General features: G+C 38.7%; 52 protein-coding genes, 1 pseudogene and 1 riboswitch (1 of these 54 running past the window's edge). Of the genes and pseudogenes, 50 read left to right on the top strand and 3 right to left on the bottom strand.

The features are described 5' to 3' along the window. The 7 genes and pseudogenes from EO119_RS04070 to EO119_RS04040 all read left to right on the top strand — a co-directional run. Nucleotides 1-811, top strand: a pseudogene (locus tag EO119_RS04070) (ATP-binding protein); it begins 1,637 nt to the left of the window's first position. Between the two features lie 2 nt (nucleotides 812-813). After that, nucleotides 814-2,991, top strand: a complete 2,178-nt coding sequence (locus tag EO119_RS04065) for a CD3337/EF1877 family mobilome membrane protein (RefSeq protein WP_000804748.1) — start codon at nucleotides 814-816, stop codon at nucleotides 2,989-2,991. Then, on the top strand, nucleotides 2,988-3,989 hold the full coding sequence (locus EO119_RS04060; RefSeq protein ID WP_126940766.1) for a lysozyme family protein: 1,002 nt from the start codon (nucleotides 2,988-2,990) through the stop codon (nucleotides 3,987-3,989). Before EO119_RS04065 ends, EO119_RS04060 begins: the two co-directional genes overlap by 4 nt. Beyond that, entirely contained in the window at nucleotides 3,986-4,921 is a 936-nt protein-coding gene (locus EO119_RS04055) for a conjugal transfer protein (RefSeq protein ID WP_001224320.1), read from the top strand. Before EO119_RS04060 ends, EO119_RS04055 begins: the two co-directional genes overlap by 4 nt. Before the next feature lie 244 nt (nucleotides 4,922-5,165). Beyond that, entirely contained in the window at nucleotides 5,166-5,282 is a 117-nt protein-coding gene (locus EO119_RS04050) for a tetracycline resistance determinant leader peptide (RefSeq protein ID WP_164725676.1), read from the top strand. Between the two features lie 15 nt (nucleotides 5,283-5,297). Beyond that, the gene (tet(M), locus tag EO119_RS04045) at nucleotides 5,298-7,217 is read left to right on the top strand and encodes a tetracycline resistance ribosomal protection protein Tet(M) (protein ID WP_126940765.1); all 1,920 of its coding nucleotides are present in this window, start codon (nucleotides 5,298-5,300) and stop codon (nucleotides 7,215-7,217) included. 118 nt (nucleotides 7,218-7,335) lie between these two features. Further along, nucleotides 7,336-7,503, top strand: a complete 168-nt coding sequence (locus EO119_RS04040; RefSeq protein WP_000336323.1) for a cysteine-rich KTR domain-containing protein — start codon at nucleotides 7,336-7,338, stop codon at nucleotides 7,501-7,503. Between the two features lie 59 nt (nucleotides 7,504-7,562). On the opposite strand, the gene EO119_RS04035 is transcribed toward EO119_RS04040, so the two are convergent. After that, nucleotides 7,563-7,916, bottom strand: coding sequence for a helix-turn-helix transcriptional regulator (locus EO119_RS04035; RefSeq protein ID WP_001227347.1), 354 nt, complete (start codon nucleotides 7,914-7,916; stop codon nucleotides 7,563-7,565). Nucleotides 7,917-8,420: 504 nt separating this feature from the next. On the opposite strand from EO119_RS04035, the gene EO119_RS04025 reads away from it, so the two are divergent. Both EO119_RS04025 and EO119_RS04020 read left to right on the top strand, forming a co-directional pair. Then, nucleotides 8,421-8,843: a sigma-70 family RNA polymerase sigma factor gene (locus tag EO119_RS04025; protein ID WP_000804885.1), complete on the top strand. Its 423-nt coding sequence runs from the start codon at nucleotides 8,421-8,423 to the stop codon at nucleotides 8,841-8,843. Next, a complete protein-coding gene (locus tag EO119_RS04020) occupies nucleotides 8,840-9,070 on the top strand; it encodes a helix-turn-helix domain-containing protein (RefSeq protein ID WP_000857133.1) in 231 nt (76 codons plus the stop codon). Before EO119_RS04025 ends, EO119_RS04020 begins: the two co-directional genes overlap by 4 nt. A 225-nt stretch (nucleotides 9,071-9,295) precedes the next feature. Here EO119_RS04020 and EO119_RS08220 read toward each other — a convergent pair whose 3' ends face one another. After that, entirely contained in the window at nucleotides 9,296-9,547 is a 252-nt protein-coding gene (locus EO119_RS08220; protein ID WP_001845478.1) for a hypothetical protein, read from the bottom strand. Here EO119_RS08220 and EO119_RS04010 point away from each other — a divergent pair. Both EO119_RS04010 and EO119_RS04005 read left to right on the top strand, forming a co-directional pair. After that, nucleotides 9,531-9,734, top strand: coding sequence for an excisionase (locus tag EO119_RS04010; protein ID WP_000814511.1), 204 nt, complete (start codon nucleotides 9,531-9,533; stop codon nucleotides 9,732-9,734). The genes EO119_RS08220 and EO119_RS04010 overlap by 17 nt on opposite strands. Nucleotides 9,735-9,815: 81 nt before the next feature. Further along, nucleotides 9,816-11,033 (top strand): tyrosine-type recombinase/integrase, encoded by a 1,218-nt coding sequence (locus tag EO119_RS04005; RefSeq protein ID WP_001291561.1) that lies wholly within the window; start codon nucleotides 9,816-9,818, stop codon nucleotides 11,031-11,033. A 243-nt stretch (nucleotides 11,034-11,276) separates the two neighbouring features. Here EO119_RS04005 and EO119_RS04000 read toward each other — a convergent pair whose 3' ends face one another. Next, complete coding sequence (locus tag EO119_RS04000) at nucleotides 11,277-13,103, bottom strand: phosphoethanolamine transferase (RefSeq protein WP_126940764.1); 1,827 nt, start codon at nucleotides 13,101-13,103, stop codon at nucleotides 11,277-11,279. Between the two features lie 175 nt (nucleotides 13,104-13,278). On the opposite strand from EO119_RS04000, the gene EO119_RS03995 reads away from it, so the two are divergent. The 39 genes from EO119_RS03995 to EO119_RS03805 all read left to right on the top strand — a co-directional run bounded on the left by EO119_RS03995 (nucleotide 13,279) and on the right by EO119_RS03805 (nucleotide 57,605). Further along, complete coding sequence (locus EO119_RS03995) at nucleotides 13,279-14,010, top strand: ScpA family protein (RefSeq protein WP_126940763.1); 732 nt, start codon at nucleotides 13,279-13,281, stop codon at nucleotides 14,008-14,010. Continuing rightward, on the top strand, nucleotides 14,007-14,543 hold the full coding sequence (gene scpB, locus EO119_RS03990; RefSeq protein ID WP_009353824.1) for an SMC-Scp complex subunit ScpB: 537 nt from the start codon (nucleotides 14,007-14,009) through the stop codon (nucleotides 14,541-14,543). Before EO119_RS03995 ends, scpB begins: the two co-directional genes overlap by 4 nt. A gap of 1 nt (nucleotide 14,544) precedes the next feature. After that, nucleotides 14,545-15,267, top strand: a complete 723-nt coding sequence (locus EO119_RS03985; RefSeq protein WP_062402389.1) for a pseudouridine synthase — start codon at nucleotides 14,545-14,547, stop codon at nucleotides 15,265-15,267. Between the two features lie 8 nt (nucleotides 15,268-15,275). Then, entirely contained in the window at nucleotides 15,276-16,520 is a 1,245-nt protein-coding gene (locus tag EO119_RS03980) for an NAD(P)/FAD-dependent oxidoreductase (protein ID WP_126940762.1), read from the top strand. A gap of 1 nt (nucleotide 16,521) precedes the next feature. Next, nucleotides 16,522-17,208 (top strand): (d)CMP kinase, encoded by a 687-nt coding sequence (cmk, locus tag EO119_RS03975; RefSeq protein WP_009353847.1) that lies wholly within the window; start codon nucleotides 16,522-16,524, stop codon nucleotides 17,206-17,208. Continuing rightward, nucleotides 17,201-17,806: a 1-acyl-sn-glycerol-3-phosphate acyltransferase gene (locus EO119_RS03970; RefSeq protein WP_126940761.1), complete on the top strand. Its 606-nt coding sequence runs from the start codon at nucleotides 17,201-17,203 to the stop codon at nucleotides 17,804-17,806. The genes cmk and EO119_RS03970 overlap by 8 nt, the downstream gene beginning before the upstream one ends. A 9-nt stretch (nucleotides 17,807-17,815) precedes the next feature. Then, on the top strand, nucleotides 17,816-19,723 hold the full coding sequence (locus tag EO119_RS03965; protein WP_126940760.1) for a bifunctional 4-hydroxy-3-methylbut-2-enyl diphosphate reductase/30S ribosomal protein S1: 1,908 nt from the start codon (nucleotides 17,816-17,818) through the stop codon (nucleotides 19,721-19,723). A 137-nt stretch (nucleotides 19,724-19,860) separates the two neighbouring features. Continuing rightward, nucleotides 19,861-21,195: a ribosome biogenesis GTPase Der gene (gene der, locus EO119_RS03960; protein ID WP_009353825.1), complete on the top strand. Its 1,335-nt coding sequence runs from the start codon at nucleotides 19,861-19,863 to the stop codon at nucleotides 21,193-21,195. Next, nucleotides 21,192-21,791 (top strand): glycerol-3-phosphate 1-O-acyltransferase PlsY, encoded by a 600-nt coding sequence (gene plsY / locus EO119_RS03955; RefSeq protein WP_371666327.1) that lies wholly within the window; start codon nucleotides 21,192-21,194, stop codon nucleotides 21,789-21,791. The genes der and plsY overlap by 4 nt, the downstream gene beginning before the upstream one ends. 2 nt (nucleotides 21,792-21,793) lie before the next feature. Then, nucleotides 21,794-22,795 (top strand): NAD(P)H-dependent glycerol-3-phosphate dehydrogenase, encoded by a 1,002-nt coding sequence (locus EO119_RS03950; RefSeq protein WP_062402402.1) that lies wholly within the window; start codon nucleotides 21,794-21,796, stop codon nucleotides 22,793-22,795. 85 nt (nucleotides 22,796-22,880) lie between these two features. Next, nucleotides 22,881-23,426, top strand: coding sequence for a 16S rRNA (guanine(966)-N(2))-methyltransferase RsmD (gene rsmD, locus EO119_RS03945; RefSeq protein WP_126940759.1), 546 nt, complete (start codon nucleotides 22,881-22,883; stop codon nucleotides 23,424-23,426). Between the two features lie 15 nt (nucleotides 23,427-23,441). Beyond that, nucleotides 23,442-23,933, top strand: coding sequence for a pantetheine-phosphate adenylyltransferase (coaD, locus tag EO119_RS03940; RefSeq protein ID WP_062402407.1), 492 nt, complete (start codon nucleotides 23,442-23,444; stop codon nucleotides 23,931-23,933). A 9-nt stretch (nucleotides 23,934-23,942) separates the two neighbouring features. Beyond that, entirely contained in the window at nucleotides 23,943-24,383 is a 441-nt protein-coding gene (locus tag EO119_RS03935) for a hypothetical protein (RefSeq protein WP_009353256.1), read from the top strand. A 167-nt stretch (nucleotides 24,384-24,550) separates the two neighbouring features. Then, nucleotides 24,551-24,997 carry a GNAT family N-acetyltransferase gene (locus EO119_RS03930; RefSeq protein WP_009353257.1) on the top strand — a complete coding sequence of 149 codons (447 nt, stop codon included), beginning with the start codon at nucleotides 24,551-24,553 and terminating at the stop codon, nucleotides 24,995-24,997. Nucleotides 24,998-25,215: 218 nt separating this feature from the next. Next, a complete protein-coding gene (gene coaBC, locus EO119_RS03925; protein ID WP_126940758.1) occupies nucleotides 25,216-26,397 on the top strand; it encodes a bifunctional phosphopantothenoylcysteine decarboxylase/phosphopantothenate--cysteine ligase CoaBC in 1,182 nt (393 codons plus the stop codon). Between the two features lie 57 nt (nucleotides 26,398-26,454). Beyond that, nucleotides 26,455-26,556: riboswitch (SAM riboswitch) on the top strand. 49 nt (nucleotides 26,557-26,605) lie between these two features. Further along, nucleotides 26,606-27,796 carry a methionine adenosyltransferase gene (gene metK, locus EO119_RS03920; protein ID WP_126940757.1) on the top strand — a complete coding sequence of 397 codons (1,191 nt, stop codon included), beginning with the start codon at nucleotides 26,606-26,608 and terminating at the stop codon, nucleotides 27,794-27,796. A 294-nt stretch (nucleotides 27,797-28,090) separates the two neighbouring features. Beyond that, entirely contained in the window at nucleotides 28,091-30,271 is a 2,181-nt protein-coding gene (gene priA / locus EO119_RS03915; RefSeq protein WP_062402415.1) for a primosomal protein N', read from the top strand. A gap of 8 nt (nucleotides 30,272-30,279) precedes the next feature. Further along, nucleotides 30,280-30,756: a peptide deformylase gene (gene def / locus EO119_RS03910; RefSeq protein WP_009353453.1), complete on the top strand. Its 477-nt coding sequence runs from the start codon at nucleotides 30,280-30,282 to the stop codon at nucleotides 30,754-30,756. Beyond that, nucleotides 30,756-31,733 (top strand): methionyl-tRNA formyltransferase, encoded by a 978-nt coding sequence (fmt, locus tag EO119_RS03905; RefSeq protein ID WP_126940756.1) that lies wholly within the window; start codon nucleotides 30,756-30,758, stop codon nucleotides 31,731-31,733. The genes def and fmt overlap by 1 nt, the downstream gene beginning before the upstream one ends. Then, on the top strand, nucleotides 31,726-32,496 hold the full coding sequence (locus tag EO119_RS03900) for a DUF116 domain-containing protein (protein ID WP_009353455.1): 771 nt from the start codon (nucleotides 31,726-31,728) through the stop codon (nucleotides 32,494-32,496). The genes fmt and EO119_RS03900 overlap by 8 nt, the downstream gene beginning before the upstream one ends. Then, nucleotides 32,468-33,826, top strand: a complete 1,359-nt coding sequence (gene rsmB, locus EO119_RS03895; protein WP_126940755.1) for a 16S rRNA (cytosine(967)-C(5))-methyltransferase RsmB — start codon at nucleotides 32,468-32,470, stop codon at nucleotides 33,824-33,826. The genes EO119_RS03900 and rsmB overlap by 29 nt, the downstream gene beginning before the upstream one ends. Next, nucleotides 33,823-34,872, top strand: a complete 1,050-nt coding sequence (rlmN, locus tag EO119_RS03890) for a 23S rRNA (adenine(2503)-C(2))-methyltransferase RlmN (RefSeq protein ID WP_126940754.1) — start codon at nucleotides 33,823-33,825, stop codon at nucleotides 34,870-34,872. The genes rsmB and rlmN overlap by 4 nt, the downstream gene beginning before the upstream one ends. Then, complete coding sequence (locus EO119_RS03885) at nucleotides 34,869-35,567, top strand: Stp1/IreP family PP2C-type Ser/Thr phosphatase (RefSeq protein ID WP_126940753.1); 699 nt, start codon at nucleotides 34,869-34,871, stop codon at nucleotides 35,565-35,567. The genes rlmN and EO119_RS03885 overlap by 4 nt, the downstream gene beginning before the upstream one ends. A gap of 11 nt (nucleotides 35,568-35,578) precedes the next feature. Continuing rightward, complete coding sequence (gene pknB / locus EO119_RS03880) at nucleotides 35,579-37,483, top strand: Stk1 family PASTA domain-containing Ser/Thr kinase (RefSeq protein WP_126940752.1); 1,905 nt, start codon at nucleotides 35,579-35,581, stop codon at nucleotides 37,481-37,483. Between the two features lie 8 nt (nucleotides 37,484-37,491). Further along, nucleotides 37,492-38,352 (top strand): ribosome small subunit-dependent GTPase A, encoded by an 861-nt coding sequence (rsgA, locus tag EO119_RS03875; protein WP_126940751.1) that lies wholly within the window; start codon nucleotides 37,492-37,494, stop codon nucleotides 38,350-38,352. Between the two features lies 1 nt (nucleotide 38,353). Further along, nucleotides 38,354-39,001, top strand: coding sequence for a ribulose-phosphate 3-epimerase (rpe, locus tag EO119_RS03870; protein ID WP_126940750.1), 648 nt, complete (start codon nucleotides 38,354-38,356; stop codon nucleotides 38,999-39,001). Between the two features lie 4 nt (nucleotides 39,002-39,005). Continuing rightward, nucleotides 39,006-39,368 (top strand): holo-ACP synthase, encoded by a 363-nt coding sequence (gene acpS / locus EO119_RS03865; RefSeq protein ID WP_038145166.1) that lies wholly within the window; start codon nucleotides 39,006-39,008, stop codon nucleotides 39,366-39,368. Between the two features lie 11 nt (nucleotides 39,369-39,379). Further along, complete coding sequence (locus EO119_RS03860) at nucleotides 39,380-40,972, top strand: NAD(P)H-hydrate dehydratase (RefSeq protein ID WP_126940749.1); 1,593 nt, start codon at nucleotides 39,380-39,382, stop codon at nucleotides 40,970-40,972. A 30-nt stretch (nucleotides 40,973-41,002) separates the two neighbouring features. After that, complete coding sequence (locus tag EO119_RS03855; RefSeq protein WP_126940748.1) at nucleotides 41,003-41,932, top strand: ComEC/Rec2 family competence protein; 930 nt, start codon at nucleotides 41,003-41,005, stop codon at nucleotides 41,930-41,932. A gap of 43 nt (nucleotides 41,933-41,975) precedes the next feature. Further along, nucleotides 41,976-42,524, top strand: coding sequence for an NAD(P)H-dependent oxidoreductase (locus EO119_RS03850; RefSeq protein WP_126940747.1), 549 nt, complete (start codon nucleotides 41,976-41,978; stop codon nucleotides 42,522-42,524). 91 nt (nucleotides 42,525-42,615) lie between these two features. Next, nucleotides 42,616-43,533, top strand: a complete 918-nt coding sequence (locus tag EO119_RS03845; protein ID WP_126940746.1) for an NAD-dependent epimerase/dehydratase family protein — start codon at nucleotides 42,616-42,618, stop codon at nucleotides 43,531-43,533. A 50-nt stretch (nucleotides 43,534-43,583) separates the two neighbouring features. Then, nucleotides 43,584-44,582, top strand: coding sequence for a nucleoid-associated protein (locus EO119_RS03840; protein ID WP_126940745.1), 999 nt, complete (start codon nucleotides 43,584-43,586; stop codon nucleotides 44,580-44,582). Nucleotides 44,583-44,590: 8 nt separating this feature from the next. Beyond that, entirely contained in the window at nucleotides 44,591-45,079 is a 489-nt protein-coding gene (ybaK, locus tag EO119_RS03835) for a Cys-tRNA(Pro) deacylase (RefSeq protein WP_126940744.1), read from the top strand. 2 nt (nucleotides 45,080-45,081) lie between these two features. Further along, nucleotides 45,082-45,792: a viroplasmin family protein gene (locus EO119_RS03830; RefSeq protein ID WP_126940743.1), complete on the top strand. Its 711-nt coding sequence runs from the start codon at nucleotides 45,082-45,084 to the stop codon at nucleotides 45,790-45,792. Between the two features lie 98 nt (nucleotides 45,793-45,890). Beyond that, on the top strand, nucleotides 45,891-47,342 hold the full coding sequence (locus EO119_RS03825) for a glucose-6-phosphate isomerase (RefSeq protein WP_126940742.1): 1,452 nt from the start codon (nucleotides 45,891-45,893) through the stop codon (nucleotides 47,340-47,342). 11 nt (nucleotides 47,343-47,353) lie between these two features. Next, nucleotides 47,354-48,334, top strand: coding sequence for a UDP-glucose 4-epimerase GalE (gene galE / locus EO119_RS03820; protein ID WP_126940741.1), 981 nt, complete (start codon nucleotides 47,354-47,356; stop codon nucleotides 48,332-48,334). 19 nt (nucleotides 48,335-48,353) lie between these two features. Beyond that, the gene (locus EO119_RS03815) at nucleotides 48,354-49,094 is read left to right on the top strand and encodes a hypothetical protein (protein ID WP_126940740.1); all 741 of its coding nucleotides are present in this window, start codon (nucleotides 48,354-48,356) and stop codon (nucleotides 49,092-49,094) included. A 57-nt stretch (nucleotides 49,095-49,151) separates the two neighbouring features. Next, nucleotides 49,152-50,378, top strand: a complete 1,227-nt coding sequence (locus EO119_RS03810; protein ID WP_126940739.1) for a type II secretion system protein GspD — start codon at nucleotides 49,152-49,154, stop codon at nucleotides 50,376-50,378. A gap of 126 nt (nucleotides 50,379-50,504) precedes the next feature. Then, the gene (locus EO119_RS03805; protein ID WP_126940738.1) at nucleotides 50,505-57,605 is read left to right on the top strand and encodes a filamentous hemagglutinin N-terminal domain-containing protein; all 7,101 of its coding nucleotides are present in this window, start codon (nucleotides 50,505-50,507) and stop codon (nucleotides 57,603-57,605) included. The last annotated feature ends 66 nt before the right edge of the window (nucleotides 57,606-57,671 follow it).

The raw sequence follows: 57,671 nt of genomic DNA, 5'->3' as shown, positions 1-57,671 counted from the left end.
ATCACTGGCTATTGATATTCTGACATTCCTTACGGGGATTTCCTCTCGTGATGGGGAACGCTTCCCAATCCTTAGAAAAGCCATTCGTGCAGTAACCAATAGTGAAGTACGAGGGTTGATGAAAGTGATTGAGGAATTACGGGTTGAGAATACGCCACTAAGTACCAGTATAGCCGACCATATCGAAAGTTTTACAGACTATGACTTTGCACATTTATTATTCAGTAATGGTTATGTGGAGCAGTCTATCAGCTTAGAAAAACAACTGAACATTATACAGGTTGCGGACTTGGTACTTCCCGACAAGGAAACTTCCTTTGAGGAATATACCACTATGGAGCTTTTATCCGTTGCTATGCTGATTGTCATTAGTACCTTTGCTTTAGACTTTATCCATACAGACCGAAGCATTTTCAAGATTGTAGATTTAGACGAAGCATGGAGCTTTTTACAGGTAGCACAAGGAAAAACACTATCTATGAAGCTGGTTCGGGCTGGTCGTGCTATGAACGCTGGGGTATATTTCGTGACCCAAAATACAGACGACCTCTTAGATGAAAAACTGAAAAATAACCTCGGCTTAAAATTTGCATTTCGTTCCACTGACCTTAACGAGATTAAAAAGACCTTAGCCTTTTTTGGTGTAGACCCAGAGGACGAAAACAATCAGAAGCGATTGCGTGATTTGGAAAACGGGCAATGCCTTATCAGTGATTTATATGGTCGTGTCGGTGTGATACAGTTCCACCCTGTATTTGAAGAACTGCTCCATGCCTTTGATACCAGACCACCTGTGCGAAAAGAGGTGTAAATGTGAAACCATCAATAGTAAACAGAATAAAATCAAACTGGACGCTGAAACGTCTAGGTAAAGTGGCAATGACAGTGGCTTTCACACTTGTGATTGCCATTTTTCTTTTAGCCATGCTGGGAACGGTGGTTCAAGCTGCGGGCTTGGTAGATGATACGGTCAATGTGGCAAATGAATACAGCCGATACCCACTTGAAAACTATCAACTGGATTTTTATGTGGATAATAGCTGGGGCTGGCTTCCGTGGAACTGGTCGGACGGGATTGGAAAACAGGTCATGTATGGACTATATGCCATTACCAATTTTATTTGGACAATCAGTTTGTATGTTTCCAATGCGACAGGTTACTTAGTACAGGAAGCCTATTCCTTAGACTTCATTTCCGCTACAGCAGATTCCATTGGTAAGAATATGCAGACCTTAGCTGGTGTGAGTGCAAACGGATTTTCAACAGAGGGTTTCTATGTTGGATTCCTCTTACTCTTGATTTTGGTTCTTGGGGTTTATGTTGCCTATACGGGACTGATAAAGAGAGAAACCACAAAGGCAATTCATGCCATTATGAATTTTGTGCTGGTGTTTATCCTATCGGCTTCCTTTATTGCCTACGCTCCCGACTACATTAAAAAAATCAATGACTTTTCATCAGACATCAGTAATGCCAGTTTATCACTTGGCACGAAGATTGTCATGCCCCATTCCGATAGTCAAGGCAAGGACAGCGTGGACTTAATCAGAGATAGCCTGTTTTCCATACAGGTTCAGCAACCGTGGCTACTGCTTCAATACAACAGTTCAGACATTGAAAGTATCGGTATTGACCGTGTGGAAAGCCTGCTCTCCACCAGCCCAGATTCCAACAATGGCGAAGACAGAGAAAAAATTGTTGCGGAAGAAATTGAAGACAGAAGCAATACCAATCTAACCATTACAAAGACCATTAACCGTTTAGGTACAGTCTTCTTCCTATTTGTCTTCAATATTGGGATTTCCATATTTGTATTCCTATTAACAGGAATCATGATTTTCTCGCAGGTACTTTTTATCATCTATGCTATGTTTCTGCCTGTAAGCTTTATTTTAAGCATGATTCCATCATTTGATGGTATGTCAAAACGAGCCATAACAAAGCTCTTTAATACCATTTTGACACGAGCTGGAATCACATTGATTATTACGACAGCATTTAGTATTTCAACCATGCTCTATACCTTATCGGCTGGTTATCCGTTCTTTTTGATTGCTTTTCTACAGATTGTGACCTTTGCAGGAATCTACTTCAAGCTGGGCGATTTAATGAGTATGTTTTCTCTACAGAGTAACGATTCTCAAAGTGTGGGAAGTCGTGTGATGAGAAAACCTCGTATGCTTATGCACGCTCACATGCACCGTCTACAGCGGAAACTTGGACGTTCCATGACTACTCTAGGGGCTGGGTCTGCCATTGTTACAGGTAAAAAAGGACAGTCGGGTTCGGGGAGTTCTGCAAGGACACAAGCAGATCACTCCCGACCAGACGGAAAGGAAAAATCAACACTTGGAAAACGTATCGGTCAAACCATCGGTACAGTAGCTGATACCAAAGACAGAATGGTAGACACTGCTAGTGGTTTGAAAGAACAGGTTAAAGATTTGCCGACCAATGCAAGATATGCAGTATATCAAGGAAAATCCAAAGTAAAAGAGAATGTCCGTGATTTAACCAGTAGTATTTCTCAAACCAAAGCGGACAGAGCCAGTGGACGCAAGGAACAGCAGGAACAAAGGCGAAAAACCATTGCGAAGCGTCGCTCTGAAATGGAACAGGTCAAACAGAAAAAACAGCCTGCTTCTTCTGTTCATGAAAGACCGACTACAAGACAAGAACAATATCATGATGAACAGACCTCAAAACAGTCTAATATTCAGACTTCATATAAGGAATCTCAACAAGCCAAACAAGAGCGTCCAGCAGTTAAGTCCGATTTTTCAAGTCCAAAAGTGGAACGCCAAGGCAATACCGTTCAAGAAAAAACCGTTCAAAAGCCAGCAACTTCAACCACTACAGCAGATAGAACTTCACAACGTCCAATCACAAAAGAACGTCCGTCTACTGTTCAAAGAGTACCACTACAAAATACAAGAAGTAGACCACCAATCAAAACCGCCACCATTAAGAAAGTCGGTAAGAAACCATGAAGTTGAAAACTTTAGTGATTGGTGGTTCTGGATTATTCTTGATGGTCTTCTCACTGCTTCTGTTTGTTGCCATTTTATTTTCAGATGAACAGGACAGCGGAATTTCCAATATTCATTATGGAGGTGTGAATGTTTCCGCAGAAGTGCTGGCTCATAAGCCTATGGTAGAAAAATATGCCAAAGAATATGGCGTTGAAGAATATGTCAACATACATCTTGCGATTATACAGGTGGAATCGGGCGGTACTGCGGAAGATGTTATGCAGTCCTCGGAATCCCTCGGTCTTCCACCTAATTCATTGAGTACAGAAGAATCCATTAAGCAAGGTGTGAAGTATTTCAGTGAATTATTAGCCAGTAGCGAAAGGCTCAGTGTAGATTTAGAATCGGTTATCCAGTCCTACAATTATGGTGGTGGTTTCTTAGGGTATGTGGCTAATCGTGGAAATAAATATACCTTTGAACTGGCTCAAAGTTTCTCAAAAGAGTATTCAGGTGGCGAAAAAGTGTCTTACCCCAATCCCATAGCCATACCTATCAATGGGGGCTGGCGATACAACTATGGCAATATGTTTTATGTGCAACTGGTAACGCAGTATCTTGTCACAACAGAGTTTGATGATGATACGGTACAAGCCATCATGGACGAAGCACTGAAATATGAGGGCTGGCGATACGTTTACGGTGGAGCTTCCCCGACTACTTCTTTTGATTGTAGCGGACTGACACAATGGACGTATGGAAAAGCTGGAATTAACTTACCACGAACCGCACAACAGCAATATGATGTGACCCAGCATATCCCACTATCGGAAGCACAAGCTGGCGATTTGGTTTTCTTTCATTCTACCTATAACGCTGGCTCTTATATTACTCATGTTGGGATATACCTTGGCAATAACCGTATGTTTCATGCAGGCGACCCAATCGGTTATGCCGACTTAACAAGCCCCTACTGGCAACAGCATTTAGTGGGAGCAGGACGAATCAAACAATGAGAAAGGAAGATTTAATGATGAAATTTAGAAAAAATCAGAATAAAGAAAAACAGATACCAAAGGAAAAGAAACCTCGTGTCTACTATAAGGTCAATCCTCATAAAAAGGTTGTGATTGCCTTGTGGGTACTTTTAGGGCTTAGTTTCAGCTTTGCGATATTCAAGCACTTTACAGCTATAGATACTCATACTATTCACGAAACAACTATCATAGAAAAGGAATACGTTGATACTCATCATGTAGAAAATTTTGTAGAGAACTTTGCGAAAGTCTACTATTCATGGGAGCAATCCGATAAGTCCATTGATAATCGAATGGAAAGTCTAAAAGGCTATCTGACAGATGAACTTCAAGCTCTCAATGTTGATACAGTACGCAAAGATATTCCTGTATCGTCTTCTGTAAGAGGATTTCAGATATGGACGGTAGAGCCAACTGGCGACAATGAGTTTAATGTAACCTACAGTGTAGACCAGCTCATTACAGAGGGAGAAAATACAAAGACCGTCCACTCTGCTTATATAGTGAGTGTCTATGTAGATGGTTCTGGAAATATGGTACTGGTTAAGAATCCGACCATTACCAACATACCTAAGAAATCAAGTTATAAACCAAAAGCCATTGAAAGTGAGGGGACGGTTGATTCCATTACAACCAATGAAATCAATGAGTTTTTAACGACGTTCTTCAAGCTCTATCCTACAGCGACAGCCAGTGAACTTTCCTACTATGTGAATGACGGGATATTAAAACCAATCGGAAAAGAGTACATCTTTCAAGAACTGGTAAATCCTATTCACAATCGTAAGGATAATCAAGTCACGGTATCGCTGACAGTGGAGTATATCGACCAGCAGACCAAAGCAACGCAGGTATCTCAATTTGATTTGGTACTTGAAAAGAACGGGAGTAATTGGAAGATTATAGAATAACAAATATTGGTACATTATTACAGCTATTTTGTAATCACGTACTCTCTTTGATAAAAAATTGGAGATTCCTTTACAAATATGCTCTTACGTGCTATTATTTAAGTATCTATTTAAAAGGAGTTAATAAATATGCGGCAAGGTATTCTTAAATAAACTGTCAATTTGATAGTGGGAACAAATAATTGGATGTCCTTTTTTAGGAGGGCTTAGTTTTTTGTACCCAGTTTAAGAATACCTTTATCATGTGATTCTAAAGTATCCGGAGAATATCTGTACGCTTTGTATGCCTATGGTTATGCATAAAAATCCCAGTGATAAGAGTATTTATCACTGGGATTTTTATGCCCTTTTGGGCTTTTGAATGGAGGAAAATCACATGAAAATTATTAATATTGGAGTTTTAGCTCATGTTGATGCGGGAAAAACTACCTTAACAGAAAGCTTATTATATAACAGTGGAGCGATTACAGAATTAGGAAGCGTGGACAGAGGTACAACGAAAACGGATAATACGCTTTTAGAACGTCAGAGAGGAATTACAATTCAGACGGCGATAACCTCTTTTCAGTGGAAAAATACTAAGATAAACATCATAGACACGCCAGGACATATGGATTTTTTAGCAGAAGTATATCGTTCATTATCAGTATTAGATGGGGCAATTCTACTGATTTCTGCAAAAGATGGCGTACAAGCACAAACTCGTATATTGTTTCATGCACTTAGGAAAATAGGTATTCCCACAATCTTTTTTATCAATAAGATTGACCAAAATGGAATTGATTTATCAACGGTTTATCAGGATATTAAAGAGAAACTTTCTGCGGAAATTGTAATCAAACAGAAGGTAGAACTGCATCCTAATATGCGTGTAATGAACTTTACCGAATCTGAACAATGGGATATGGTAATAGAAGGAAATGATTACCTTTTGGAGAAATATACGTCTGGGAAATTATTGGAAGCATTAGAACTCGAACAAGAGGAAAGCATAAGATTTCATAATTGTTCCCTGTTCCCTGTTTATCACGGAAGTGCAAAAAACAATATAGGGATTGATAACCTTATAGAAGTGATTACGAATAAATTTTATTCATCAACACATCGAGGTCAGTCTGAACTTTGCGGAAAAGTTTTCAAAATTGAGTATTCGGAAAAAAGACAGCGTCTTGCATATATACGTCTTTATAGTGGCGTACTGCATTTGCGAGATTCGGTTAGAATATCGGAAAAGGAAAAAATAAAAATTACAGAAATGTATACTTCAATAAATGGTGAATTATGTAAAATCGATAAGGCTTATTCCGGGGAAATTGTTATTTTGCAGAATGAGTTTTTGAAGTTAAATAGTGTTCTTGGAGATACAAAGCTATTGCCACAGAGAGAGAGAATTGAAAATCCGCACCCTCTACTACAAACGACTGTTGAACCGAGCAAACCTCAACAAAGGGAAATGTTACTTGATGCACTTTTAGAAATCTCCGACAGTGACCCGCTTCTGCGATATTATGTGGATTCTGCGACACATGAAATCATACTTTCTTTCTTAGGGAAAGTACAAATGGAAGTGACTTGTGCTCTGCTGCAAGAAAAGTATCATGTGGAGATAGAAATAAAAGAGCCTACAGTCATTTATATGGAAAGACCGTTAAAAAAAGCAGAGTATACCATTCACATCGAAGTTCCACCGAATCCTTTCTGGGCTTCCATTGGTCTATCTGTAGCACCGCTTCCATTAGGGAGCGGAGTACAGTATGAGAGCTCGGTTTCTCTTGGATACTTAAATCAATCGTTTCAAAATGCAGTTATGGAGGGGATACGCTATGGCTGTGAACAAGGATTGTATGGTTGGAATGTGACGGACTGTAAAATCTGTTTTAAGTATGGCTTATACTATAGCCCTGTTAGTACCCCAGCAGATTTTCGGATGCTTGCTCCTATTGTATTGGAACAAGTCTTAAAAAAAGCTGGAACAGAATTGTTAGAGCCATATCTTAGTTTTAAAATTTATGCGCCACAGGAATATCTTTCACGAGCATACAACGATGCTCCTAAATATTGTGCGAACATCGTAGACACTCAATTGAAAAATAATGAGGTCATTCTTAGTGGAGAAATCCCTGCTCGGTGTATTCAAGAATATCGTAGTGATTTAACTTTCTTTACAAATGGACGTAGTGTTTGTTTAACAGAGTTAAAAGGGTACCATGTTACTACCGGTGAACCTGTTTGCCAGCCCCGTCGTCCAAATAGTCGGATAGATAAAGTACGATATATGTTCAATAAAATAACTTAGTGTATTTTATGTTGTTATATAAATATGGTTTCTTGTTAAATAAGATGAAATATTTTTTAATAAAGATTTGAATTAAAGTGTAAAGGAGGAGATAGTTATTATAAACTACAAGTGGATATTGTGTCCTGTATGTGGAAATAAAACACGATTAAAGATAAGGGAAGATACTGAATTAAAAAAATTCCCCCTCTATTGTCCGAAATGCAGACAAGAAAATTTAATTGAAATAAAGCAGTTCAAAGTAACTGTGATTACAGAGCCAGACGCAAAGACGCAGAGCCGATAAAATGAGATTAATACAATCTCATTTTATCGGCTCTTTCCGTTATGTATGGATTCTTTTAATTAGTCTTCGATGTTTCTTGCTTCGTTGATACCGCTGGCTAAAGATTCCATTAAGGATAGTTCTTTGTCTGTAAAGCTATCCATGTATTTCTCTATCTGTAATCGTCGGGTGCTTTTTACCAAGTTATTAGCAGGTAAGAAAAATTCATCAACGGAAACATGAAGTAACGATACAAGGTCATAAAGAACTTGTATGCTGGGGTGTTGCCCTTTATTTTCAATATTAGTTAAGTACCGTGGGTCAATTTCAATCAATGCTCCCACTTGTTCACGAGTTAAACCTCGTTTCAATCGAGCTTCTTTAATGGCTAAACCAAAGGCTCTAAAATCATATTTATCTTCTTTTTTACGCATAGTAGACCACCTCTATACATTTTATTGTTCCTACTGAATTAAAAACAGGTATAGAAAAACGTGTTATATGGTTTATAGGTTTATATTTAATAAAAAGCACTACTAAACGCCAATAAAAAAAACCGTTATATGGTAGTGCTATTTACGCTGTTAAAATATTGTATATTACTTCCAAATGGCGGTTTGTTGGAGGTCAACGTCGCCATGAAGTACATCATATACAATAAATTTCCTTACATTGGGTTCTTGTCAAAAAAAGTCGTCTATCTGCAATAGATAAGTACGTCCACCAATATGGTTTTATAAATCATATAGATAGAATAACAGAAGCATGTAAACAGAGAAATAAATCTGTTTATATGCTTTTTTGGCTATTCAGAACTTTTTTACAAAGTTTATTTATCAGTAATGCAACAAATCCCCCTTTCACATTGGGACTAAGAGTGAAAGGAGATAAACGAGCAAGGCTCACTTCCTTTCCTAGACAGAAAGGGGGTGAGAAACATGAAACCATCTTCTTTTCAGACCACAATAGAAAATCAGTTTGACTATATCTGTAAACGTGCTATGGAAGACGAGCGAAAGAATTATATGCTTTATCTTTCAAGGATTGCAAAGCGTGAGGTGTCCTTTTCGGATGTTGGCGATTATCTTGTTAGCCAGTTTGCGACAACAGATAACTATTCAACTGACTTTCAGATTTTTACACTCAATGGGTTATCAGTAGGCGTTGAAAATGATTTGTTGAGTGAAGCATTACGTGAGTTGCCAGACAAGAAACGTGAAATTCTACTGCTGTTTTACTTTATGGACATGAGCGATTCAGAAATTGCAGACCTGTTGAAATTGAACCGTTCTACTGTCTATCGGCATAGAACCAGTGGACTAGCCTTAATTAAAAAGTTTATGGAGGAATTTGAAGAATGAAAACACAATATCCTATGATTCCCTTTCCTCTCATTGTAAAGGCAACAGATGGCGATACCGAAGCGATTAACCAGATTCTACATCATTACAGAGGGTACATAACGAAGCGTTCCCTACGACTTATGAAAGATGAATATGGCAATCAAAGTATGGTCGTTGATGAAGTCTTACGTGGAAGAATGGAAACCAGACTGATTACAAAGATTTTGTCATTTGAAATTAAGTAATATCCTCTCTCCTTTCGTGGAAGCGTGCTAAACCATTCCACGCTTCCCGAACAGGGAGGTTTGTTATTCCACCAAAGCATATTGAGCTTTCAATGTGTTTTGATAGGCTAACGAGCCATTGTTCTTTGAAAACTGAATAAAAGTAATCGAATACGTTTCGATAAGAAAAGAGCCAACGGAACTAACCGCCATGACCTATCTTATAAAGATAGCGAGCGATTCATGTTAGTGATCCGAGAAGCAATCTTTAGCAGGATTGCCTGCAACGACATTCTTATCGTGATAATGATACTCCCATACAGTCAATAGTCCGAGCGTGATAAAACCGTCGCAGGCAATGAGTATGGCTACATGAGAACCATGCAGGGGTGGAACTCCCGTGAGCTTTGCTAAAGCTGTTCGATTGCTGGTAAAACAACTTTTATGAAATCCAAATAAGTGATTTGGAAAGGAGGATTTTATGAAGCAGACTGACATTCCTATTTGGGAACGTTATACCCTAACCATTGAAGAAGCGTCAAAATATTTTCGTATTGGCGAAAACAAGCTACGACGCTTGGCAGAGGAAAATAAAAATGCAAATTGGCTGATTATGAATGGCAATCGTATTCAGATTAAACGAAAACAATTTGAAAAAATTATAGATACATTGGACGCAATCTAGCGTCGCCAAAGGGTCTTGTATATGATAAAATAGTATTAAGTCGTATCAAGGCTCTTTCCATAAAGGAAAGGAGCAAATGCCATGTCAGAAAAAAGACGTGACAATAAAGGTCGAATCTTAAAGACTGGAGAGAGCCAACGAAAAGACGGAAGATACTTATACAAATATATAGATTCATTTGGAGAACCGCAATTTGTTTACTCGTGGAAACTTGTGGCTACAGACCGAGTACCAGCAGGAAAGCGTGATTGTATCTCACTTAGAGAGAAAATCGCAGAGTTACAGAAAGACATTCATGATGGTATTGATGTTGTAGGAAAGAAAATGACACTCTGCCAGCTTTACGCAAAACAGAACGCTCAAAGACCAAAGGTTAGAAAAAACACTGAAACTGGACGCAAATATCTTATGGATATTTTGAAGAAAGACAAGTTAGGTGTAAGAAGTATTGACAGTATTAAGCCATCAGACGCTAAAGAATGGGCTATTAGAATGAGTGAAAATGGTTATGCTTATCAAACCATCAATAACTACAAACGTTCTTTAAAGGCTTCATTCTATATTGCTATACAAGATGATTGTGTTCGGAAGAATCCATTTGACTTTCAACTGAAAGCAGTTCTTGATGATGATACTGTCCCTAAGACCGTACTAACAGAAGAACAGGAAGAAAAACTGTTAGCCTTTGCAAAAGCTGATAAAACCTACAGCAAAAATTATGATGAAATTCTGATACTCTTAAAAACAGGTCTTCGTATTTCAGAGTTTGGTGGTTTGACACTTCCAGATTTAGATTTTGAGAATCGTCTTGTCAATATAGACCATCAGCTATTGAGAGATACTGAAATTGGGTACTACATTGAAACACCAAAGACCAAAAGTGGCGAACGTCAAGTTCCTATGGTTGAAGAAGCCTATCAAGCATTTAAGCGAGTGTTAGCGAATCGAAAGAATGATAAGCGTGTTGAGATTGATGGATATAGTGATTTCCTCTTTCTTAATAGAAAGAACTATCCAAAAGTGGCAAGTGATTACAACGGCATGATGAAAGGTCTTGTTAAGAAATACAATAAGTATAACGAGGATAAATTGCCACACATCACTCCACATAGTTTGCGACATACATTCTGTACCAACTATGCAAATGCAGGAATGAATCCAAAGGCATTACAGTACATTATGGGACATGCTAATATAGCCATGACGCTGAACTATTACGCACATGCAACATTCGATTCTGCAATGGCAGAAATGAAACGCTTGAATAAAGAGAAGCAACAGGAGCGTCTTGTTGCTTAGTAGTACAAATGAATTTACTACTTATTTACCACTTCTGACAGCTAAGACATGAGGAAATATGCAAAGAAACGTGAAGTATCTTCCTACAGTAAAAATACTCGAAAGCACATAGAATAAGGCTTTACGAGCATTTAAGAAAATATAAAAAGATAATTAGAAATTTATACTTTGTTTATATACAAAAAATAGATATGAAACAGGCACCAACGCAATAGCTGGTGCCTGTTTTGTGCTTGTAGTAGTTTATTTCGCCTCAGGATCTAAGGACAACGGTTGTGTACCTAACATTGTGGTTAAGTTATTGACATTAAAGCGATAGGCTTTGTTAGAAAAATCTCGTGTGACATCGTAGTTACCAGATGGAGCATGTATGATGCCTACGAGCATATCATACAATAAGTCATTGGTGAAATATTGTTGTTCATGATTGCGTAGGGTAATTGCTGTTTCTGGATATGCTGTACGATATGTAGGAGATAAGTAAATCCACATTGGTATCCGTGTCATTCCAAAATTGAAGATATCTGGATTGTGAGATGTTTTAATATTTTCTCCATGGTCAGAGAAGTATACCATGGCTTGTAAGTTTAAGTTATCCTTAGCATAGGTGTAAATTTCTTGTAACAGCCAATCAGTATATAGTTGGCTATTGGCATAAGCTTCAATTCCTTCAGGGTTTGGACCTTGTTTCCATTTGCTGAACTCGTGAGGATATCTATCGTTGTAGTAGATATGACTACCCATAATATGGATGACGATGAAATTATTTTGGTTCTTTGGTACGTCTTTTAAAAGTGGTAACAAAGCGCCATCATATTGATCAGAGAAGGCATAGGATTCATGAGCCCAACGGGGCGTATCACTTGCTTTTGCAATGAGAGAGATAGCTGTATCGTATTCACCATATACACCTTGGTTAGATAACCAAGAGGTGTGATATCCAGCTTTTTTTGCTACATCGATAATGGTTGTGGCATCAAAGAACGGTTTATCATCATATTGATTGCGCTCTGTTAAGGCTCTTTCTAAAGTCGGTACAGTCTGCACATAGGATGAGTAAGCGTGTTTAAAAACATTGAAGTTCGGATTTTGATACAGGGAACCTTGCCATGGAGTATCATCGTAAGGGAAGTCAGGAGTATACATTTTCATGTAATCTCTAGAAGAAGATTCTCCAATGACTAAGATGACAGTACCTGGAGTTTTTTGCGCCGCTGTTTCCGTAGTGCTTAATTGTAAATTGTTAAATACACTAACGTGCTTATCGTTATATGACTGTAATTCTTTCATATAGGCTCTAACTTCTAGCCAATTGCTGACAATATCTGTACGAGGGAAAAGGTAATATCCACCATACACGATGAGGGCGATGGATAGAATCCATTTTATATCATCTTGATATCGCTGAAAGAAAGAGGAATAGAACACAGTAGGCTCATCGTTCGTTTGAGCTTTTACATTGGCAAAGTATAAAAGACCAAGTATGATAGCGATGCCAACAACAGCACCACCAATACCACCAACACCGATGATGTTTTTCACAAAGCCTAAGGCTTCCTCGGGGTTGGTTTGGTACAATGCCATCATAGTGGCAGGAGTAATACAATGCCAAGTGGATAGATAGTACCCGATTTGACCAACTGGGATGAGGAGCAATGCTACGTCAAGGATGCTGTATAGAGCAGACCAAATACGTTTTGCCTTTCCCCATTGTAGTAGCCAATAGTGGGTGACACTAAGACCACAGAATAAGACTAGACCAAATAAAAAATCGTTGGCGAATTCGTAGAAGTAAAAAGGCTTTTCATAAGACCAGTGAAATAAGAGGGGGAATGTTAATGCCCAACTGATACCCACTATACCATGACCAATGAGATATCCTTTTGTAAAGGAACTACGAATGATCGATTGTAAGACTGTTAAGCCTACAATGGTAGGAACGAATAAGGTAAGGATATCTTCTATGTCAAACCCTAAAGTAATTGGTTCATAGATGTAAAATAGTGCCACTGCGATGATAGTGGACACGATGGTATACAGTCCCAACTGTTTCCATCTTTGACGATGCATAGTGTCGCCTCTCTTTCTGGGTGTAGCAATTTTCGCCCATTTCATTTATAATACATATAGATACATACGTTGGTATGTCTATGTATTATTCTAACTGTTTCTAATAGGAAATGCAATTTTTTCATACAAGGTGTGGTGAAAGCCATACCTTTATTTTTGGTAGAAAGGAGTTTTCATGAATACCTACGATTTTAAACTGGATATTTTTGAAGGCCCTTTGGATCTTTTATTGCATTTGATTGAAAAGAATCAGATCGATATATACGATATTCCCATTGTGCATATCACTTCACAATATATGGATATACTAAAAACTTGGAATCAATTTGATATTGCCTATAGTAGTGAGTTTTTAGTGATGGCAGCTACGTTGTTGCAGATTAAGTCACGCCTTTTATTGCCTAAGATAAATCATAAGGATGAAAGTGATACAGAAGATCCACGAGACGAATTGGTGAATCGATTGGTGGAGTTTAAACGCATCAAAGAATTGACGGGTCTTCTTGAAGAACGTGTATCCGATGGGGCCTATGTATTTAATAGACCGGAAGAGCTTAGCCAAGTGGGATTAGATCTTGTTTGTACTGTAGAGTGGGATGCATTAGTGGCATGCTTTCAGAAAGTGCAGGAACGATATGATCGACCTGAGATAGAAGCTCCCAAAGTTATGATGGAACGTGAAGAATATACATTGGAACAAGGGATTGAAGATGTATTATTAGCGACGAGGAATCAACAAGTGCCTTGTGTAAATTTATTTGCTTCGGTACAGACGAAGGAAGAAAGTGTGGTTACATTTTTGGCGTTATTAGAGTTAATGAAACGTCAACTATTGCGAATTATAGTGGGCAATCACGATATATATAACGTGATTGTAGAAGGTATAGAAGAAGGAGATGCGCTGTGAATAGCATTGAATTTCAGCAGTTAGAGGCTGTATTATTTGCAGCAGCTACCCCTTTAACGATAGATACATTAGCAGATATTTTTGAAGTCTATGCACCAGAAGTTGAAAAAGCTATCAAAGGTTACGAAGAAAGGTTAGTACAGGAACGGCGAGGAATTAGGATTCGTAAAAGTGCATCGGGCATAGAACTAGTGAGCGCCCAAGAATGCAGTGAATTTGTTACTAAAATTCGCCATAGAGATGAAAAACTATCTGGAGCGGCTATGGAAACGTTGGCTGTAATTGCTTTCAAACAGCCTATCACAAAAGGTGAAGTAGAAGAATTTCGTGGTGTGAACTGTGAAAAAGTATTAAAACAATTATTGGCCCGTGACATGATTGTAGAGTTAGGACGAAAGGAAACTATCGGACGTCCTGTGATTTACGGAACATCGGATAACTTTTTAAGGACTGTAGGTGCCAATTCTATTGAAGAATTGCAACAGTCTATGCCTCTTTCAGCGGGGTTATCCATAGATATAGAAGGAGATTAATATGGAACTAGAACGTTTGCAAAAATATATTGCCCGTTGTGGTGTGGCATCACGACGAAAAGCAGAAGAATTGATTACTTCTGGCAAAGTACTTGTGAATGGTAAATATGTAAAAGAACTGGGTGCAAAGGTAAATCCTACACGGGACCGCGTTAAAGTGGATGGACAACTATTGGAGCCAGAGGCATTGGAATATTATATTTTTAACAAGCCAAAAGGGGTGATTACATCCATTACAGATCCTGAAGGACGCAAAACTGTTATGGATTATATTAACTCTGTAAAAGTTCGTATTTATCCTGTAGGCCGATTAGACTACCATACAGAAGGATTATTACTATTGACGAATGATGGAACTATGGCGCAAAATTTAGCCCATCCATCAAAAGGTGTGACGAAAACCTACGAAGTAAAAGTAAAAGATCGTGTGCTTGATGAACATTTAGAACAGTTAGCAGTAGGTATCAAACTAGAAGATGGTATGACGGCGCCTTGCGAAATTACAGACTACGGATTTAATGGAAAAACAGGTCTTACCACTGTAGAAATTACCATCCATGAAGGGCGTAATCGTCAAGTACGCCGTATGTTTGAACACTTTGGGTACTCTATTCATAATTTGAAACGCATCAATTATGCGGGATTGAATTTGAAAGGGTTGAAACGTGGGGCTTTTCGTAAATTAACTCGTGAAGAAGTGAAACAATTACAAGCGATAAAATAAGGATACATATGAAAAAAATTATTGTCATCGGTGGTGGCGCTGCAGGTCTTATGTCTGGCGTCCGAGCTGCACAATTAGGTGCCTCTGTGCGTATCATTGAAAAAATGAAGATGGTGGGCCTTAAAATGGGGATTACAGGAAAAGGGCGTTGTAATGTGACCAATGCAGCTCCTATAGAAGATTTTATTAAGCAAACGCCTGGAAATGGTAAATTTCTATATAGTGCGTACCAACAATGGACAAATGAAGATATGATTCATTTGCTCAATAGTTGGGGTGTCCCTACTAAGGTTGAGCGCGGTGGCCGTGTGTTTCCAGAGTCTGATAAAGCAACGGATGTGCGCAATGCTTTTATAGACACGTATCGTAAATTAGGTGGACAACTTCATTTAGAAGAAAGTGTTAAGGATTTAATCGTACGAGATGGCGCTATTACAGGTGTGATTACAGATAAAGGAACCTATGAGTGCGATGCAGCTATCATCGCAACAGGTGGGATGTCCTATCCATTGACTGGCTCCACTGGAGATGGCTATGAATTAGCCTCTTCTGTGGGACATTCTATCGTGGAATTGAGACCATCTTTAATTCCTTTAGAAACAAAAGAACATTGGGTGAAAGACTTAATGGGGCTGAGCCTTAAAAATGTAGAAGTCTCTATTATTGCGAAAAATAAAGTGCAGACAAAACAATTTGGAGAAATGCTATTTGCCCATTTTGGGGTCACAGGACCGATTATTTTATCAGCTTCTCATACAGTGACCAAATTATTGAAGAAAAAGGTAGATCCCATTACTATTGAAATTAATCTAAAACCAGCATTAACTAAAGAGGTTTTAGATAAGCGGGTACAACGTGATTTCAGTGAGTCTCAAAATAAGCAATTAGTGAACGTATTGAAAGGTTTATTGCCATCCAAGTTAATTCCAGTTATATGTCAATTAGCAGAATTAGAAGGAACCAAGGCGATTCACGATATTACCAAAGAGGAGCGCTTGCGACTGGTAGATACGATTCAACATATGCGACTCACCGTACATAAACCTCGCCCTATAGCAGAGGCTATTGTGACAGCTGGTGGCATTTCTGTAAAAGAAGTAGATCCCAAAACGATGCAGTCTAAATTGGTGCATGGCTTATATATGGCAGGAGAAGTCTTGGATGTGGATGCATTCACAGGGGGATATAATCTGCAAGTTGCGTTTTCTACAGCCTACGTAGCTGCTACTCATGCAGCAGAAGGAGGAGTCTAATATGAATCGACGAATTTCCGTAGCCATTGATGGTCCTGCTGGTGCAGGTAAAAGTAGTATTTCTAAAGTAGTAGCCAAGAAATTAGGGTATTTATATATTGATACAGGAGCTATGTATCGTGGCATTACCTGGGCACTACTGAATGCGGGTATATCTATTGATGATGTAGATGCAGTAGAAGCTGCTTTGTCTAAGATTCAATTAGAACTACGTGTAGAAGAAACGGGTTTATCTGTATGGGTAAATGGAACAGATGTATCCCAAGATATCCGTACGCAATATGTGACAAGTCACGTGTCTCAAGTGGCTGCACAAAAAGCAGTGCGCACTAAGTTGGTAGAAATGCAACGTCACATGGCATCAGCGGGCGGTGTGATTCTTGATGGTAGGGATATTGGTTCCGTTGTGTTACCTAATGCGGAATTAAAAGTCTATCTAACAGCATCTGTGGAGACTCGTGGGCATCGACGTTGGTTGGAGTTGAAAGATTCCGAGAATATCTCTTTGGAAGAAGTATGTCGTACTGTAGCAGAGCGAGATGCCATGGATATGAATCGAAAGGAATCTCCTCTTGTATGCGTAGATGATGCAGTGGTTGTAGAAACGGATCATCTTAGTATAGAAGAAACTGTTCAAACTCTTGTTGACTTAATTCGTAAAGCGGAACTAGGAGGGCATCATGGATAAATTTTCTGAATGCTTATGGAGATCTGCGTTTACCATCGTTTATGGATGGTGGTATGGCACAAAGGTATATGGGAAAGAAAATGTACCTAAAGAAGGGCCGGTCATCATTTCTCCAAACCATAAGAGTAATAATGACCCTCCTTTATGTGGCTTTGCATTACCACGTCATGTGAACTTCATGGCAAAAGAAGAGCTATTTAGAAATCCAATTTCTAAATTAGTTTGTACTTGGCTAGGAGCCTTTCCGGTGCGACGAGGTGGAGTCGATAAATTAGCTATTCGTCATGCTATGAATTTATTGAAGGATAATTTAATGCTTGGTATTTTTCCAGAAGGGACACGACAAAAGGGTGATTCTTTAGGGCGCTTTCACGATGGCGTAGCTTCGATGGCGTTGCGTACAGGGGTGCCAGTAGTACCGATAGCCATTGTAGGAAGCGATAAAATGATTCGTGGAGAAGTAGCTGTTATTATTGGAAAACCGATTGTAGTAGCAAAAGCAAAAGCAACTGTAGAGGCTATTGCAGACGTGAATGATGTGGTAAAAACAGCTATCCAAACTATGATTGATGAATATAAAGCAGGTAAGTATAAATAGGGGAATGCTATGTTTACAATACGATTAGCAGAAAATTGTGGGTTTTGCTACGGCGTAAAGCGTGCTGTTACTATGGCAGAAAAAGCAGCAGACTCACAAGAATTGAGTTATACATTGGGACCGATTATTCATAACCCTCAAGTAGTAGGTCGGTTAGAAGATAATGGTGTCTATGCCATTAATGAATTGAGTGATGTAGAAACAGGTACTATTATCATTCGCTCCCATGGGGTTGGTCCAGAAGTATATGAAGAGGCAGAAACAAGAGGTTTACCAGTTATAGATGCCACCTGTCCACATGTGCAAAAAGCACAAAGAGATGCGAAGTCAGTTGTTGATGAAGGGCTTACGCTTATTATCTTGGGTGAAAAGAAACATCCAGAAGTAAAGAGTATTAATCTATGGGCAGGTAATAAAGGTATTATAGTAGAAACAGAAGAGGATGCTAGAAATATTCAATTCGTGGAAAAAATTGGAGTTGTAGTACAAACTACCTTTTCACAATTTAAGTTTCAAAGTATAATAAAAATATTAGAACAAAAATCTAATGATCAAAAGATCTTCAAAACAATTTGTCAGGCTACTGAGGAACGTCAAAATTCTGCTGTAGCTTTGGCGAAAGAAGTGGATCTTATGATCGTGGTAGGTGGGAAGAACTCCGGCAACACGACTAGATTAGCAGAAGTATGTCGTGATGTAGGGTGTACTACATACCACATCGAAACTGCTACTGAAATACAAATGACGTGGTTGAAGGACGTCACAACAGTAGGAGTCACGGCTGGTGCATCGACACCAGACTGGATAATTAAGGAGGTCATTCAGACGATGGAAAATTTTGCAGAATTATTTGCAGCATCAGAAGCGCAAGCAGAAGAATTTAAGAAAGGTAATGTGATTGAAGGGGAAGTTGTACAAATCGATGACGAACGTGCATATGTATCTTTTGGCTACAAAACAGAAGCACAACTAGAGAGAAAAGAAATGGCATACCCTACACCAGCTTCTGCTAAAGATGTATTAAAGGAAGGCGACAAAATCAAAGCTGTTATCCTTAACCACATCAAAGAAGATAGCCCAATTTATCTTTCTATCACTCGTTTGGCTAAAGATGAAGATTGGCAATATGTTATTGAAGCACAAGAAAAAGATGAACCAATCATCTGTAAAGGTGTGGATGCAATTCCTGCAGGTTTAGTCGTAACTGTTAAGTCTTTACGTGGTTTTATTCCACTTTCCCAAGGTGACATTCACTTCGTGAAATCCCTTGATAACTTAGTAGGTACAGAATTCGAAGCTAAAGTACTTGAAGTTGAAGAAAAGAAAAACCGTTTAGTTCTTTCTCGTCGTGAAGTACTTGAAGTGGAACGCCAAGCTAAATTAAAAGAAGCGTTAGCAAATGTAGAAGTTGGCGGTACTTACAAAGGTACTGTTCGTAAAATCATGCCTTATGGCGCATTTGTTGATATCGGAGGAATCGAAGGTTTACTTCACATTTCCGACATTTCTTGGCAAAAAATTAAACGCGTTGAAGACGTGTTAGCGGTAGGTCAAGAAATCGATGTTAAATTACAATCCTTTGATGAAGAAAACAGCAAAATCTCTTTATCTTTAAAAGCATTATCCAAAAGCCCATGGGACGTTGCAGAAGAAACTATCCATGTAGGTGATGTAGTAACTGGTAAAGTAGTTCGCACAGTACAATACGGTGCATTTGTTGCTATCAACGATGATATCCAAGGTTTACTTCACATCTCTCAAGTGACTAAACAACGTAATGCAAAAGTAGAAGACTACTTGAGCCGCGGTCAAGAAGTAGAAGTAGAAGTAATTTCTTTCAACAAAGATGAAAAGAAATTAGGTTTAAAATTAACTGAGTTAATGGAACCAGTAGCAACTGAAGAAGAAGCTGAATAATTTCTAGATAATAGAAGAACAGTAGGTCCAATGGACTTACTGTTCTTTTTTTGCTTTCGTTTATGTGATACAATATAAGTTGATAAACTATGTGTTCTTACTCTTCCTTTGAGGAAGTTGAAATATGAGGTGAAAGCATGTCAAAACCATTAGTTGCGGTCGTAGGAAGACCGAATGTAGGAAAGTCTACATTATTTAATGCCATTGTTAATAAACGAATTTCGATCGTAGAAGATATTCCAGGTGTTACACGTGATAGAATTTATTTTGATGCAGAATGGCTACAACGTGAATTTACTATGATTGACACTGGTGGGATTGAGTTTATTACTGCAGAAAGTCATGAAATTCCTAAAATGATGCGTTTTCAGGCACAACTAGCGATTGAAGAAGCTGATGTGATTCTCTTTGTTGTAGATGGTAAGCAAGGGATTACCATTGCTGATGAAGAAGTGGCCAACTTGTTGCGTGCTAGTGGTAAGCCTGTGATTTTAGTAGTTAACAAAATCGATAGTGTAAATCAAGAGGCTAATATTTATGAGTTCTATAATTTAGGTATTGGTGACCCAATTGGTATTTCTGCTAAAAATTTGATGAATTTAGGTGATTTACTTGATGATGTAGTGAAACATTTTCCTCCACAAAGTGCTAGTGAGGAAGATGAAGATACAATCCATGTAGCCTTGATTGGGCGTCCTAATGTGGGTAAATCATCTCTAACAAATGCCTTATTAGGTCAAGAACGTGTTATTGTTAGTGATGTGGCTGGTACAACACGTGATTCTATCGACACCCATTGGAGTCATGATGGACAGGATTTTGTATTAATCGATACAGCAGGTATGCGACGTAAATCTCGTATTGATGCACCTGTAGAAAGATATAGTATTGTTCGTTCTCTCCGTGCTATTGATCGCTCTGATATTGTTGTTTTAGTATTAGATGCTACAGATGGAGTAACTGAACAAGATAAAAAAATTGTTGGCTATGCTCATGAATCTGGAAAAGGTTTAGTCATCGTTGTCAATAAATGGGATCTGATTGAAAAAGACGATAAAACTACATTGCGATTCACAGAAGATATATATGATGAAATGGGATTTTTGCGTTATGCTCCGATCTTGTTTGCTTCAGCTTTAACGAAACAACGTGTTCATCGCTTAGCAGAATTAATTAAATATGTATCTGAGCAACAACATATGCGTATTTCTACAAGTGTGTTGAATCAATTGTTATCGGATGCACAAACAGTTAATCCAGTGCCATCTCGTGGTGGACGTATTCCTAAAATTTATTATATGACACAGGCTAGTGTAAAACCGCCAACATTTATATTATTTGTGAATGAACCTGAATTGATTCATTTTTCCTATATGCGTTTCTTAGAAAATCGACTTCGAGAATCCTTTGGATTTGAGGGAACTCCAATTCGCTTAGTACTTCGTGGTAAGAAGGGATCTGATGAAGAATGATAACGGTGAAAATTGTTGTATTAGTTTTACTTGCATACGTAATAGGTTCTATTCCTACAGGTTTAATTATTGGAAAGCTATGTTTTCATACAGATGTACGTCAATATGGTAGTAAAAATATTGGTGCTACCAATACGTATCGTGTACTAGGGATGAAAGCTGCTTTGCCTGTTTTCCTAGGGGATGCTGGAAAGGGTGCCATAGGAGTTCTCTTATTTTCGCCGAATCCAGAATGGATGATTGTAGGTGGCTTATGTGCTATGATTGGTCATAATTGGTCTATTTTTCTTGGCTTTTCTGGCGGTAGAGGGGTTGCGACAGGATTGGGGGTACTCATTGCATTATCTCCTATAGCGGCTATAATTTGCTTTGCTGTATGGGGCATTATTGTCAAGTTTACTTCCTATGTGTCCTTAGGATCTATCGTAGCAGCTACTCTTGTGCCTATTGTGATGTATTGTTTATCTGAACCTTTACCATACATCATCTTTGGCGCTATAGCGGCATTATTTGTCGTATTCCGTCATAGAGAAAATATTGTACGTCTTTTGCAAGGAAAAGAATTAGCTGTTAAACGTATTACAAAGGATAAGTAATTATGAAAATTGCAGTCATTGGATCAGGTAGCTGGGGCACTGCATTAGCTCTAAAAGGGCTAGAGGCGGGGCATCAAGTGACGATGTATTGTCGCACGGAAGAAAAAGCAAATTATTTGCGTGAATATCGTATTAACCCTTATTTGCCAGATGTAGTTTTACCACTTACTTTAGAGTTTCAACATTCTTATAGCAAAGCTTTACAAGATGCAGAAGTGGTATTGATGGTTACTCCATCAACTTATGTGAGGCGTACTCTACAAGAATTAAAGCCCTATCTAGGACCTTCTATGATTATAGTAGGTTGCTCTAAAGGATTGGAAAAAGATAGTGAAAAGCGATTATCTCAGGTTATTGAAGAAGAGGTACAGGGCTTAGTGAAAGCAACGGCTATTTTATCTGGGCCTAATCATGCAGAAGAAGTAGGCCGTGGTTTGCCGGCTGCCACAGTTGTAGCAAGTCAAAATGAAGATGCTATATGTAGTTTGCAACGTGCTTTGGGAGGTCCTAGTTTTCGAGTGTATGGGAATACAGATGTAATCGGCGTAGAACTAGGAGGAGCCACAAAAAATATTATTGCTTTAGCAGCGGGAATTGCACATGGCATGCAATTAGGAGATAATTTGTTAGCAGCCTTATTAACTCGTGGTCTTCATGAAATGACAAAGTTTGGTGTTGCCATGGGAGCAAAATCAGAAACCTATGCAGGGCTTTCAGGAATGGGAGATTTGATCGCTACTTGTATGAGTCCCCATAGTCGGAATCGGCGAGCTGGACAAAAGTTGGCAAATGGAGAAACTATGGAGGATATCATTAATCGATCCCAAATGGTGGTAGAAGGTTTTTTTGCAGTACGTATTATATATGACATAGCTAAAGTAAAAGGGATTGATATGCCTATTACTAATGCTTTGTATGAGGTATTATATCATCAAGTTTCTCCTGCTGAGGTGTTGATGCAGTTAATGATGCGAGATGTAAAACAAGAAGTTTGTAATAAGTAATAGATTATGAGGAAGATTTTATAAAAAATCTATTGTACCCCATAGTAAAATCATGTAGAATATACAAGTATAGGTAGTAAATTATATGAGAATTATTTCAGGAACAGCCAAAGGGCATACTATACAGGCTCCGAAGGGTATGGATACAAGACCTACACAAGATCGAGTGCGTGAGAGTATTTGTAATGTTATACAAAGTCGAAGAGGATTTTTTGAAGCTCAGGTGCTAGATTTGTTTTCGGGTACTGGCGCATTAGCCATAGAGTCCTTAAGTCGAGGTGCTAGTCATGCCATCGCAGTAGATACACGCACTGTTGATTATATCCAAAGTAATAGCCGACACTGTAAAGTAGATGATCAATTAGAAATTATGAAATGTACTATGGAATCAGCACTTACACGGTTACAAGGAAAGCAGTTTCAGTTAATATTTTCAGATCCCCCTTATGAAAAAGGGTATGTTCAAAAAACTTTGGACTTAGTGGACGAGTTACAATTACTTACCGAAGATGGCTTTTTAATTATAGAACGCCATAAGAATGAAACTCTAGAATTATTGCCTAAGTGGGTGGTTGTGAAAGCTTTATCCTTTGGGTATACTCGCGTTGACATTCTTTGTCGAGAACCATAGAAAGGGGCTTATACTGTGAGAATTGGAGTTTGTCCAGGTAGTTTTGATCCTGTTACAAATGGACATATAGATATATTTGAGCGCGCTAGTAAATTAGTGGATAAGTTAATAGTAGTAATTTTAGAAAATCCAAATAAGAAGTATTTATTCACTTTGGATGAGAGGGCAGAGTTAATTCGTCAATCTGTATCACATATTTCTAACATTGAAGTTGATTTTGGAAGCGGTTTGTTGAATGAGTATGTGAAATCACGAGATAGTCATATCATCATCCGTGGACTTCGAGCTTTAAGTGACTTTGAGTATGAATTTCAACGTGCTTTGTTTTCAAAATATTTGGATGATGAGATTGAAACTGTTTTTATTATGACCAATAATAAATATGCCTTTGTAAGCTCTACAGGTATACGGGAATTGGCTAGGTATGGTGGTAAGTTAGATGGCTTAGTACCTACAGTTGTGAAACAAGCATTGGAAGATAAATTTCATAGAAAACAAGATAAATAGGAGGACATCATGAGAACAGAAAAATTATTAGAAGAGTTGGAAAATTTAATTGTTACTAGTAACAATATGATTATGACAAATAAAAAATTAATTGAAGAAGAAGAAATTATGCGTATTGTAGATGCATTAACAGAATCTTTGCCCCTTGAATTAGAAGAATCTCGTCGTATTGTAGCAGAGCGTGATCGTATTGTAGCGGAAGGTCAAAAACAAGCGGATGCATTAATTGAACAAGCGAAAGAATACATTCAAAAATTAACAGAAGAAAGTGAATTGGTAAAACAAGCACAAGAACATGCTAATCATATTATTGCAGAGGCTAATAAATCTTCGGAAGAACTCAAAAATAGTTCTATTCAATATGCTAGTGATGTATTCAAATATGTAGAATCTAATTTAGAGCGTACATTAGAAGCATTGCAAGAAAATCGTCAAACATTGCACAAATAACATTAATTAAGCACTTTTTGAGAGGTACTCTTAAAAGGTGCTTTTTATTAAAATTAGAGATTTTTATATTTGCTAGTCATACAAAATTAAAAAAATAAAAGGAGTTTTTATAATTTCGTCGAATACTAACAATATCAGTTTCATGTAATACTATGAGGAGGTATACTATGAATTTTGAAATTCGTAATGGCCACGATTATATTGATGAAGTAAAAGATTTGTTTGTAGAGTATGTACGATCATTAGGAGTATCTGCTAATTTAAGAGAGTTTCATGGACTGGAAGAAAAATATAAAGGTGAAGGTGAAGCCTTATATATTGCCTTTATCGATAACAAACCAGCAGGCTGTGTTGCGTTGCGTTATGTAGATAGTAAAACAGCGGCCATGAAACGGTTGTATGTTCGTCCAGCATTTAGGCACAGTTCTTTAGGTACAAATATGGCTAAAATGGTAGTAGAAGATGCTCGTGAATTTGGATATAAAACATTGCTACTAGATAGCTTGCCAAGTATGGAAAATGCAAAAGAATTATATACAAGCTTAGGATTTAAAAAATTAGATGGTACCAAGAAGCCGGTAAAGACAGTAGTTCATTTATCATTACCTCTGTAGAGGTCAATCATTGATGGATTTTATATTCATCATATAAATATGTAAAAAGCTGTAACAAATTATGCTCCTTTTAATTTGTATACAGCTTTTTTCGTGGATAAAGATGTTTTGAGTCTTTATGGATAAAAATATTGATGTATTACTTATCCAGATACTGTATAATAGGGTGAGTATAGAAAGTCTATTAATTGCATTAGTTCTATAGGAAGGTGAGACCTTTGAAGGGTAAGCATATTGTAGTAGGTGTAACAGCAGGAATAGCAGCCTACAAAGCAGTGGATTTAGTAAGCCGTTTATATAAAGCGGGAGCAGAAGTAAAAGTGGTAATGACGAGAAATGCCACTAAATTTGTGAGTCCCCTTGTGTTTGGTGAAATTAGTAAACACAAAGTGGCTGTGGAAATGTTTGAAAATGTACAGAATTGGAATGTAGAGCATATTGCCTATGCAACTTGGGCAGATGCTTATGTGATAGCACCTGCAACGGCTAATATGATTGCTAAGATGTCCAATGGTATTGCAGATGATATGTTATCTACCCAATTATTGGCGACTACGGCCCCTGTATTTGTATGTCCAGCTATGAATAGTAACATGTATACCCATCCAACTGTGCAAGAAAATTTAACTATCTTGCGTGGTAGAGGTGTTCATGTGCTAGAACCTGACAGTGGACTCCTAGCATGTGGGGTAGAAGGAAAAGGGCGTTTGCCAGATCCGCAAAAAATTATGGACTGGGTGGACTTTCATTTAGGGAAAACAGAACTACTGCAAGGTAAAACTGTTATCGTCAGCGCTGGTGGCACACAAGAAGCAATTGATCCAGTTCGATATATTACGAATCGTTCCAGTGGGAAGATGGGTTATGCAGTGGCTCTAAAAGCGGCCCAGGCAGGAGCTAAGACAATCTTGGTATCTGCTCCCACAGATCTTGCTGTGCCAATTGGTGTAGAGCGTATTATAGTTTGTTCTGCTACAGAGATGAAAGAGGCTATAGATAGACACTATGACTCTGCAGATGCGGTGATTATGGCTGCGGCTGTGGCGGACTATCGTGTAGCTGAAGTAGCGGACAATAAAATAAAAAAACAAGAAACTATGACATTAGAGCTAGTAAAAAATCCAGATATATTAGCAAGCTTAGGAGAGCGTAAACAGCAACAAAAATTAATTGGTTTTGCGGCGGAAACACAAGATGTTATTACCTATGGAAAAGAAAAAGTGCGCAAAAAGAATTTGGACATGTTAGTGGCTAATGATGTGAGTAAATTAAATGCAGGATTTGATGTAGATACAAACGAAGTGACATTTATTTATCCTGGAGATCAAATTGTAAGTTTACCTAATATGTCGAAACTTGATGTGGCAGAACGCATCATTCAAGCCTTGGCAGACCTATAAATCTATGCTATAATACATGTTAGTGATTTTAAACTAAGTATTATATGTATGATACAAGTCTCATCAAGAGTAGTGGAGGGAAAGGCCCTGTGAAGCTACAGCAACCATTCCTGATGGAAGAGGTGCTAAATCCAACGATATTTGATCGGAAGATGGGGATATAATTCCTCATCTTGGGATGAGGAATTTTTTTATTGGAGGTTTATTCATGGCAGAAAAACATGTATTTTTCACTTCTGAATCTGTAACAGAAGGTCATCCAGACAAAATTGCTGACCAAATTTCAGATGCTGTATTGGATGCTATTTTAGAAAAAGATCCAACAGCGCACGTTGCCTGTGAAACATTAGTAACAACAGGCCAAGTTCATGTAGTAGGCGAAATTACTACCAATACATATGTAGATATTCCTCACATTGTTCGCGATACAATTCGTGAAATCGGCTATACTCGTGCAAAATTCGGTTTTGATGCTGATACTTGTGGCGTTAACGTAGCGATTGACGAACAATCTGCAGACATTGCGATGGGTGTTGATGAAGCATTAGAATCTCGTGAAGGTGGTAGTGATGCCTTTGATAAAATCGGTGCTGGTGACCAAGGTATGATGTTTGGTTTTGCATCCAATGAAACAGAAGAATTAATGCCTATGCCTATCAGTTTGGCGCACCGTTTATCTCATCAATTAACAAAAGTTCGTAAAGATAATACTTTGGATTACCTTCGTCCAGATGGTAAAACACAAGTAACTGTAGAATATGTTGATGGTAAACCAAAACGTATTGAAACTATCGTTATTTCTACACAACATGGTCCAGAAGTAACATTGGAACAAATCCAAGCAGATATTAAAAAATATGTTATCGATCCAGTACTTCCAGAAGGATTCATCGATGAAAATACTAAATATTTTATCAATCCAACTGGTCGTTTCGTAATCGGTGGTCCACAAGGCGATGCTGGTTTGACAGGTCGTAAAATTATTGTAGATACTTATGGCGGTATGGCTCGTCATGGCGGTGGAGCTTTCTCCGGTAAAGATCCTACAAAAGTTGACCGTTCCGCAGCATATGCAGCTCGTTATGTAGCTAAAAATATCGTAGCAGCTGGTCTTGCTGATAAATGTGAAGTACAAGTAGCTTACGCAATTGGTGTAGCGAAACCTGTATCTATCATGGTGGAAACATTTGGTACTGCAAAAATCGAAGAAGAAAAAATCTCTGCATTAGTAAGTAAACATTTTGATCTTCGTCCAGCAGGTATCATTGAAATGTTAGACTTGTTGAAACCACATTATAAAAAAACTGCTGCATATGGACACTTTGGTCGTACAGATGTAGACCTTCCATGGGAACGCACAGATAAAGCAGAAGTACTTCGTAAAGAAGCAGGCTTATAATAGATTAATTTGCCCTTCGCTTTTGAATGATACATATATAGAGGATAAAGACGTATGTCTTTGTCCTCTATTTTTGTTACCCCAGTTGTCATGTATATAAATTATAAGAGTCTAGGTTGTCATGGGTTTACATCTTATAAGAAGATGTAATTATACTACCAAGTGATTTTGTCCTATCATCTTACTCCTAAAAGAAATTTCATCATATGCAAATGTGTAGAAGTAGGGTATGAAATAGTATGAATCGAAGGTACAAACGTGGTATAATGAAGAGTGTTTAGTCAGGAGGTTATGATGCGTTTAGGTGAAATTATTATTAATCGTCCTGCGAAACAATTGAATAAACCTTTAACCTATGAAATCCCTGATTCATTAGGGAATGTACCTATTGGAACTCGCGTAGCAGTTCCCTTAGGAGCCTCTAAAGAAGAGGGAATCCTTATAGGTTATTGTGACATAGAAAATCCATCATTTGTGATAAAACCCATATTAGCTGTATTAGATCCAACACCTTGGTTTTCAACGGAAATGCTGAGAACAGCTCGTAAGCTTAGCGAGTATTATCTATGTACCCTTGCAGAAGCATTAAGCTTATTTACTGTCGATAAAAGTAAATTAAAATCTTATGACAGACCTAAAATTGAATGGCTTGTGCCTAAGGATTCCTTTCATGTAGAACTATTTGGAGTGAGGAAACAAAAGCAACGTTTGTTGGCGGAATACTTATTAGAACATGGAGCAACCTCAGTAAGTGCCTTACGATTGGCAGGATTTAGTTTGCCTGTCATTAAGCAAGTAAAAGAATGTTCTCATATCGACATAGATTGGCGGTATGAAATGACGAAAACACGGTATGAGGAAGTTGTGGATAGTATAGACATTCCTTTAACTGAGTCGCAGCAGGCTGTATACGAACCTATTCAGGAGTGCATTGCTAACCAGAAAAGTAAAGCGTTTTTACTCCATGGTGTGACAGGTAGTGGAAAAACACAAGTATATCTAAAAGCTGCACAAGAGACGATTCAACAAGATAAGATTGCTATTATTCTAGTTCCAGAAATTGCCTTAACTACGCAAATAGTGCGACGATTTGTAGAGAAGTTTGGTCAAGAAGTGGTCGTTTTTCACAGCCAGTTAACAAAAGCGGAACGTTATAACAATTGGGAGCGTTTACGTCGGAAAGATAGCCATATTATCATAGGTGCTCGTTCAGCAGTGTTTGCACCTACAGAAGATATCGGTCTTATTGTAGTCGATGAGGAACACGACCCATCTTATAAACAACAAGATATGACTCGTTATGATGCACGCATGGTGGCAAGATGGCGCAGTGCAAGCCATCAATGTCCGCTTATTTTTGGGTCTGCTACACCGTCCGTACAGGCTTATTATTTAGCGAGCCAAGGTATCTATGAGTTACTATCTTTAGAGCATCGTATTTTTCATCAACCTATGCCTAAGGTGACTGTTGTGGATATGAAAGAAGAAATGTTCTATGGGAATTACTCTGTATTTTCTATGGCGTTAGATACTTTAATCCAAGAAACACTACAGAAACGTGAGCAAATCATTCTTTTGCTGAATCGCCGAGGTCATAGTACATTTGTCATGTGTCGTGACTGTGGTAAACCTATCCATTGTCCTCACTGTGATATATCTATGGTGTATCATCAAGCGGGGAAGGACTTGCGTTGCCATTACTGTGACCATCATGAAAAAGTGCCTCAAATTTGTCCGCATTGTGGTAGCCATAAAATTAAATTTTTTGGTACAGGCACGCAAAAAGTAGAAGAAGAATTAGCAAAACGTTTTCCACAAGCTAGAATTGCTCGTCTAGATCAAGATACAACTTCTAAAAAAGGAGAATCTCAGCGTATTTTAGAAGCCTTTGGTGCTGGTCAATATGATATTTTGTTGGGCACGCAAATGGTGGCAAAAGGACATGATTTTTCAAATGTTACCGCAGTGGGAATTATTACTGCTGATTCTGTATTGCATATTCCTGTGTATACGGCTTCTGAAAGAACATTTAATTTGCTAACGCAAGCAGCTGGTCGTGCTGGTCGTGGTAATAAATCAGGAAAAGTAGTGGTACAAACCTATAGTCCTGAACATTATGCTATTCAGCACAGCACGCACCATGATTATGTTAGCTTTTATGAGGAAGAAATAGAGGCTCGTAAAGCTTTGTTGTATCCACCAATTGGTGAAATGATACAAATTACCTTATTAGATGAAAAGCTTTCAGTAGTACGAACAAGAGCGACAGAATTAGCCAACACTTTGCGCCAGGCTTGTGAAGGTCAGCGTATTGATATACTAGGGCCCTATGAAAATGGCGCCGCAAAGATACGAGATATGTATCGACTTTGTATTATGATTCGTGGTATTGATTTATCGAATTTAAAATCACACATGTATCATTCAGATATATTTACATTGCCCCATATCTATATAGATGTGGATCCAGTATAGGAGGGACTATGGCAGTTTTAGAAGTCATGAAAACAGGGCATCCTGTGTTAAAACAAATAGCAGAACCGGTAGAGTTCGTAAATAAAAAGATTCGTCAATTATTAGATGATATGGCTGAAACTATGTATAAAACAGATGGTGTAGGCTTGGCGGCACCACAAGTCAACGTATCCAAACGAATTATTGTACTAGATGATGGAAATGGCTTAATCGAAGTTATCAATCCAGAAATCGTGAAAAAAGAAGGCTCTCAAGTAGGCTTAGAAGGCTGTTTGAGTGTACCGGAGTTGTTTGGTGATGTAGAACGCTATGACAAAATTGAAGTACATGGTATCAATCGAAATAATAAAAAGATAAAAATTAAGGCAGAAGGCTTTTTAGCTCGTATTTTTCAACATGAAATCGACCATTTAAATGGTATTTTATTTGTGGAAAAGTTAGTGAATCCCAATGAGATTTTTATCCATAAAAAGGAACAACAATAATGAATCCATTACGTATAGTATTTATGGGTACTCCAGATATAGCAGTCCCAACGTTACAGGCTTTAATCGATAGTCCACACACTGTGGTAGGTGTATTTTGTCAACCAGATAAGCCGAAAGGGCGAGGTAATAAACTACAAATGCCACCGACGAAAGAGGTGGCATTAGAGTATGATATTCCTGTGTATCAACCAAAATCCTTGCGCAATGAAGAAGCGAAAGAATTATTACAAGTTTTGGCTCCTGATATTGTGGTAGTCATTGCTTATGGAAAAATTTTGCCTCCTTGGCTTATTCATCAGCCTCCTTTGGGGTGTATTAATCTACATGCTTCTTTATTACCGAAATTTAGAGGTGCAGCACCTATTCAATATGCGATTCTTCATGAAGAGTCAGAAACTGGTATGACTATTATGCATATGGACGAAGGATTAGATACAGGTGATACTCTGCTCATGGAACGCATTCCTGTTACAGAAGAGGATACATCTGGTACAATCTTTACAGCTTTGGCAAAATTAGGGGCACAGATGATTGTACCAGCTGTAGATGCTTTACAATTAGGTACGTTAACAAGAGTCCCTCAAAATCATGAAGAAGCTATTGAAACAGGAAAAATTACAAAAGAGATGGGACATCTTAACTTTACAGAACCAGCACATACATTAGCTGCGAAAATAAGAGCTTTCAATCCCAGTCCTGGATGTTATACATTCTTAGAGGGTAAACGGATTAAGTTTTGGCATGCAAAAGTAGACCCTACCTCCAAGTATGCTCCTGAACATTTACAAGGGGCTTGTGGTTATCCTAAAGAGGGGACAATAGTGCATGTAGATAAAGAGTCTTTCAGTATTTTCACTGGTCACGGGGTCTTACGTGTCACAGAAGTGCAGCCTGAAAATAAAAAACGAATGAATGCAGGTGATTTTGCTCGTGGTCATCAGTTAGCAGTAGGAGCTTGCTTTGGCGATGAATAAATCTTATCGTCTATATTTAACAGTGACGGCTGTGGCAATGCTATTGATTTCCATGGTATGGGGTTGGATAGTCTGGATGATGCATCCTAGCTTATCCCAATGGGGACCTGTTGTCGGGCCTATCGTAGAGAGTGCGCTACTACTACCTATATTGATTGGGTGGTCCATGTGGATATACATGGCATTAGTCACAATGTATTCTATACAACATCCGATTTTATTGCGACTATCCAATCGTGGGTTATATCTTTTATTTCCTTTGGTCACGGTATTAGCTAGATGTTTTGGGTATACAAAGGATGAAGTGAGTCAATCCTTGATTGCGTTAATTAATCATCTCGTGAGCACCCAAGTGTATCGCGTGGAACCAGAACGATTATTATTGCTTACACCGCATTGCATACAATTATCTAGCTGTGTACATAAAGTGACTACAGATGTACATAATTGTAAGCGCTGTGGGGGATGCCAAGTAGGAACCTTGCTAGATATTGCAGATACCTATGGATGTCATTTTGTGGTAGTCACAGGTGGTACATTAGCACGTTTAAAAATTAAGGAAATTCGTCCTCAAGCGATTGTGGCTATCGCCTGTGAAAGAGACTTAGTCAGTGGCATGGCAGATGTATTTCCTATTCCTGTGATTGGTGTCTTAAATGAACGACCTTGTGGTCCTTGTTGTAATACGCGAGTCAATACAGAAGACATTAGACTTGTCATAGAAAGGTTACTCTATGGAAACGAAACAAAAGAAAGAACATAAAAACATTCGGCGCCTAGCTATGAAAGCCTTAGTAGATATACATCGAGATAAGAAGTATGCCAATATTGTATTGCCTCAGTATATGATGCAAGAAAGACTAGAGGATTTAGATCGTAGATTCTTTACAGAATTGGTATATGGTGTGGTGCGACGCAAAAACTACTTGGATGCCGTTATCGTTCACTTTACCAAGAAACCGGTTAAAAAATTATCTCATTTTGTACTAGAAATTCTTAGACTCGGAGTGTATCAATTGCTCTATATGGATAAGGTACCCTCTAGTGCTGCGGTGAATGAAAGTGTAAAGCTTGCCAAAAAAGTGGCACCTGGTACAGACCGTTTTGTCAATGCTGTGCTTCGTAATGTAGATCGACAGCGCGAAGATATTGGAGTAGATGCTTTAGCCACTTCGGAAGCGGAGAGAATTTCCTATATTTATAATCAACCTTTATGGCTAGTCCGTTTATGGATAGAGCAACGAGGTCTAGAAGAAACAATTGATCTCTGTGAATGGTTCAATGAAACTCCATTATTGACAGCGCGAGTGAATACTTTACGAATTAGTCGGCATGATTTATTAGAAGAGCTTTCACAGGCAAATTGGGTGGTAGAGCCTAGTCATATGATTCCAGATGCAATTATCATCAAATCTCACAAAGGACAATTGCAGGAAGCAAAATGGGTACAAGAGGGATTGATGACATTCATGGACGAAGCCTCTATGGCTGTGGCTTATGCAGTACAACCTAAACAACATATGCATATTTTAGATACCTGTGCAGCGCCGGGTGGTAAAACATTACATATGGCAACCCTTATGGATAATACAGGAACTATCGTAGCTACGGATATTCATGAACATAAAGTAGAACTGTTGCAGGCAAATGCAAAACGCATGAAAATATCTAATGTGCAACCACAGCAAGGGGATGCTACAGTTAAAGAAGAACAATGGAAAGAGTCTTTTGATGCGGTACTAGTAGATGCACCATGTTCAGGACTAGGAATCTTACAGAAGAAATTAGATATGCGTTGGAGAAAAGAGGAATCCCAATTACAAGAATTGCCAATGTTACAGCAACAAATATTGCAAAATGCTAGTTCCTATGTAAAAGTAGGGGGACATTTGGTATATTCTACGTGTACTATAAATACATTGGAAAATGAAAGGGTTGTAGAAAACTTTTTACGAGAAAACCCTAATTTTGTCTTAGAAGATGTGGCTCCCTTGTTGCCGTTTGCAGCAGAAGGTCCTATGGTTACTTTATTACCGCATGTATATGATATGGATGGATTTTTTATAGCCCGTTTACGTAAGGAGAGAGCATGATAGAATTACTTGGCCTTTCATTGCCAGCATTAAGTAAAGTTGTGACAGATGGAGGGTTTCCAAAGTTTAGAGCGAAACAGATTATGGATTATATTTATCAACGTCACGTATTCTCTATGGAAGATATGTTACAGCTTCCACAGACAATGCGTGAATGGCTTGCTACGCACTGTACGATTACACTTCCTACGGTGGTGCGAGAATCTACTAGTTCTGATGGAAATACGAAGAAATTATTGCTCAGATTTTCTGATGGGCATCAAGTAGAAACGGTACTGATGAAGCAGCACTATGGGAATTCTGTGTGTTTGTCATCTCAAGTGGGATGTGCTATGGGATGTATTTTTTGTGCATCCACTACAGAAGGCCTATTCCGTAATCTGACGGTAGCTGAAATTGTTGGGCAGTTATTATTGTTTGAAAGTATCATCAAAGAAGAAGTAAACTCCATTGTTGTCATGGGATCTGGAGAACCATTACAAAACTTCGATTATACTATGGAAGCATTGCAATTTATTCATGAAAAAGAAAGCTTTAATATTGGTTATCGTCGAATGACTGTGTCTACCTGTGGTTTAGTACCCAATATTTATCGTTTTGCAGAACTGGAACTACCTATCACATTAGCATTATCATTGCATGCTACTACAGATGAAAAACGAAAACAAATTATGCCTATAGGGGCGACGTATGCTTTACAAGATGTGCTAGACGCTGTGGCAGAATATTATCGACGGACAGAACGCCGTGTAACCTTTGAATATATTTTAATTAAAGATGTGAATACATCTGAAAAAGAAGCTCATGAACTAGGTACTATTGCAAAACAATTTCCTCATTGTAATGTCAACTTAATTCCTGTCAATGGAAATGAACATATTAATTTATATAAACCGTCTATGAAAGCAATGCAAGAGTTTAAGTCTATTGTAGAATCCTACGGTGTATCTGTAACGATCCGTAAGGAAATGGGAGATGAAATCCAAGCAGCTTGTGGACAATTAAAAATACAACATCAACAATCTTTGAAAGAAGGAATGGTATGATTAGTTTAGGAATTAGTAAAACTGGGCTAGTTCGCCAGCGAAACGAAGATCGCTTTTATGCACAAGGACCGCTGTTAATTGTAGCAGATGGTATGGGTGGATATACTGGTGGAGAATATGCTAGTACTATGGTGGTAGACGCTATTGTAAATGTAGTAGAAAAGTCTAAAGAAGTATCTGCCCATGTATTGCGAAATGCCATACTAGAGGCAAATCATATGGTGTATAGAAAAAGCCAATCCTATAAGGAATTAGAAGGTATGGGAACTACTGCTGTTGTGGCTTATGTGCAAAATAATATTTTATATTGGGCTCACGTAGGAGATAGCCGTTTATATATATATGGCGAAAAAGGCTTACAACGTATGACAAAAGATCATTCTATGGTACAACAGTTAGTAGAAGCTGGAACGATTACAGAAGAAGAAGTTCTTCATCATCCTAAACGGAATATGTTAACTCGTGCGATTGGAGTCTATGAATCGGTAGAAGTCGATACAGGGATGATAGAATTGCTTCAAAATGACCGAATCTTACTTTGTAGTGATGGTTTATCTGGTTATATTGAAGAATCCAAGATTGAACAAGTTCTTTCTGAAGAACAAAATGAAAATAGAGCGTTAGAAGATTTAGTGCACCTTGTGTATGATGCGGGAGCACGAGATAATGTGACAATCGTACTAGGACGTATATAAAGAGGTGACTTATGGATAGACTTACATTAGTAGGATTGGTCTTTGACCATCGCTATGAAGTACAGCAAAAAATAGGTGTTGGCGGCATGGCCGACGTATATCTTGGAAAAGATACATTGTTAGGAAGACCTGTGGCCATTAAAATTTTGCATCAAAATTTTGGTAGTGATCAAGATTTTGTGGCTCGGTTTAAGCGAGAAGCGCAAGCTGCTGGTAAATTAAATCATCCCAATGTTGTTAGTATGTATGATGTAGGCTTTGATCAAGGCTTTCATTATATTATTATGGAATATGTATCTGGATGTACATTGAAAGAGTATATTCAACATCATGGTAATCAAGTATCTGTGCAAGAGGCTGTAAAAATAGTAGTAGCTATTGCAGAGGGCTTGGAGCATGCACACATGATGGGCATAGTACATTGTGATATAAAACCGCATAATATTTTAATTACAGATTCTGGCCGTATCAAAGTAACTGACTTTGGCATTGCTCGTGCAATTAATACAGCAGCTACGATGATGTATACAAATTCAGTAATGGGATCAGCTCATTATATTTCTCCAGAACAAGCTAGTGGAAAAAGTATTAATGTGAGTACAGATATTTATTCATTAGGGGTTGTGCTTTATGAATTATTAACGGGAGAAGTTCCTTTCAGAGGGGAAACACCAGTTAGTGTAGCCTTACAACATGTACGTGATCGAGTATTGGCACCACGTATTAAGAATCCACAGATTCCAGCACAGTTAGAGCAAGTTGTTTTGACAGCATTAGAAAAAGAACCTGGTAAGAGATTTGGTTCTATTTCTGAGATGATTCAAGCTTTACGGATGTCTTTAGGTTATCGTGGTAGTACTTCGACACGACCATTACAGCATGACTTTGCTACACAAGTATTACCTCCTATGGAGACAGACACTATGGAAGATGAGGCTGATTCACAAGAAGGAATATTGGCAAAACTTGGAAACTTACCACAAAAATATGTCATTGGTGGTGCTGTTTTTGCCTTTTTGCTTGCCTTTTTATGGGCCTTCTTGAGTTTTGGTAACTTTTGGAGTAATTCCACAGTAGATGTGCCAAACGTGGTGGGCAAACAATTAAGTGTGGCTACACGATTGTTGGAAGAACGACATCTTCGAGTCTCTAGTTCAGAGGTAACTAACTCTGATGTACCTGCAGGGCAGGTTATTTCACAGAGTCCTGAGCCAGGTGAAACAGTAAAAGAACAACGGATGGTTCATTTGGTGGTTAGTAAAGGTGCTGGTGATATAACAATACCAGATCTACAAGGGATGAGTTTTGATCAGGCAAGAGAAAAGTTGAAAGCCTTAGGCCTATCAATTGGTAAGATATCCTATGTAAGTGACACTAGTAAAGATGATGGAGTTATTATTAGTCAAGGCTTACAGCCAGGCGGTAAAGCCTCTAAAAATGCAACCGTAGATATTACGATTAATGAAACAAAATCTACCATGGTAGAGATACCTAATGTAGTGGGTATGACAATTAAAGAAGCTAAAGAAGCATTGGGAAATTTAGGATTAAGCATTAGTAAAATAGCAGGCTCTAATGAGGATTCTGCAATTGTAACTGAAGTGAGCCCAGCACCAGGATCTTCCGTAAAACGTGATGAAAGTATTTCTCTAGTAGGGCAAGCAAAAGATGCCAAAAAAGATACTACTAATAGTAAACAAAATGGTACTACAAAAGGTGTAGTAGATATAACCGTACCAAATGGACGTGCCTCCCAGCATATCAAGCTAGTGGTTATTGATGACGATGGCGGTCGTGTTGTCTATGATGGTACAAATGCGCCTGGAGATCGTATTGTGAAAAGTGTATCAGGATCTGGAAATGTACGCGTACAGGTGTACTTAAACAATGCATTAGTGCAAGAACAATCCTTATAGGAGAGACTATGGAACAAGGTGTTGTAATTAAAAATATGAATGGCTACTTTTATGTGCAGACTCCAAATGGAGATGTGCATGAATGTAAAGTGCGTGGTCGATTAAAAAAAGAACGATATTCCCTTTTAGTAGGTGATTCAGTGACAATTACAGAAGATTCTTGGATTGATACGATTGAACCACGAAGAAATTCTTTGCGTAGACCAGCCATTGCCAATATTGACCAAGTCATTGTAGTGGTAGCAGCTAGAGAGCCAGATATTCATCCTCTATTATTGGATCGTTTATTAGTGATGATTCATCATAGTCATATTCCTCCAGTACTAGTGATTAATAAATATGATTTGCATACAGAAGATACGATGAAACTGAAATCTATCTATGAAAATATCGGTTACACTGTACTCTGCACGTCCACATATACTGGTGAAGGGATTGAGGAGTTACGCCATGTATTACATGGTAAAATCAGTGCCTTTGCCGGCCCTTCTGGCGTAGGTAAAAGTAGTTTGCTAAATGCAGTAGATCCGAATTTTGCCTTTCAAACAGGGGCTGTTAGCGATAAGATTAAACGTGGTCGCCATACGACGCGCCATGCCTCTTTATACAGCTTGGATGAAAGTTCCTTTATCATGGATACACCAGGATTTTCAGCTCTAGAGCATACAGGGATGACTGTAGAAGAGTTAGTGCATACATTCCCTGAGTTTGGTGACCATGATAGGGGATGCAAGTTTAGTCCTTGTTCCCATAGTCATGAACCTATTTGTTCTGTGAAAGATGCCTTAGCTAATAGGCAGATTAGTGAGCAACGATACCAATCCTATTTGACGATTAAATCAGAACTTGAAGATCAAAGGAGACGATAAGATGATTCAAATTGCCCCATCTATGTTATCGGCAGATTTTTCTAATTTGCGAGAAGATATTCGTACTATCGAAGAAGGTGGTGCTGACTTATTACATATTGATGTGATGGATGGACATTTTGTGCCAAATCTAACATTTGGTGCTCCTGTGGTAAAAGCATTACGTCCACATACAAAGTTGCCCTTTGATGTACATTTAATGGTAGAAAATCCAGACGATTATGTAGAAGAGTATGCCAAGATAGGTGTGGAGTATTTCACCTTTCATTGGGAAGCTGTGCCACATGCGCATCGTTTGATTCAAGCTATCAAAGCAACTGGTATGAAAGCAGGAGTTTCTTTAAATCCATCTACGCCAGTATCCTTACTGGAAGATATTGCAGAAGATTTGGATTTAATTCTAATTATGAGTGTAAATCCAGGCTTTGGAGGTCAATCGTTTATTCATAATGCAGTGAAAAAAGTAAAACAAGCTCGAGAATTATTCGATTCTGTAGGTAATATAAAAGCTGTTGTAGAAGTAGATGGTGGTATTAACTTGGAAACAGCTCCATTAGTGCGTGAAGCAGGGGCTACCCTATTAGTAGCTGGTTCTGCTGTATTTGGTGCAGCAGATCGTGCAGAGATGATTGCCAAATTACGAGGCTAATATGATTCGAGTAGGCACAGATATTATAGAAATTCATCGCATGGAACAAGCGATTGAACGGGATAGCTTTTTACAACGAGTATTTACAGAATACGAACGAAACTATGCGTGGGGACGTAACAAACAGGCAGCTGCATCCTTTGCGGGTATCTTTGCGGCGAAAGAAGCTTGTGTAAAAGCTTTAGGAACAGGATTTCGTCATGGCTCTTGGCAGAATATTGAAATTACTCACGATGCATGGGGGGCACCTGTTCTTACTTGTACAGGCTATTTTGGACAACAAATGAAAGCCTTAGGATACGAAACGTTGCAAGTTTCTATTAGCCATTGTCATGAATATGCTACGAGTACTGTCATTGTATATTAGAGGATAGACCTATGCGACTTTTAACACCAAAGCAAGTAAACATAGTAGATCAATATATTGAAAGTTTAGGACTTCCAGTATCTCAATTGATGGAACAAGCAGGCCGATCTGTTTTTGAGGTAGTACATAGATACATACAAGAAATAAAGGGGCCAAAGGGAGTTTTGTTTCTTTGTGGCATTGGCAACAACGGTGGTGATGCCTTAGTGGCAGCACGCTTGCTAACAGAAGTTCCTGAAGTGACTCCCTATGTTATTGTATGTGGGAATCCAGAAGAAGGGTCTCCTTTGTTTCAACAACAATGGAAGGTGGTACATACTCTAGAAGATACGATTACGATTGTGCCTGATGAGATGATGCAGTCTAATGGAAATTTAATACCCTCACATATATTACAGGATGTAAGTATTGTGGTAGATGGCGTGTTTGGCACAGGATTTCATGGTGAACTACCCAAACGAATAGGATCTATTTTTGAACAATGTAAAGAATGGCGTTCTTATAGTGATACTAGAACATGTATTGCCATCGATATTCCTAGTGGGGTTAATGGTCTGACAGGTAGTGCAGATATATCTTCATTTAAAGCAGATGAAACGATTACATTATTAGCCCCTAAAGTAGGAATACTTTTCTATCCGGGAAGACAATGTGTAGGACATATGAGTATAGGCAGTATCGGATATCCTTTTCCGCATCATGCATTGCGGAAGTCTGATCATAATTGGCCCGAAATCTATTGGAACAATGCAGATTCCTTGTATGTAGAGCCTCGTTCACCTATTGCTCATAAAGGGACCAATGGTCATGTCTATATTGTGGGTGGTTCGCCGGGGATTTATGGGGCACCCATATTAAGTGCTGAAGGAGCTTTACGCAGTGGAGCTGGAAAAGTCACTATTCTGTCTGGTATAAATGAGTTAGATGCGTTGCGTTCCTTGAGTCGTCCTGAAATGATGATTCGTGATTGTAACAATGTAGAACAACTAGATGGGAATAGCACAGTAGTCATTGGCCCTGGTGGTGGCAGGAGTAATACTGATAGGAAACATTTACTTCAATGGATGCAATCTGTTACAGATAGCCACATGGTACTTGATGCAGATGGTCTCATAGCGATTTCTAATGATGTATCATTATTAAAACAGTGCTCGTATACATTAGGTAAAAAAGGGCATGCCGTTGTAGTAACACCGCATTTAGGTGAATTTTCAGCTCTTACAGGAAAAAGTATAGGAGAGCTTAACAAAGATCCCATTGGATATGCTAGTGCCTTTGCGAAAGAGTGCAATGTATATGTAGTGCTTAAAGGACAACCAACGATTCTGGCTAACCCAGCTGGCAGAGTATATCTAACGACAACTGGTAACCCATATATGGGAACTGGGGGCATGGGTGATGTATTAGCTGGTGTGATTGGTTCTCTGTTGAATCAAGAGCAGGATCCAATGAATGCTATTAATGTTGCTGTGTATGCCCATAGTCGAGCCGGAGATATAGCACTCGATGATTGTGGTCCAGGATTTACTCCTACAGAAGTGGCACAGCGAATTGGTCGAGTATTACCCTCTATGGATGGATATGTGCGAATGATACCTCTGTGATAATACGTAGAAATTAGAAAGTACTTCAAAATGAAAAAAGCAATATATAAATATCTACTCTTGTTAGGTGTGTTGGTAGTATCACTACTTAGTCTATTGGGCTGTGGAAAAGAACTTTCACAGGCGAATGCAAATGTTGCAAAGACAGAGGTCAGTCAATCTACGCAAGCACCAACTGGTACTATGAAGGTCCATGTACTGGATATCGGACAAGGAGATGCAATTTTACTCCAAATTGGTGATAGATTTTCCATGATTGATACAGGCGATATTGAACATAGACCACAGGTGGTCGCCTTATTAAAAAAATATGGTGTGAAAGAATTAGAAAATGTCATTTTGACACATCCTCATGCGGACCATATTGGCGGTTTCTATGCTATTGCCAAAGCAATCCCGATTAAACATGTCTATGATAATGGCATCGATATCGATAGTGGTACCTATAGAACCTATTTAAAAATGATAGAGACAAAACAGATTCATCGTGAAACACTTCATAAAGGTGATCTTTTAGACTTAGGAAATGGAGCGTATTTTGAGGTCTATGCCCCTTGGAAAGGGGAAGTGATGGCTGACAAAAAAGGTGAAGTTCATCAAAATAATAACTCCATTGTAGGTAAGCTGACATTTGGTAAGTTTTCTATGCTTATGACTGGTGACGCGGAAAAAGAAGAAGAAGCACGTCTTATTAAAGAGCAAAATACAAAAATGTCTAGTAAAGTCTTAAAAGTGGGACACCATGGTAGTAATGGTTCTAGTCAAAAAGATTTTATTCGTTCTGTTCGACCAGAAGCAGCTGTTATTTCTGCAGGTTTACATAATTCTTATGGACATCCTGGTGAGAAAGCTATGGCACGTTTATTGGAGGAACATGTAGATATCTATCGTACAGATACAATGGGGACTGTTACCATTCGGACAAATGGTACAGACTATGATATCCAACGAGAACGATAATAGAGTGTATTATATAAGGGTCTAAATTAGGGGAGGTATAGAAATGAAAAACATTTTAATTGTAACAGGTCATACCCACGAAGAAAATTCTGTGGCAAACAAAGAGATTCTCGCGTTGCTTAAAGAAAAATATCCTAAGGCTGAGTTTGATCGTTTGGAAGTGCTCTACGGAGATTACAAGATCAATGTAGAAGCAGAACGTGAAAAGCTGCTGTGGGCAGATACGATTGTGATACAGTCTCCTCTATTTTGGTACTCTTTAACATCGCTGATTATGAGATGGTTTGAAGAAGTGTTTGCTTATGGTTGGGCCTATGGAGCAGATACCTATGCAGTAGCCGGTAAGGATATGGTTGTTGGTCTTACCGCCGCTTGTGGTAATGATGAATATACATTGCAAGGTGATAAAGGCATTACCATTGATGAAATATTTAAAACCTGTGAAGCTACTTGTAAGTTCTGTAAAATGAATTTTAGAGGTGGTGTTTTCACTGGCAATATGCTGTATACAGGTGAAGATGTACAGCTACAAGTGATTCATAGACAAGCAAAAGAACACTGTGATCAATTAGTTCAGTATATAGACGCTTAAGTGCGCCATAGGATACATACTATTGCACTATACTAGACACGGTGTATAATTTATATTACTAAAGACAGTCATTGATACAGGAATAAGGAACATGAATATAATTGTAACAGGCGGTGCCGGTTTCATTGGATCACATCTAGTAGACAGGTTGATTCAAGAGGGACATCGTGTACTTGTCATTGACAATTTAAGCAGCGGATTGCGGACATTTGTCAATGAACAAGCTAAATTTTTAGAACTAGATATACGAGATGAAAGAATATATGATGTGTTTGAAGACTTTCAACCGGACTATGTATTTCATGAGGCAGCACAAACAGTAGTAGCAGAATCCATGGTACATCCAACAGAAGATTGTGATATCAATCTAATGGGACTATTGAATTTATTACAAGCCTCAGTTAAAGTGGGTGTAAAAAAATTCCTTATGCCATCCTCTGCTGCAGTATATGGTGATTTAGAGGTATTACCTTTGACAGAGGAATTGGCAGGAGTGCCTCGTTCTTGTTATGGATTGACAAAATTAACTACGGAAGGCTATTTGCGTATTTACCAAGAATCTTTTGGATTACCCTATATTTGCTATCGCTATTCTAATGTATATGGACCACGTCAAGGCAATGGCGGTGAAGGTGGAGTTGTTAGTATTTTCTGCGAACATGTGGCGAATGGTGAATCTATCAAAATTTTTGGCGATGGAGAACAAACACGTGACTTTGTCTATGTAGATGACGTAGTAGAAGCAAATATATTGGGATTGAATAATGATGTAACAGGGGTTATCAATGTGAGTACAGAAACTGGAATTTCTGTGAATGAATTAATCGACACATTAGAGCACATTGCTGGCACTACGGTAGAACGTCATTATGAAGAACCGCGCATTGGTGATATTAAACATTCTTTATTGAGTACTGCAAAAGCAAAACAATGTTTAGGATATACGCCTAAATGGACATTACAAAAAGGACTGGAAAATACCTATCACTATGTGAAAGATAATAGATAACATCATAAGAGCTTTGCGAAGGCAAAGCTCTTTGTTATTGAGGAGGAACTATGCAAATTAATGCAGCTGTACTGGAAGTGTTTGACTTTACGTCGTCTATGTCGGCCTATTCAGATCATCCTATGGATATGACTGAACCAGAGATACAAAGCTATCTTGAAATGCATGTAATGAAAGCGTTACAAGACCCTGGAGCCAGAACTGGTTATATCTCGGATCAAACACCATGGGGGCGAAAGATCAAACAATTGGAGAATCAAGAAGTAAGCCTTGTAGAGTTTGGTAAAGAACTAGGTGAGACTTTATTTACCTATATGGCACAAGCAATGGACCCTTGTGTACTAGATATGATTGTCTGTGAAGCACAAGGAGAGCAAGCTTACCTTTGCGTTCTTCTTTGTAAAGCCCATGATGGATATACTCACCAATTATATTCAGAAGAGGATGGTTCATTAGCAACAAAATTAGTAGAGCATAGAGTCGTATTACCAACAGTGACACAAAAACTATATGCTTTTGTAAGTATTAAACTTTCTGATTTATCCATTCGTCTCTTTGAGCCGAAAGGTGAATATGATGGAGAGAAAATGAACTTCCTAGAAGAACGAATCTTTCAGGTGACCACGAATCCGTCTTCTAAAGATACAGTGAAAAAAGTACGCACTGTGGTAGATCGAATTTCTAAAGCTCATGAGCAAGATGGTGTGGCAGCTATGGCTAAAACAAAAGAATTACTAGCTAAGAATGCAGAAGTATCTGACACATTAGAAGCACGACATATTATTGAGCAAGTGTTTAGTACGAACCCCATTCAGCGAGAAGCAGCTATGAAAGAGCTAGCAGAAGAAGATTTACTTGAACCATTGCCAGTGAGTCGGACCTATGCTACAAAAGTGGGCAAGCAACATAAAATTAAAACAGATACTGGTATTGAACTTTCATTTCCAGTAGAATATATGAATGATCGTGAGTTTATAGAAATTTCAACGAATGAAAATGGTACCTTGCGCATTGAATTAAAAAATATTTCAAAGATTACCAACAAATAGGGGGTCTAATGAGTAAAAAAGGACATAAAAAAACAAATGCATTACGCATACTAGATACTCACCATATTGACTATGAAGTGTTCACCTACGAATGGTCTGAAGAACGCGGAGCTGGTATACATGTTGCTGAATCTTTGCATATTCCGCCTGAACAAGTGTTTAAAACATTGGTTGGGAAAGGCAATGTAACAGGTCATGTAGTATTCTGTATTCCTGTAGAAGGGGAACTAGATATGAAACAAGCCGCACGAGTGAGCGGAAATAAATCGGTAGAATTGATTGCGGTAAAAGACTTATTACCGTTAACAGGATACTTACGTGGCGGTTGCTCTCCATTAGGGATGAAAAAAGCATTTCCTACCTATTTTGATGATAGCATTACATCCATTCCTATGGTCTATGTCAGTGCAGGCCTTAGAGGAATGCAAGTGAAAGTCAATCCACAAGCATTAGTAGACGTAGTAGGTGGCACGATAGCGCCACTGACAATGGGGTAAGTATGGCAAAGAAATATTATGCTGTTCGAGTAGGGCATAATCCAGGAATCTATGTGACTTGGTCTGATTGTGAAGTGCAAGTAAAAGGCTTTCCTGGGGCGCAGTATAAATCATTCCCTACAGAAGCAGAAGCAAAAGCCTATATGGGCTCTATAGATATACCTAAGTGTGCAGAGATTAAAGCGGCTAGAAACGGTACAAAGAAAACATCTGCTAGTGCGTCTAAAGGTATGAGCGTAGGTGAATACCTTAAGACACAGACTGATAACATAAGTCAAATCGTAGAATCAGATCCTTGTGAAATTCGTGCTTTTATCGACGGCAGTTTTGATAAGCGAAAAGGTGTGGTTGGCTCTGGAGGGGTTATTCTTCTTGGTGCAGAAGAAGTAGAATTTTCTCTTTCGAGTACAGAACCGAATCATGTGGCCTATTGGAATGTGTCTGGGGAATTATTAGCAGCACTTCATGTAGTGGATTATGCACTAGACCATGGGTATACATCATGCTCTCTCTATTATGATTATATGGGCATTGAAATGTGGGCTACAGGTAGATGGAAAACAAATAATCCATTAACAACTAACTATGCGAAACGAATGAAAGAAGCTAGCAAACAACTTCGTATCGATTTTCATAAGGTAAAAGCTCACTCTGGTATCGCCTATAACGACCGTGCAGATGCATTAGCAAAGAAAGGAACGCTACTAAAATAACACTGGTAGGAAATTTCTCATAAAATTCCTTTAATCTCTCCATGATTTGATGTACAATAAAAGTACGATTACAATCATACTGTACATAGGAGGAAACTATGAAACGGATTCAATTAGACTCTGGTTTTGTTTATGATTATACAAATATGATGTTACCTGGTGGGGTGACGGAAGCAGATGTAACAAACTTAGGCACTGCGATTTCTGATGCCTTAGCAGCAGCGGAAGAAACTCGTCATCATGGTGTTGTAAAAGGCCATCTATCCAAAGATGGAGAGCCTGAATTAGTACTTTTTCCACAATTGCCGTATGTAGTGGAAGGCCATATTAACAACCCAACAGTGATGGCTCGCCTTGATGCTTTGAAAGAAAAGAAGGTTAGTACTGTAGTCAGCTTTGGTATTGGTGGTTCTTTCCTAGGTGGAAAAGTATTATTTGACGTACATTGTGGGGAGTTTTGGAACTCCATGAGTGATGAAGAACGTAATTACCGCCCACGTATGTATTTCAGTGGTAATAATGTTGACCCTGTACGTACCCAAGAATTAATCAAGCAATTACAAAGAGAATGGAAAGAGCAACAATTTTTAGAAGACCATGCCCATGTACCTAATGAGTATAAAGTGCTATTGGTGCTAATTTCTAAATCTGGTTCTACTATTGAACCAATGACAAATTTCATGATTGTGAAAGAAGCTCTAGAAGTAGCAATGATTAATTATGAAGTGCTAGTAGTGACAGATCCAAGAGATGATGACAAAGAAACGTTGTTACATAAGTTAGCTGTTGCAGAAGGTTGGGGAGACTCCATCTTCGCTGTACCTGATGGCATTGGTGGTCGTTTCTCTGTGTTCTCAGAAGTAGGGTTGGTAATCGGTGCTTTATTAGGATTTGACATTCATGATTATTTAGAGGGGGCTAAAGCAGCAGATATAGCAGCTAAAGAACAAGATGTCTGGAAGAATCCAGCCTTGTTAAGTGCTGTGTTAAAATATATTGGCTCTGAACAATATGGTCGTCATATTGAAGTATTTATGCCTTATGCAGATCGTTTGAAATCCTTATCTGAATGGTATGTACAATTATTAGCGGAATCCTTAGGTAAAGAAAAAGATGATAAATCTGGACACTATGGTCGTACTCCAATTGTAGCGGTAGGTACTACAGACATGCATGCCCAAACACAGGAACATCAAGAAGGTCGCTATGATAAAGTTGTATCTTTTGTAGATGTAGAAAATTGGCATGTGAATCTAACAGTGCCACATATGTATGACCAATATAGTAAACTAGAAGCTTTAGCCGGTCTTGACTTAGGATTTATCAATCGTGCGGCCTTGGCATCTAATGCAGAGTCCTTAGCCAGTGATGGACGATTTAATGGGACCTACCAAGTTCCAACCATGAATGCCTTCCACTTGGGAGAATTGATGTTTACTATGTGCTGGGCCATCTACTTTGAAGGACAATTGGCAGGGGTGGATGCTTTCAATCAACCAGGCGTAGAAGTGTATAAAAAATTATTAGGACCTAAACTTTCAAAAGCATAGGAGAAGTAAGAATGAATATTTTAGTGACAGGTGGCGCAGGGTACATTGGTAGCCATACAGTACGTGCCTTATTAGGAGCAGGTCATCAAGTGGTGATTGTAGATAATTTATCTCGAGGTCATAAGGAGTCGATTCCTGCAGGAGTACCGTTCTATGAAATGGATATTACAGACCCTGCATTAGGTGAGGTTCTAGATACGTATAAAATTGATGGCATTATGCACTTTGCAGCTCATTCCCAAGTTGGTGAATCCATGGTAAATCCATCTATCTATTATGAAAATAATGTAGTAGGGTCCTATCGTTTAGTAGAAACTGCTCGTAAACATGGTGTAAATCGTTTGGTATTTTCCTCTACAGCGGCTGTCTATGGTGAACCAGAAGTAGTACCTATTACGGAAGATGCGAAATGGAGTCCAACCAATGTGTATGGTCGCACAAAATTGATGATTGAAGATATGCTACGTGACTATAGCAAAATTTATGGATTTAAATTTGTAGCACTACGTTATTTTAATGCAGCAGGTGCTGATCCATCTGGTGAAATTGGTGAAGATCATACACCAGAAACACATCTAATTCCACTTATTATTGATGCAGCTTTAGGTAAGCGTGAATCCATCACTGTATTTGGTACAGATTATGATACTGCGGATGGTACTTGTGTACGTGACTATGTACATGTAAATGATTTAGCTTCTGCTCATATTCTAGCTATGGAATATCTGTATAATGGTGGAGAATCAGACGTATTTAACTTAGGTTCAGGTAATGGTTTTAGTGTAAATGAAATTGTAGCGGCTACTAAAGAAGTAACAGGTGTCGATTTCCGTGTTGATTACGGTGAACGTCGTGCTGGGGATCCAGGTACATTAATTGCATCTTCAGAAAAGATTCATGCAAAATTAGGCTGGAAACCAGTTCACAGTACAGTACAAGAAGTGATTCGTGATGCTTGGAATTGGCATCAATTACATCCTAAAGGATATTAATCGTATATAGGAGGGCATGATGAAAGTATCATCTACACAAGACCTCTACAATTGCATAATGAAGTATATAAGTACACACGGTCGTCTCGTTTTCGGGGCGACCGTTTTATTGTGCCTCATTTGCTATCTAGGGTGGAGAGAGTCCGCATGGTCGGAGGTTGAACAATTAGAAAGTCCTATACAGTCACATCGTGAAAATGATGCATTAGGAAAAAATAAAAAAGAGAAATTTGAAGATTCTTCAGTAACAGTCACTCATACATCTGAAAAAGGTGAGAAAAAATATAGGGGGAAGAAACATGAAAAAAAGAGCGAATCTCTAGAAGGAGAGACAGATAAGGGGAAACTTGTCTTTCCAATACGGAATGTAGTACGACCCTATCCTTTACTAGATACTTTTTCAAAGGAATTGTCTGTAGTTACTCCAACAGCGGTACTAAGTGCAGATAGAAGTAACATGGACAATATGAACAGGAAAGGAAAAGGTAATAAAAATAGTATGGAAGGATACGCTGTACATGCCTATAGCAACGATATTGGTAGAAACACGCATGCGAGACATGAGGTAGGACATGTAAAAGAGATGCAAGTACAACTGTTGGGCATTATACAAGGAGAGGTACCTGTAGCTGTGTTAGATATTAATGGAAATACTCATACTGTGTATGAAGGAGATGTAGTTGATGAGGTACAGGTGCATACGATTCGTGATACAAAGGTACAAGTTCAAGTAAACAGTTCTGTTCAATGGATAGAATAAAGGAAGGGTAAAAAATATGTTGAGTAAGAAGTAGAAACATAAAGGAAGGAGATACATATGTGGATTAAAACAGTAAATTATTTTAAAAGGAATGTAGCAATCCATATCCATCAAGCTATCTATCGCTGGGGAATAGCCTATGCGGTGATAATGATAGTTTTAGGAATTTTCCCTGCAGAGGCAGTACATATTATGGCTAAAGATATGCCTTTACGAACATTGGTGCAAACCATAGCTAGGACGGAGAAACTTTCAGTAGTAGGATTAGATACATTAGAGGGGAAGGTTACTTTAGAAGTACAAGAAAATTCAGGACAAGAGGCCATTACTAAGTTGGGATCACAGTTAGGTTTTTTAGTCTATGAAGAAGGTGGTACCTTCATTGTAGAGGGGCGCCATGAAGAAAAAGAACGTCGACATGTGCGTCGAATCGTAGCGGAGATAGGAACGCCTGAGGAATTGAGCAATCTGATTCTGTCTGTAGTACCTAAAGAACATGTACAAGTGATGCCAAGCACGAATGAAGTGATTTATTATGGAACGGTTCATGAAATTTTAGAAGTAGAAAAATTACTACGATCTTGGCATGCTACACCAAAACAAGTACAGTTAGATGTGGCGGTATTGGCAATGGAAAAAGGCTATGCTAAAGAACTAGGGATACAATGGTCATTTCCTGGATTACAAAGTTCAGGGCTTTCCATGCATGGAAAATCTGAATCAGGTGTGGAAGGAAATGTTCATATCGGTCATATTCCTAAGGGCACATCGTATTCGTTTTTAGCGCACCCTACAGTATCTGCTAAAGAAGGAAGTAGTCGTATGGCATTGATTGCAAGACCTAGTATTGTAGCTCTTAATGGAGAGGAAGCAAGCATACTTATTGGTGAACGCGTGCCGGTGACAGTAGAATCTATTCAAAATGGTGTCACGAGAACCAGTATTCGCTATGAAGAGGCGGGTATTCGGTTATTATGCAAACCTTATGTATTACAGGGGAATCACATTGATACTATTGTGGAAGCTGAAGTGAGTAACCCTACTTTGGTCCCTGAAATGAAAGCTTATCGCATTACCACAAGGCAAGCGAAAACAAGAGTGCGCATACCTGATGGAGAAACATTGGTCATTGGTGGATTGATGGATCGACGTACCGTGCGACAATGGCAAAAAGTACCTATTTTGGGAGATATTCCTTTGATTGGGAAACTATTTCAACATAGTCGTAAAACAAAAGATGAAGTAGAATTATATATTTTAGTGACCGCTAGGGTAATTCAGTAAATAAGAAAGGCAAAATACCATATATACGCATTCACTATTCCAAAAATCCTTTTATGTATGATATGATGAAAGCATAGAACATATCAGGTTTTTGGGATATGGTCGTTATATAATAGGGGTATTGATATGAAAAAAGAAAGAAAAGAACTCTTAACGTTATGGATTACGTTGTCTTTGCAATTAGGAACCTATGCAGCACAGGGCATTATAAGTCACGAAGTAATGGTGGACAATAGTCAGGCTGTTCCCATTATACAGATTGCAAGTCCGACCCATGGTGTATCCCATAATCGGTATGAGTCCTTTTCTACAGATACGGGGGCTATTTTTAACAATGCCACTACACCTACAGTTAGTACTCAGATTGGTCCTGTAAATGCAAACCCTAACTTACGAGAGTCTGCCAACCTTATTGTCAATGAAGTAGTAGGGACTTCTACATCCCAGTTAGCAGGAACTTTTGAAGTAGCAGGACAGCCTGCGGATGTGGTCATTGCCAATCCCAACGGGATTTCTATCAAAGGAGTTCATTTTATTAACACCCCAAAAGCCACGCTTACTACAGGTGTCCCACACATGGTAGATGGTCAGTTAGAAAACTTTACCATTGAGAAAGGAAAGATTGATGTAACAGGGGCTATCAATGCACCTACGGAACATAGTGGAGCTAACTCATATACCCCTATTTCAAAGGTCGATTTACTGGCAAAGACGATTCGTATCAATGCAGATGTGGTGGCACAAGATTCTATTCGAGCTATCACAGGACGTAATATAGTGAATTATGCGGATGGAACTGTAACAGCTAAGGAATCTGGTGGAAATACCTCTACAGGTGTTGCCTTAGATGTAGGGGCTCTTGGTGGTATGTATGGAAATACCATTTCTTTAATCGGTACAGAATCTGGATTAGGTGTTAATATCAGTGGCTCTATCGATGCCATAGCGGGGAACCTACATATTGATACAGCGGGAAATCTCACCATTGAACAAGGTGGTTCACAGCAAGAGCCTACAAGTATTCACAGTGCCAAAAAAGTAGTGATTCGTAGCCAAGACTTTCATAATCGTGGCACCCTTGTGAGTGATGAAACAGTGACAATACAAAGCGGTACACTTACCAACGATGGGAACCTACAAGGAAAACAGATTGAGGCGAATGTGACCAATCTTCGTGGACAGGGAGTGATTTCCAGTGCGGAGAATATAACAATCCAAGGTATAGACTCTATTGTGTATCAAGGCGGCATACGCTCTCAGTCTGGGGATATCACTGTACGTGGGAAACAGGTAGAAGTAGATCGAAACCATATACAAGTAGTATCTAAAGATAAACTGCATATAGAATCGCAAACACCTAATCCTGAAATACCTGTAGATAGCTCAAAACCAGCTTTAGAGAACCCTTTACATACACCGACCATACAACCTATCCCTCATATACCTAACAAGGTGGTGGTAGAGGATACACAAGAAGAGTTACCTATTGTTGTAGATACGAATAGTCCCAAGAATCGCCAACCTATCTTAGATACGACGAGGAATGGCATAGATATCCTACACATTGCTGGTGTTGATGGAAACGGTGTTTCTCACAATGCATATACACAGTTTAATGTGAAAGACCGAGGCCTTATTCTCAATAATGCTACGAAATACACAAAAACTCAGTTAGCTGGTTACATTGATAAAAATATGTTCTTAGCTGGGAATGGTGCTAAGACAATCATCAATGAAGTTACCTCTACGAACCCATCTACTTTAAAGGGATATATAGAAGTGGCAGGGAATCCAGCGGATGTAGTCATTGTGAACCCAAATGGTATGACCGTCAACGGATTTGGTGTGATCAATGGCACTCATATGACCCTGCAAGGGAAAGATTATATAGACATCGTAGGAAAGGGCTATGGGGGACAGCAGATAGATAGTACTTTCATCACTGACCATCTACGTAACCGCCGCAGTGAACTATGGGGCCATCACCTTCGTATTGACACAGATACCTTAGAGAATACAGGAAATATAGCAGCAGAGACTATGCATATATCTGCCAAAACTATGCACAATGCGGGTTTTGTAGAAAGTAAAGATACTCTCCAATTTGCTGGAAATGAGCTTGTACAAGATAAGGGAATTATGAAGGCGAATCAGAATGTACATATCTCAGCGCATCATATCCGAAATAGCAATTCTTCTGTATTAGAAGCTGGTACTAGTGTGCATATCACGGGAGATACCTTACAGAACGATGCGTCCCATGTGGTCAGTCATGGTGTGATGCACTTAGGCGTAGGCAATTTAGAAAACACAAACATAGGGGCAATCATTGCAGAAGATACCCTACAGATACAAGGGAATACCTTTGCTAATACGAAAGGCATTCTCTTTGCAAAAAACGATGCAGAGATAGATATGAAAGAAGATGTGACGAATACAGATGGGTTGTGGCATGTGTTAGGTAATTTGCGTGCGCAAGGTCGCCACATTCGGAATATCAACAGCAAAGGTTCTTACTTTGGTTCAGACATCTATGTAAAAGGTAATGCCTATGTATTGGGAAAAGAGAGCTTTGAAAATAGGTCATCAGATGTCATTGTCAAAGGTGATCTCACTATCACAGCCCCTAAAATACAAAACCATAAGGATGTGTTTAAGACGGGGTGGACCATTTCAGAAGAAGATAAGTATGAGGGCATACCGCATCTAGACCAGCCTAACTATTATGAGGCAGATAGAAAATACCATAGAACGATTCATACAGGAACCATAGAAGAGGAAACCGCCACATCTAGAATACTGAGCGATGGTACAATTCACATTACAGGGCAAGATGTGCAAAATACATATAGCCAGATTATGGCGAAGGATGGCTTACAGGTTACGGCAGATTCCATTACCAACACAGGATATCAAGGGACGGTTCACTACGATGATATAGGCCGAGATAGACATTACTGGAAGTATAAACAGAAAAAACGCTGGTGGAAACGTAAAAAGTGGGTCTATGGACATACAGATATTCCCTATGAACATCACGAGAGCTTTGATGCTGAAAGTAGTCCATCTAGTGAACGTATTGCTGTATTAGGCAGTCATGGAACTACGAGCATCCAGTCTAATGCATTTACCAATACAACACTTGAGGCAGATGGAACAGCTTATGCCATACGAGATAAAAAGGTTGAAACTGCGGTGGCACCTACAGATGTTTCTAAATTAGTGACCCCTGTGTTGGAACCATCAAAACAACTCTACATGACGAGGGAGCCCCTTGCCGTTGCCAAGATAGAAGAGAACCCATTATATACAGATAAAAAGCAATTTTTGTCTAGTGACTATATGGTCGCTAGATTACAAGCAGACCCAGAACGAGTGTACAATCGATTACGCAATGGATATGAAGATCAAGAAATAGCGAAAGAAGAACTCCGTCAAAGTGGTCATACCCTTACGAAATATACAGGTCATGATCAGTCTTTACTTTCAGGGATACCTAATAGCATGTTACAAGCGGGAGATTTGCGCAAAGATGGTAGTATCGTCTTAGGTAAAGACGTGAAAATAACAAGCCAAAAACTATATAATACTGGCAGCATACAAGCTAAGGACTCTCTGTCCATTACAGGAAATCATGTCCGAAACCTCAGTGGGTCTATGAATGGCAATCTAGTGTCTATACGAACAGATATGTTAGAAAATACTTCGGGTCGTATACATGGTAAAGATGGTGTTCATATAGAAGGAAAGGATATCCGTAATGAAACGCAAATAATGACTAACAGTTCATTTGGATATCAACAAGATACAGCGGATGGAAATGCTAGTATCACTAGTGAAGGTAGTATCCATATCCAAGGGGATTCCATACGCTCTGTAGGCGCTACTATACAGGGTAGTAATACAGTGAATCTCGCAGGGAAAGATATACAACTCTCTGCCCGGACCTTACAAAATCGTTATATAGGTAGCGGAGTGACCCTAGAGTCCACTAAGTACCTAGGAAGTACCGTACAAGGACATACGGTACAAGTGCAAGGAGGAGAGATCACGTTACAAGGCTCTCGCATGATAGGACACACAGTGGACCTTACAGGGAACTCTCTAACCCTTACGAATGTAACAGATAGAACTTTGTCAGATGTAGCTGTGGGTGCTAGAGGTAGTGACTATTTCAACCGTAAGATGGTTATAGAAGAACAGAATCTAGGAGCTACCATTGAAGGTGATACCGGTGTGAAGGTGCGTATGGATAACAATGTATCCATGAAAGCAAGTACCATACATAGTAAAACGGGCCTTGTAGATGTACAAGCAGATCGAGTATCTATTGCACATGGTACTGAGCGTCATGAAACACTATCTGAGATACATCAAAAAGATAGAGGGTTCTTATCATCTACCACAAGGGATACCTATGACCATAGACGTACAGATACGGTAGTGGGCTCTACTATTTCAAGTGGTATTGTTAAGGTAGATGGTAAACAAGACGTACTAGTCAAAGCCAGCCATATAGTGGGGGATGCAGATGTTACGGTTACGAGTGCAGGTAATTTGACCATCACATCAGCACAGGAAGAATCTGGTGCCACTCATCGTGAGGAAGTACGTAAATCGGGTATTTTTGGTAATGGCGGTCTTAGCCTTACCATTGGTACACAAAAACAAACAGATACTTACGATGCTAAGAGCAGTGTAGCTAAAGGCAGCGTGATTGGAAGTCGCTTTGGTTCTGTCACCTTAGGTGCTACAGGATCTACACAAGTAGAAGCCAGTGATGTAGCATCGAAAGGGGATATTCAGGTTCAAGGATCTGGTGTGACAATACGTAATGGTTATACCACATCCCATACAGAAGAAACACATAGATTTTCTAAAACGGGGCTTACTCTTTCTTTGTCGAATCGCTTAGTAGATACCACAACCAATGCAGTGGGTACACTGACACGAGCACATATGGTGAAAGACGAGCGATTAAAAGCTCTATTAGCCTACAAAACCTATGATGATGCCAAGACATCTTTAGAAAAATCTAAACTGAAAGACCAAGCCAAGAGTTTACACCTCAATCTATCTTTAGGCACAGAACGAAGCGAAGCCTCTACTCATGTAGACAGCAAGATAGCAAAAGCATCGACGGTTGTGTCCGATGGACATATTCGTGTTACCACTAAGAAGGAGGATCTCCGCATAGAAGGAAGCGATGTACAAGGCAAGGACATTACCTTAGACTCGTCAAAAAGTATCTATGTGAAAGGCAAAGAAACGACCTCTAAGATGACACAGAGTATGAAGCAGAAACAAGGCTCCTTAGGTATTTCATATGATGTATTACAACACCGATTCTCCGATATATCTGTCAATGCCAGTGGCAGTAAAGGAAATATAGCTGGTACAGATATAGTCCATGACCCTACGAAGATACGTGCAACGAATACCCTTGCACTAACTACAAAACAGGATGTACACATCAAAGATGGTGTTCTTAAAGGGGAGGCTATCCAAGCAAATATTGGTGGTAACTTAGAGATTCACTCTGTACAGGATACACATGATTATACAGACCATACTACATCTGGTGGCATGAGTCTTAGCCTATCTAAAAAGGGAGCATTCAAATCATTACAAAGTTCTTTACAACGGACTGATATAGATAGCAAATACACCTCTGTGATCCACCAATCTGGACTCTATGCAGGAAGTACAGGATTCAACATATCCGTAGGCAACACAACTACATTAGAAGGAGCTCTCTTAGCTAGTCGTACAGATACGAATACACTGAAAACAAAATATCTAGTTATGAAGGATATGGAGAATAGGGCGAAGTATACCTATGGGTCTAAGGGAGTATCATATCTATCTGACGTACAATACAGGAAGTCTTTGCAACACATGAGAGATAGAAAAAATGCTATACTCACAGATAAAAATCTTAGCATTCCAGCTAAGATAAAATACTTACAACAGTTGAATCAAGATAATGACTATACAAGCCACCTCAAGTATGTTAATAGCTTGCATAATCAAGTAGGCCTATTACCAAATATGATGCCTGGTGAAAGAAAAGAAGCTTACAGTGTGACAAAATCTGCTATTGCACCTGGAATGATTGATGTAGAGAACTTTAAGATGGATGTGAGTCAAATTAATAGAGATATTAATCACAGCCTTCAAGCATTGGATACTATTTTCAACAAACAAGACATACAAGAACGACAAGAACTAACTAAATTATTTAACAAATATGCCAATGAAGCTATTCATCATATCTCTGATATGGCAGGTTGGAAGGAAGGTTCATCAGAAAAGGTAGCATTACATGCCATAGTAGGCAATATAAGTGCTAATATGGTGAATGGTAATATACGTGTAGGCACTGCAGCTGGCGGACTATCTGAACTCCTAGCACCAGCTATATTAGAAGCATCTAATGGCGATCCAGCAAAAGCACAATGGCTAGCATATGCTTTGGGATATGCCATAGATAAGCTTGCTGGAGGAACGGGAGAGCTAGGTGGAAGCATCAGTCATTATGGGGTTAAGTGGAATTTATTATTAAATGAACATGCAAAAGCTATACGGCAGAAAAGATATGAAAACTTTATTGATACCTTTAAGGGGCAATATATAGAAATGGAACGTAAAGGTAATCCTTATGGTGAGAAGACTATCAACCAAGCAGAAAATGACTTGTGGAATATGTACCATTTGAATAAAAAAGCAAATATATTCCCACAAGCGACAGAACTGTTAGGGTTATTTATGGAACCAGAAAATAATCAAGATATTATAGAAAAATCTGAAGAGATTTTACCAGGATTTCCTTTATATGTTTTAAATGAGAACTCTAAAGTACATCAATATCTTGCAAATAACGATGGACTGAATAAAGAAATAATTTCTAAGACTATGTCGAATTCTTATATGCATAACTTAGAACAAGTAACATATGAAGGGACTATTTCTTTTTATAGGAAAGGAGTCGATGAAGCTTTAGCCTATGGAACAGCAAGTTATATAGTGACATATCAAATTGATGGAGATTTGGTTTATGGAAAAATTACCATTATTGATAATTGGGATCATGATATAGATGAATCTAAATATTGGTTCTTGAAAGATGCATATATTTTACAGCAGTCAAAAAGGAAAAAAATTTTTGCCTATAAAACAACCTATGATGTGGCATATAAAATTGATGAACTTATGTTTATTGGGTGATGAAGAATGCGAAAAATATGTATGTGGTTTTTAATAATTGTCGGAATACTAGGGCCACTCTATCTA

Origin of the sequence: Veillonella sp. CNR 79/14 (genome assembly GCF_003992185.1) — a bacterium.
Lineage (GTDB): Bacteria > Bacillota > Negativicutes > Veillonellales > Veillonellaceae > F0422.
The sequence above is the reverse complement of the archived record's forward strand: the minus strand, read 5'-3'. Positions and strand labels throughout refer to the sequence as shown.

Excerpts from the sequence above, each read along its gene's own strand:
- EO119_RS04060 (WP_126940766.1), top strand. The coding sequence starts at position 2,988 with ATGAAGTTGAAAACTTTAGTGATTGGTGGTTCTGGATTATTCTTGATG.
- EO119_RS04055 (WP_001224320.1), top strand. The coding sequence starts at position 3,986 with ATGAGAAAGGAAGATTTAATGATGAAATTTAGAAAAAATCAGAATAAA.
- EO119_RS04035 (WP_001227347.1), bottom strand. The coding sequence starts at position 7,916 with ATGCGTAAAAAAGAAGATAAATATGATTTTAGAGCCTTTGGTTTAGCC.
- EO119_RS04025 (WP_000804885.1), top strand. The coding sequence starts at position 8,421 with ATGAAACCATCTTCTTTTCAGACCACAATAGAAAATCAGTTTGACTAT.
- EO119_RS04020 (WP_000857133.1), top strand. The coding sequence starts at position 8,840 with ATGAAAACACAATATCCTATGATTCCCTTTCCTCTCATTGTAAAGGCA.
- EO119_RS04010 (WP_000814511.1), top strand. The coding sequence starts at position 9,531 with ATGAAGCAGACTGACATTCCTATTTGGGAACGTTATACCCTAACCATT.
- EO119_RS08220 (WP_001845478.1), bottom strand. The coding sequence starts at position 9,547 with ATGTCAGTCTGCTTCATAAAATCCTCCTTTCCAAATCACTTATTTGGA.
- EO119_RS04005 (WP_001291561.1), top strand. The coding sequence starts at position 9,816 with ATGTCAGAAAAAAGACGTGACAATAAAGGTCGAATCTTAAAGACTGGA.
- EO119_RS04000 (WP_126940764.1), bottom strand. The coding sequence starts at position 13,103 with ATGCATCGTCAAAGATGGAAACAGTTGGGACTGTATACCATCGTGTCC.
- EO119_RS03995 (WP_126940763.1), top strand. The coding sequence starts at position 13,279 with ATGAATACCTACGATTTTAAACTGGATATTTTTGAAGGCCCTTTGGAT.
- EO119_RS03985 (WP_062402389.1), top strand. The coding sequence starts at position 14,545 with ATGGAACTAGAACGTTTGCAAAAATATATTGCCCGTTGTGGTGTGGCA.
- EO119_RS03980 (WP_126940762.1), top strand. The coding sequence starts at position 15,276 with ATGAAAAAAATTATTGTCATCGGTGGTGGCGCTGCAGGTCTTATGTCT.
- cmk (WP_009353847.1), top strand. The coding sequence starts at position 16,522 with ATGAATCGACGAATTTCCGTAGCCATTGATGGTCCTGCTGGTGCAGGT.
- EO119_RS03970 (WP_126940761.1), top strand. The coding sequence starts at position 17,201 with ATGGATAAATTTTCTGAATGCTTATGGAGATCTGCGTTTACCATCGTT.
- EO119_RS03965 (WP_126940760.1), top strand. The coding sequence starts at position 17,816 with ATGTTTACAATACGATTAGCAGAAAATTGTGGGTTTTGCTACGGCGTA.
- der (WP_009353825.1), top strand. The coding sequence starts at position 19,861 with ATGTCAAAACCATTAGTTGCGGTCGTAGGAAGACCGAATGTAGGAAAG.
- plsY (WP_371666327.1), top strand. The coding sequence starts at position 21,192 with ATGATAACGGTGAAAATTGTTGTATTAGTTTTACTTGCATACGTAATA.
- EO119_RS03950 (WP_062402402.1), top strand. The coding sequence starts at position 21,794 with ATGAAAATTGCAGTCATTGGATCAGGTAGCTGGGGCACTGCATTAGCT.
- rsmD (WP_126940759.1), top strand. The coding sequence starts at position 22,881 with ATGAGAATTATTTCAGGAACAGCCAAAGGGCATACTATACAGGCTCCG.
- EO119_RS03935 (WP_009353256.1), top strand. The coding sequence starts at position 23,943 with ATGAGAACAGAAAAATTATTAGAAGAGTTGGAAAATTTAATTGTTACT.
- EO119_RS03930 (WP_009353257.1), top strand. The coding sequence starts at position 24,551 with ATGAATTTTGAAATTCGTAATGGCCACGATTATATTGATGAAGTAAAA.
- metK (WP_126940757.1), top strand. The coding sequence starts at position 26,606 with ATGGCAGAAAAACATGTATTTTTCACTTCTGAATCTGTAACAGAAGGT.
- priA (WP_062402415.1), top strand. The coding sequence starts at position 28,091 with ATGCGTTTAGGTGAAATTATTATTAATCGTCCTGCGAAACAATTGAAT.
- def (WP_009353453.1), top strand. The coding sequence starts at position 30,280 with ATGGCAGTTTTAGAAGTCATGAAAACAGGGCATCCTGTGTTAAAACAA.
- fmt (WP_126940756.1), top strand. The coding sequence starts at position 30,756 with ATGAATCCATTACGTATAGTATTTATGGGTACTCCAGATATAGCAGTC.
- EO119_RS03900 (WP_009353455.1), top strand. The coding sequence starts at position 31,726 with ATGAATAAATCTTATCGTCTATATTTAACAGTGACGGCTGTGGCAATG.
- rsmB (WP_126940755.1), top strand. The coding sequence starts at position 32,468 with ATGGAAACGAAACAAAAGAAAGAACATAAAAACATTCGGCGCCTAGCT.
- rlmN (WP_126940754.1), top strand. The coding sequence starts at position 33,823 with ATGATAGAATTACTTGGCCTTTCATTGCCAGCATTAAGTAAAGTTGTG.
- EO119_RS03885 (WP_126940753.1), top strand. The coding sequence starts at position 34,869 with ATGATTAGTTTAGGAATTAGTAAAACTGGGCTAGTTCGCCAGCGAAAC.
- pknB (WP_126940752.1), top strand. The coding sequence starts at position 35,579 with ATGGATAGACTTACATTAGTAGGATTGGTCTTTGACCATCGCTATGAA.
- rsgA (WP_126940751.1), top strand. The coding sequence starts at position 37,492 with ATGGAACAAGGTGTTGTAATTAAAAATATGAATGGCTACTTTTATGTG.
- rpe (WP_126940750.1), top strand. The coding sequence starts at position 38,354 with ATGATTCAAATTGCCCCATCTATGTTATCGGCAGATTTTTCTAATTTG.
- EO119_RS03860 (WP_126940749.1), top strand. The coding sequence starts at position 39,380 with ATGCGACTTTTAACACCAAAGCAAGTAAACATAGTAGATCAATATATT.
- EO119_RS03855 (WP_126940748.1), top strand. The coding sequence starts at position 41,003 with ATGAAAAAAGCAATATATAAATATCTACTCTTGTTAGGTGTGTTGGTA.
- EO119_RS03850 (WP_126940747.1), top strand. The coding sequence starts at position 41,976 with ATGAAAAACATTTTAATTGTAACAGGTCATACCCACGAAGAAAATTCT.
- EO119_RS03845 (WP_126940746.1), top strand. The coding sequence starts at position 42,616 with ATGAATATAATTGTAACAGGCGGTGCCGGTTTCATTGGATCACATCTA.
- EO119_RS03840 (WP_126940745.1), top strand. The coding sequence starts at position 43,584 with ATGCAAATTAATGCAGCTGTACTGGAAGTGTTTGACTTTACGTCGTCT.
- ybaK (WP_126940744.1), top strand. The coding sequence starts at position 44,591 with ATGAGTAAAAAAGGACATAAAAAAACAAATGCATTACGCATACTAGAT.
- EO119_RS03830 (WP_126940743.1), top strand. The coding sequence starts at position 45,082 with ATGGCAAAGAAATATTATGCTGTTCGAGTAGGGCATAATCCAGGAATC.
- EO119_RS03825 (WP_126940742.1), top strand. The coding sequence starts at position 45,891 with ATGAAACGGATTCAATTAGACTCTGGTTTTGTTTATGATTATACAAAT.
- galE (WP_126940741.1), top strand. The coding sequence starts at position 47,354 with ATGAATATTTTAGTGACAGGTGGCGCAGGGTACATTGGTAGCCATACA.
- EO119_RS03815 (WP_126940740.1), top strand. The coding sequence starts at position 48,354 with ATGAAAGTATCATCTACACAAGACCTCTACAATTGCATAATGAAGTAT.
- EO119_RS03810 (WP_126940739.1), top strand. The coding sequence starts at position 49,152 with ATGTGGATTAAAACAGTAAATTATTTTAAAAGGAATGTAGCAATCCAT.
- EO119_RS03805 (WP_126940738.1), top strand. The coding sequence starts at position 50,505 with ATGAAAAAAGAAAGAAAAGAACTCTTAACGTTATGGATTACGTTGTCT.